Annotated in this window: 44 protein-coding genes and 2 pseudogenes (1 of these 46 running past the window's edge); 13 read left to right on the forward strand and 33 right to left on the reverse strand. The window is 61.7% G+C overall.

Annotation, left to right across the window (positions count from 1 at the left end):
• The 11 genes from HGI46_RS19550 to HGI46_RS19600 form a co-directional block, all read right to left on the reverse strand.
• Positions 1-2,052: TonB-dependent receptor (locus tag HGI46_RS19550; protein ID WP_168905522.1), on the reverse strand; the 2,052-nt coding region annotated here is incomplete at its 3' end.
• Between the two features lie 1,090 nt (positions 2,053-3,142).
• Positions 3,143-3,949 carry a hypothetical protein gene (locus tag HGI46_RS19555; protein ID WP_168905523.1) on the reverse strand — a complete coding sequence of 269 codons (807 nt, stop codon included), beginning with the start codon at positions 3,947-3,949 and terminating at the stop codon, positions 3,143-3,145.
• Between the two features lie 13 nt (positions 3,950-3,962).
• Positions 3,963-6,530, reverse strand: a complete 2,568-nt coding sequence (locus HGI46_RS19560) for a S8 family peptidase (RefSeq protein WP_168905524.1) — start codon at positions 6,528-6,530, stop codon at positions 3,963-3,965.
• 70 nt (positions 6,531-6,600) lie between these two features.
• The gene (locus HGI46_RS19565) at positions 6,601-7,626 is read right to left on the reverse strand and encodes an ATP-binding protein (RefSeq protein WP_240946908.1); all 1,026 of its coding nucleotides are present in this window, start codon (positions 7,624-7,626) and stop codon (positions 6,601-6,603) included.
• Between the two features lie 87 nt (positions 7,627-7,713).
• Complete coding sequence (locus HGI46_RS19570; RefSeq protein WP_206065844.1) at positions 7,714-9,357, reverse strand: hypothetical protein; 1,644 nt, start codon at positions 9,355-9,357, stop codon at positions 7,714-7,716.
• Between the two features lie 42 nt (positions 9,358-9,399).
• On the reverse strand, positions 9,400-11,067 hold the full coding sequence (locus HGI46_RS19575; RefSeq protein ID WP_168905526.1) for a hypothetical protein: 1,668 nt from the start codon (positions 11,065-11,067) through the stop codon (positions 9,400-9,402).
• Between the two features lie 713 nt (positions 11,068-11,780).
• Positions 11,781-12,293, reverse strand: a complete 513-nt coding sequence (locus HGI46_RS19580) for a hypothetical protein (protein WP_168905527.1) — start codon at positions 12,291-12,293, stop codon at positions 11,781-11,783.
• 279 nt (positions 12,294-12,572) lie between these two features.
• Positions 12,573-14,336 carry an ATP-dependent helicase gene (locus HGI46_RS19585; protein WP_168905528.1) on the reverse strand — a complete coding sequence of 588 codons (1,764 nt, stop codon included), beginning with the start codon at positions 14,334-14,336 and terminating at the stop codon, positions 12,573-12,575.
• On the reverse strand, positions 14,333-16,141 hold the full coding sequence (locus tag HGI46_RS19590) for an AAA family ATPase (RefSeq protein WP_346766782.1): 1,809 nt from the start codon (positions 16,139-16,141) through the stop codon (positions 14,333-14,335). The genes HGI46_RS19585 and HGI46_RS19590 overlap by 4 nt, the downstream gene beginning before the upstream one ends.
• A gap of 277 nt (positions 16,142-16,418) precedes the next feature.
• Positions 16,419-17,189: a lytic transglycosylase domain-containing protein gene (locus HGI46_RS19595; protein WP_162896301.1), complete on the reverse strand. Its 771-nt coding sequence runs from the start codon at positions 17,187-17,189 to the stop codon at positions 16,419-16,421.
• Positions 17,190-17,297: 108 nt separating this feature from the next.
• Positions 17,298-18,230 carry a nucleotidyltransferase and HEPN domain-containing protein gene (locus HGI46_RS19600; protein ID WP_118075759.1) on the reverse strand — a complete coding sequence of 311 codons (933 nt, stop codon included), beginning with the start codon at positions 18,228-18,230 and terminating at the stop codon, positions 17,298-17,300.
• A 362-nt stretch (positions 18,231-18,592) separates the two neighbouring features.
• Here HGI46_RS19600 and HGI46_RS19605 point away from each other — a divergent pair, with 362 nt between their 5' ends.
• The 3 genes from HGI46_RS19605 to HGI46_RS19615 all read left to right on the forward strand — a co-directional run bounded on the left by HGI46_RS19605 (position 18,593) and on the right by HGI46_RS19615 (position 21,160).
• On the forward strand, positions 18,593-18,730 hold the full coding sequence (locus HGI46_RS19605) for a benenodin family lasso peptide (protein WP_168905529.1): 138 nt from the start codon (positions 18,593-18,595) through the stop codon (positions 18,728-18,730).
• Positions 18,731-18,785: 55 nt separating this feature from the next.
• Positions 18,786-19,424, forward strand: a complete 639-nt coding sequence (locus tag HGI46_RS19610) for a lasso peptide biosynthesis B2 protein (protein WP_168905530.1) — start codon at positions 18,786-18,788, stop codon at positions 19,422-19,424.
• Positions 19,425-19,585: 161 nt separating this feature from the next.
• Positions 19,586-21,160, forward strand: coding sequence for an asparagine synthase-related protein (locus HGI46_RS19615; protein WP_168905531.1), 1,575 nt, complete (start codon positions 19,586-19,588; stop codon positions 21,158-21,160).
• A 31-nt stretch (positions 21,161-21,191) separates the two neighbouring features.
• Here HGI46_RS19615 and HGI46_RS19620 read toward each other — a convergent pair whose 3' ends face one another.
• From HGI46_RS19620 to HGI46_RS22265, 9 genes and pseudogenes are all read right to left on the reverse strand, one after another.
• Positions 21,192-23,210 (reverse strand): Atxe2 family lasso peptide isopeptidase, encoded by a 2,019-nt coding sequence (locus HGI46_RS19620; RefSeq protein ID WP_168905532.1) that lies wholly within the window; start codon positions 23,208-23,210, stop codon positions 21,192-21,194.
• A gap of 125 nt (positions 23,211-23,335) precedes the next feature.
• A complete protein-coding gene (locus HGI46_RS19625; RefSeq protein ID WP_168905533.1) occupies positions 23,336-25,882 on the reverse strand; it encodes a TonB-dependent receptor in 2,547 nt (848 codons plus the stop codon).
• 107 nt (positions 25,883-25,989) lie between these two features.
• On the reverse strand, positions 25,990-26,991 hold the full coding sequence (locus HGI46_RS19630) for a DUF4880 domain-containing protein (protein WP_168905534.1): 1,002 nt from the start codon (positions 26,989-26,991) through the stop codon (positions 25,990-25,992).
• A 10-nt stretch (positions 26,992-27,001) separates the two neighbouring features.
• The gene (locus tag HGI46_RS19635; protein WP_168905535.1) at positions 27,002-27,532 is read right to left on the reverse strand and encodes a sigma-70 family RNA polymerase sigma factor; all 531 of its coding nucleotides are present in this window, start codon (positions 27,530-27,532) and stop codon (positions 27,002-27,004) included.
• 234 nt (positions 27,533-27,766) lie between these two features.
• Positions 27,767-28,378: a GntR family transcriptional regulator gene (locus HGI46_RS19640; RefSeq protein ID WP_168905536.1), complete on the reverse strand. Its 612-nt coding sequence runs from the start codon at positions 28,376-28,378 to the stop codon at positions 27,767-27,769.
• Positions 28,375-29,241, reverse strand: a complete 867-nt coding sequence (locus HGI46_RS19645) for a phytanoyl-CoA dioxygenase family protein (protein WP_168905537.1) — start codon at positions 29,239-29,241, stop codon at positions 28,375-28,377. The genes HGI46_RS19640 and HGI46_RS19645 overlap by 4 nt, the downstream gene beginning before the upstream one ends.
• A complete protein-coding gene (locus HGI46_RS19650) occupies positions 29,238-29,855 on the reverse strand; it encodes an acyl-homoserine-lactone synthase (RefSeq protein WP_168905538.1) in 618 nt (205 codons plus the stop codon). Before HGI46_RS19650 ends, HGI46_RS19645 begins: the two co-directional genes overlap by 4 nt.
• 109 nt (positions 29,856-29,964) lie before the next feature.
• Entirely contained in the window at positions 29,965-30,723 is a 759-nt protein-coding gene (locus tag HGI46_RS19655; protein ID WP_168905539.1) for a LuxR family transcriptional regulator, read from the reverse strand.
• Positions 30,724-31,040: 317 nt separating this feature from the next.
• Positions 31,041-31,292 (reverse strand): annotated as a pseudogene (locus HGI46_RS22265) (IS110 family transposase); the annotation flags it as partial.
• Between the two features lie 48 nt (positions 31,293-31,340).
• On the opposite strand from HGI46_RS22265, the pseudogene HGI46_RS19660 reads away from it, so the two are divergent.
• A pseudogene (locus HGI46_RS19660) lies at positions 31,341-32,530 on the forward strand (IS3 family transposase).
• 182 nt (positions 32,531-32,712) lie between these two features.
• Here HGI46_RS19660 and HGI46_RS19665 read toward each other — a convergent pair.
• The 3 genes from HGI46_RS19665 to HGI46_RS19675 all read right to left on the reverse strand — a co-directional run bounded on the left by HGI46_RS19665 (position 32,713) and on the right by HGI46_RS19675 (position 38,534).
• On the reverse strand, positions 32,713-33,483 hold the full coding sequence (locus tag HGI46_RS19665) for an SDR family oxidoreductase (RefSeq protein WP_168905540.1): 771 nt from the start codon (positions 33,481-33,483) through the stop codon (positions 32,713-32,715).
• Positions 33,484-33,560: 77 nt separating this feature from the next.
• Entirely contained in the window at positions 33,561-35,921 is a 2,361-nt protein-coding gene (locus tag HGI46_RS19670; RefSeq protein WP_168905541.1) for an arylsulfatase, read from the reverse strand.
• An 87-nt stretch (positions 35,922-36,008) separates the two neighbouring features.
• Entirely contained in the window at positions 36,009-38,534 is a 2,526-nt protein-coding gene (locus HGI46_RS19675; protein ID WP_168905542.1) for a TonB-dependent receptor, read from the reverse strand.
• 234 nt (positions 38,535-38,768) lie between these two features.
• Between HGI46_RS19675 and HGI46_RS19680 the strand changes: the two genes are divergently transcribed.
• Positions 38,769-39,503: a TetR/AcrR family transcriptional regulator gene (locus HGI46_RS19680; protein ID WP_168905543.1), complete on the forward strand. Its 735-nt coding sequence runs from the start codon at positions 38,769-38,771 to the stop codon at positions 39,501-39,503.
• A 297-nt stretch (positions 39,504-39,800) separates the two neighbouring features.
• Here HGI46_RS19680 and HGI46_RS19685 read toward each other — a convergent pair whose 3' ends face one another.
• Positions 39,801-40,901: an integrase gene (locus HGI46_RS19685; protein WP_168905573.1), complete on the reverse strand. Its 1,101-nt coding sequence runs from the start codon at positions 40,899-40,901 to the stop codon at positions 39,801-39,803.
• A 357-nt stretch (positions 40,902-41,258) separates the two neighbouring features.
• Here HGI46_RS19685 and HGI46_RS19690 point away from each other — a divergent pair, with 357 nt between their 5' ends.
• From HGI46_RS19690 to HGI46_RS19705, 4 genes are all read left to right on the forward strand, one after another.
• Positions 41,259-41,582 (forward strand): helix-turn-helix domain-containing protein, encoded by a 324-nt coding sequence (locus HGI46_RS19690; protein ID WP_118076058.1) that lies wholly within the window; start codon positions 41,259-41,261, stop codon positions 41,580-41,582.
• Positions 41,579-42,841: a type II toxin-antitoxin system HipA family toxin gene (locus HGI46_RS19695; RefSeq protein ID WP_168905544.1), complete on the forward strand. Its 1,263-nt coding sequence runs from the start codon at positions 41,579-41,581 to the stop codon at positions 42,839-42,841. Before HGI46_RS19690 ends, HGI46_RS19695 begins: the two co-directional genes overlap by 4 nt.
• A gap of 391 nt (positions 42,842-43,232) precedes the next feature.
• Positions 43,233-43,421 carry a DUF465 domain-containing protein gene (locus HGI46_RS19700; protein WP_168905545.1) on the forward strand — a complete coding sequence of 63 codons (189 nt, stop codon included), beginning with the start codon at positions 43,233-43,235 and terminating at the stop codon, positions 43,419-43,421.
• Positions 43,422-43,497: 76 nt separating this feature from the next.
• The gene (locus tag HGI46_RS19705; protein WP_168905546.1) at positions 43,498-44,511 is read left to right on the forward strand and encodes a TerC family protein; all 1,014 of its coding nucleotides are present in this window, start codon (positions 43,498-43,500) and stop codon (positions 44,509-44,511) included.
• Positions 44,512-44,553: 42 nt separating this feature from the next.
• Here HGI46_RS19705 and recQ read toward each other — a convergent pair whose 3' ends face one another.
• Genes recQ through HGI46_RS19725 form a run of 4 tightly spaced genes read right to left on the reverse strand, consistent with a single transcriptional unit; the run spans position 44,554 to position 48,655 of the window.
• Positions 44,554-46,353: a DNA helicase RecQ gene (gene recQ / locus HGI46_RS19710; RefSeq protein WP_346766780.1), complete on the reverse strand. Its 1,800-nt coding sequence runs from the start codon at positions 46,351-46,353 to the stop codon at positions 44,554-44,556.
• A gap of 53 nt (positions 46,354-46,406) precedes the next feature.
• Entirely contained in the window at positions 46,407-46,862 is a 456-nt protein-coding gene (locus HGI46_RS19715; protein ID WP_168905547.1) for a nuclear transport factor 2 family protein, read from the reverse strand.
• 58 nt (positions 46,863-46,920) lie between these two features.
• Positions 46,921-47,436, reverse strand: a complete 516-nt coding sequence (locus HGI46_RS19720; protein WP_168905548.1) for a hypothetical protein — start codon at positions 47,434-47,436, stop codon at positions 46,921-46,923.
• Positions 47,437-47,461: 25 nt separating this feature from the next.
• Positions 47,462-48,655 carry a cation:proton antiporter gene (locus HGI46_RS19725; RefSeq protein ID WP_168905575.1) on the reverse strand — a complete coding sequence of 398 codons (1,194 nt, stop codon included), beginning with the start codon at positions 48,653-48,655 and terminating at the stop codon, positions 47,462-47,464.
• A 114-nt stretch (positions 48,656-48,769) separates the two neighbouring features.
• Here HGI46_RS19725 and HGI46_RS19730 point away from each other — a divergent pair, with 114 nt between their 5' ends.
• Positions 48,770-49,066, forward strand: coding sequence for a hypothetical protein (locus tag HGI46_RS19730; protein ID WP_118075797.1), 297 nt, complete (start codon positions 48,770-48,772; stop codon positions 49,064-49,066).
• A 128-nt stretch (positions 49,067-49,194) separates the two neighbouring features.
• Positions 49,195-49,467 (forward strand): hypothetical protein, encoded by a 273-nt coding sequence (locus tag HGI46_RS19735; RefSeq protein ID WP_168905549.1) that lies wholly within the window; start codon positions 49,195-49,197, stop codon positions 49,465-49,467.
• 1,156 nt (positions 49,468-50,623) lie between these two features.
• On the opposite strand, the gene holA is transcribed toward HGI46_RS19735, so the two are convergent.
• From holA to HGI46_RS19755, 4 genes are all read right to left on the reverse strand, one after another.
• Positions 50,624-51,646, reverse strand: coding sequence for a DNA polymerase III subunit delta (gene holA, locus HGI46_RS19740; protein WP_205525334.1), 1,023 nt, complete (start codon positions 51,644-51,646; stop codon positions 50,624-50,626).
• A 7-nt stretch (positions 51,647-51,653) separates the two neighbouring features.
• Complete coding sequence (gene lptE / locus HGI46_RS19745; protein ID WP_205525355.1) at positions 51,654-52,085, reverse strand: LPS assembly lipoprotein LptE; 432 nt, start codon at positions 52,083-52,085, stop codon at positions 51,654-51,656.
• Positions 52,086-52,143: 58 nt separating this feature from the next.
• Positions 52,144-54,693, reverse strand: a complete 2,550-nt coding sequence (gene leuS, locus HGI46_RS19750) for a leucine--tRNA ligase (RefSeq protein ID WP_168905551.1) — start codon at positions 54,691-54,693, stop codon at positions 52,144-52,146.
• A 97-nt stretch (positions 54,694-54,790) separates the two neighbouring features.
• Positions 54,791-55,198 carry a DUF3576 domain-containing protein gene (locus HGI46_RS19755; RefSeq protein ID WP_240946913.1) on the reverse strand — a complete coding sequence of 136 codons (408 nt, stop codon included), beginning with the start codon at positions 55,196-55,198 and terminating at the stop codon, positions 54,791-54,793.
• 483 nt (positions 55,199-55,681) lie between these two features.
• Here HGI46_RS19755 and HGI46_RS19760 point away from each other — a divergent pair, with 483 nt between their 5' ends.
• Together HGI46_RS19760 and phbB are read left to right on the forward strand one after the other, a co-directional pair.
• The gene (locus HGI46_RS19760; protein WP_240946909.1) at positions 55,682-56,467 is read left to right on the forward strand and encodes a hypothetical protein; all 786 of its coding nucleotides are present in this window, start codon (positions 55,682-55,684) and stop codon (positions 56,465-56,467) included.
• A 153-nt stretch (positions 56,468-56,620) separates the two neighbouring features.
• The gene (phbB, locus tag HGI46_RS19765) at positions 56,621-57,343 is read left to right on the forward strand and encodes an acetoacetyl-CoA reductase (RefSeq protein ID WP_118075805.1); all 723 of its coding nucleotides are present in this window, start codon (positions 56,621-56,623) and stop codon (positions 57,341-57,343) included.
• 46 nt (positions 57,344-57,389) lie between these two features.
• On the opposite strand, the gene HGI46_RS19770 is transcribed toward phbB, so the two are convergent.
• Positions 57,390-57,671 carry the 3' portion of a DUF4019 domain-containing protein gene (locus HGI46_RS19770; protein ID WP_168905552.1) on the reverse strand. The gene runs 156 nt beyond the window's last position, so the window shows 282 of its 438 coding nt (coding positions 157-438); the start codon falls outside the window, past its right edge; the stop codon is at positions 57,390-57,392.

Here is a 57,671-nt window from a genome sequence, read left to right on the forward strand (position 1 = left end):
GGTGACGGCTGCGCTGACGGAAAAACGACGCGAGGGACGGAGCGTGGCTTCGATTTCCACGCCCTTGGTGCGCGAGCTGCCCGCATTGGTCGGCTGAAAGGCGATCACGCCATTGGCCGGGTCGCCGCGGTTGGCCTGAACCTGCAGGTTGGTATAGTCTGCGAGAAACGCAGCTGCCGCTACGCTCAGCGAGCCGTCCGATGTTGAGCCCTTGAAGCCCACTTCATAGGCGTTCACGCGCTCAGGCTGGATCACCGGGTTGTTACCGAAGTTGGCTGTGGGCTCGGTGTCGATACCTTGCCCCTTGTACCCCCGGGTATAGCTGGCATAAACCTGAGCACGACGGCTGAACTCGTACTGCAAGCCTGCCTTGCCGGTTACCGCATCGTCGCTGGCGCGTTGAGTGCCGCTGGGATTGATGGCGCCAAACAGGGCATCACCGGGAACGACCACGCCCAGTTGGCTGCCGGTCACAGAGATCGACTCGTGCTGCAAGCGGATCCCTGCCAGCACCTTTAGCTTATCAACGATTGCCAGCTGGGCTTGGCCAAACGCTGCGATGTGCTCGTTCTTGAGCTTGGAGGCGGCGGAGAACGAGCCAAACCGTATGTTGGCCGCCGGACAGGGCTGGCCGAACACGCCGGCTACGCAAGTCGCTCTACGACGCTGGAAGGTCCGGTCGAGGTTCAGATTGGAGTAAAAGCCTCCGACCGTGTAAGTAAACGGCCCCGACCCTGCGGAATCCAGGCGTATTTCCTGCGAAAACTGCTTGGTTCCAGTGAACCCTTGGTTGTCGTTGAACAGCGCATTTGCTTGCGGAGTGATGAAGATTGGCACGGTCGAGCCGAAACGATCAACCTCGAAATTGTTGGTAAGCTTGAAATCCTGATAGGCCGTGATCGACGTCAGCTTCGCCCACCCGAGGTCGAGATCGCCTTCGAGCGAATAGGTCTTCTGATCGGAGTTCGCGTAGGTCTGACCGTTGTTCCAAACCTGGGTAGTGTCGGGAGAAATGAGCGCCCCGCCGTTAACCTGCGGACGCAGAGGATTGTTGGCCCGAACTAGGACCTGCTGGCAGCAATTGGCGTCGTTCTTGCGGTATTCCGCAGAGGCTAAGAGCGTCAGCGCATCAGTGACATCCCACTGAAGCTTGCCGCGCACACCCCAGCTTTCGAACCCGCCATCCTTCTTGCCCGTGGCGATGTTGTCCTGGAAGCCGCCCACGCTGTTGTAGTATCCGGTCACGCGGGCCTTCAGCCCTTCGGTGATGGGGCCGGAGATGGTGCCACTGGCGCGATACTCGTTCTGTTCGGCAATCGTGAAGGTGCCGCGTGCCTGCAAGTCGCTCGACGGGCGAGCCGTAACCACGTTGATCACACCCGCAGTTGCGTTCTTGCCGAATAGAGTGCCCTGAGGCCCGCGAAGAACTTCGACGCGCTCAATGTCGGCGAAGTCTGAGAAGTTCTGCGCTTGACGCGCAGCGACCACGCCATCCACCACCACGGAAACGGATGGCTCTACACCCTGGCTGAACAGGGAGGTGCCCACGCCGCGGATACGAAAGCTGGTGTTGGTGGGGTTGTTGCCCTGCTGGAACGTCAGCGATGGCACCGCAGACACAAGGCTGCTGGTGTCATTGATCTGCCGATTTTCCAGCGCCTGGCCAGTCACGGCGGTGACCGCCAGCGGTACATCCTGCAGCCGCTCCTGGCGCTTCTGCGCAGTTACGATGATTTCCCCACTAGAGAGTGGCTCAGCTTCCTTGGCGGGTACAACATCGGCCGGGACTTCTTGCGCGTAGGCAGACTGAGCCACCGCACACAGCGCAGTTGTAAACAGGCAAATCGAGGAAATCTTGGTCATATCAGCTCCTCCCAAGGGATTATCGACCTTTTTGGTATGACCACTCTTACTCCACCGGTAAAAAGTAAGCAAGGATGATCTGCCACTAATTACGACTTTCGCGTGCGCCTCCAGGCCATAAGGCAAGCCTATAGGGGCATAAAAATTATAAATTGCGTGCCGAAATACTTTGGTTTTCTGGTCAGGCATCTTAGGACGTAATCATGCTCTAGGCCAAGGCTCAGAGAGCCGGCGGCTCGTATGCCTTGCATTCTGGTAAGACCAAATCTTATACTATCGTCACATCTTTTTGAGATCGGCGTGAGCAAGTTGCGAGTAATCCCTCGACTCCAAAAATTGATGGCTGAAGGTGACTGCGGCTGGTTAGAAATTTGGGCGCTTGCTAACGAGGCCCTCCAGCGTAGGGTTCAGCACGCTGGCCGCGCTGGACTATGCAAAGTGTATTGGAGAGCTGCAGAGTTTAAGTGCTGTCGTGGCAGAAATGCAGATGTCGGCCGGGTAAGCACGATCTAGTCAGGCACGCAGCCGATCGCCCCTTTGTTCAGCAGCGGCTCCGCGGCAAGGGTCACCTAGAACCCGGACCTTGATAGCTCAATCAAGCGTGATCAAATCCCGCCTTTCGTTCAGCCCGCCTTGGCAATGGCGGAAGGCTTGGTCTGGGACAATCCCGCCTTGATTCCGGACCTTCAGAGGCCCAGGCTGCGGCGTCGGAACCGGCCATACATTCACACTGGCGGCAGCACTGCTGAAAGACGAGGGCTGGGACATAGCCGCCGTAAGCACGCACTATGTCGAACGGCAGCTCCGGTCAGGAGCGACCGTTCAACACACGTCCGCGCACATTACAGACCGACTGGATCTATGCGGATTGCTGAATAGTAGCTTTTAGCCCTTTAGGGCTCAAACAGCTGCCCTTCGTTCACCTTAAGGAGGAACCTAGGAAGGCTGAGCGCGCTACCCTGTCAAACGGCACTAAAACGGGACCCCATATCGGCGTTGAAGAGGGACCCCTTTCCGGGATTTAGCGGAGGGATCTGAGGAGCGCTCTGCGCTAGATGCCGCAGAGCTCGGGCGTAGCCCGGCGGAGGTGCGCACAGCGAAAGTCGGTTTTGAAGATGGGGTGAGAGTAGGGGCTAACTGCGGTTTTTGAAACGCCAGCTGTCATGGCCGGTCTCAACGATGCTCACCTCAGCGGCGAGAGGGGGCATGATTGCCCTACGGAGGAATAGCCGACAGAGCTTGGACAATCCAGCTTGTCGGCTACTGGCAGCATGAGCAGTCAGGCGGTCAGCCGCTGGGTCAGAATCCGCATGAAAGCCCGGGTGTTGTCGTAGATCATCTTCGCCTCTTCAGCGGAAAAACTGCGCTCCGGATGCATCGCCGGGTTCCGAAAGGCGTCCTTGACGAAATTCAGGTAGCTGCCCGTCTCGGAAGCCCAAGCGCGGAGCTGCGGGTCTCCCTTCATGCGGGTCGCATCCTTGAGGGCATCGTTGATATTGGCGATTGTTCCTCCCCAAGTCGTGCCACGTTTGACGGATAGATGATCGGCCAATGCTCCCACTCCGACCTCTGCAACCCGCATCATATGCATGACCGATGCCGTCCAGAGCTCATAGGCCCGACACTGAGCTCCTGCCGAGATGTCCTGCCGCGTATCTGGAAAATGCTGAACGACATCCAGTCCGAACAAAGAGACGCCGCTATCAATCAAATCTCCTTCGGCGGGTGCTACAACATAAGTGTGGTGTCGAGCGAGTTCGTCACCGAGCGCTGTGGCGATCTGATAGCAGTTCGTCGCAAGTTGCTCGCCGCGATCGCGGCTGACGAGGATCCGCTCGCCCTGGCGCCAGTTTTTTATGAGGCCGTGGCAGCGCTCACAGGCGGCGGCTGTCGCCGGCAAACCCAGCCATTGAGCGGTGTCACTCACATAAGCCAGACTTGTCACGAAAGTGGCAACCGAACGGTCGCCAGAGAGTTCGGCCAGGGCGTGCTGGCCAAGCCCGCGCGTCCGAGTGACGAGCTTTTCCGCAAACATGCTAATGTTCGTCGAGGACGCCAGCAGGTTGGCGAGATCGATGCGCTTCACGCCAAATCCCCTATCACACGGGACCACCTGGTCCGGCGGCAACGGCCACCTCCACAGCGATCCGTGCCTCGATCTCCGCTGAAATCTCGGAATACAGATCGACATCCTGATCTGGAGCCGTGATCGAGATGCCGAGCGCGTATCGAGCAACATCGTTCATGCGGCGTTGACCGATATGCGATTTCCACCACCCACCAACGGGGTAAATCGCAATCAGATCATGGCGGGCAAGATCGATGGCGGGACCACGCCAGAGATCGCAATGCAGCGACCCCGCCTGAACCGCCTGAGGCCCGAGCAGCCAATAGTCCGTTTCCTTTCCAGCCTCCTCGCGCTCGCCTTCGAAAGTGCTGAGCCGGCGACGAAACTCATTGGCGGTTTCAGTCCGCTTCTTCATTGCGAAACGCAGGCCAAAGGACCGATAGGTATCAGGCCGTGTGCTGGCACGTCCCGTGAGGTTCGGCTCAATAAAGTAGGACAAGGTGATCCGCATCGTCACCGACGCATTCTCGAGCGCTTCGAGCGCGGCCCGAGGCCATGGCAGCGCATAGAAATGCACTTCATTGAACACGGCCGACCGGCCGTCGGCAGACGCCACATAGGGCTGGATTGCAGACTCGACGAAAAGCGTCACATCATTCTTTGCTGATGCGATCGCTCTGGTGAGGTCAGGTACGCCATAGCCCACATCGCGGAGCAACTGCTGCTTCGCGCCCTTGGTCAGCGTCTTCCAGCTCCGTCCGCGCCCTATAAATTTCGAGCGGATCGGCGCCGGCCATTCCGCGGAATGGACGGTCAGCGCCCGGTAGGTCTCGGGCCAGAGGTCAGGAAGCGCAGCATTTAGTCGGCCGACGAAGTTGCCCGCCATGCCCGTCGCCGCGCTGGTCGCCCAGAATGGCGTGAGCGGCTCATTGGCGACATCCTTGCCCGTTGTCACGAGCGAGACGGCTGCGTGCCAATCGCAATTATCCGCGCTATCGACCATCATGTTTCCGGCTTCGAACAGAACCTCCGGCTTGATGGGGGTCAGATCGGGCGGAAGGAGCTGCGATCCACAGCTGAAGGGACTCTTCTCGTTGGCGCCCGCCAAAGGCACGAGATGCGGCTCCTCGACCGAAAGATCGACCTTGGCGGTGAAACCACCGATCGAGAGCGCATTCCAGCTTTGCGATGGGTCTTCCAGCGAGTGGTGCTGCAAAACTTCGGCCTTGGCCCCACCAATCATATTGCCGGTCGCGACGACGACGAGCCTTTTGGGATGGTCCTTGGCCGACACATTCGCAAGGCGCTCCCCAACCATCGATCCGGCACAGATCTGATCGAGGGCGCCGCTCCAGCTCGACGGCGCTTCCGGACTGAAATGGGCGGACGACGTTGCAATGCAAAAGCTGCGCGCGACGTTTGGCCGCTCGGTCTCGGCGACGGCGATAGCCGACTGGGTGATGATGCCCCACCGCGCTGGCTCGGTCGCCGGAAAACCCTGCGGTGGCAAAAACTTGACGGACTCGGCCGCATGGCTGAGCGCGACCTCACGATTGTCGCTCAAGGGGCCGACGAGATCGCCGTGAAGCACGAGACCGGCCATGCCCGTTCCATGCCCACCAAAGGGGGCGTGATCGTCGACGTTCCAATTCTCGTCCACCGCCCACGCGCCTGCTAGCCCCGGTGCGATCAAAGGATGAGCAGCGGAGACGCCCGTGTCGAGAATGCAGACGACCGGGGCATTGTCCTCGACCGCAGTCACGCGGTCCGCATAATGTTTGACGAGATCGTGCTGACCGAGGCCTCCCTCCTGGTCCAGCAGCAGCTCGATATTGCCGGCGGCCTGGCGAATATCCGTGATCGCGCCGTGGACACGGTTCGCCATGGCGAGAACGGTCGTGGATGTCCCGCGAACAAAGACAATGACGGTGTCTGGGAAGCGCAAGCGGTCGGCGTGGACCGCGAGACCTGCTTGGTTGATGACACCAATAACCGCGTTCGCGATTGCGTCTGGCTGCTGATTGTCTGATCGCCGGAGCCAGAGCTCCCACCATCTCTCCGGATCGTCATCGGATAGCTGCGAGGACAGGAGCGACTGGCTGTCGGCATCCTGAATTGTTTCGATGACCTCGAACTTGTCGACATCCGGACGCGGATGGTTGCCGAGGTTCTCGCTGCCATAGGCAGCTAGGCGGCTATTGAGAAAGCCGCGCGCATCATCGGGGACAAAAAGGATGGCCTTCTCGGTCCGGTCCTCCATGCGCTCAGACTTCAAGACCGCGATCCCCTGACCAGGGAAATCGAGCGCTGGCACCTTCGTCGCTTTGGCCCGTTCGCCAGGCGTCATCGTGTCGAGTTTGACGAGGACTCCACGTTTCAATCCGTTGATTGCCACCCGGTCGTCGGCCCCGGCCGCCGGAACATCTCCTAGAGCAGCGGCGAGCTGATCCAGCAGGCTCTGGGCATGCGCTGGATAGTCGTCGCGCCGCTCACGATGATTGCGACGGGTCTTCGGATAGGTGTATTTCGCGCTTTCGCGCCAACGAGTGATGGAAATATGCGGCAGATCGCGCGCCGCGCCTTCTACATTGCCGGGCATAACCCCCTCACACTTTATCCGCCACTCCCCCGAGCGGCCCTATCGCTTCACCTTATTCCGTGGAGTGCCGCTAGCGATGGAAGCGCTGGCGAAAGGCTTGCCGGTCCTCGAGTGCCTGAACGAGACGATCGGCCGACGCTGACTTCGCACCCTCAAGGATCGCATCCTTCACGACCATGTCGGCGGCGCGAACCAGTTCGCCCTGACTTAGCCCTTCGGCAAGCGGCGCTACATGCGCCCATGCCTTCGCCGTCAGCTTGAATTTCCCCAGACGCCGCGAGAGGAGCGATCGCGCTGCATCCGCATCGGGCGGACCATATTCGATCACCTCATCAAAGCGGCGGGCGAGTGCCTTGTCGAGGATCTCGACATGGTTGGTCGCCGCGATGACGAGGCTGTCAGTCGCGTTAGGCTCCTCCATGAACGCGAGCACGGAGTTGAGCACGCGCCGGATCTCGCCGACATCATGGGGATCGCCGCGCCGTGCGCCGATGGCGTCAAATTCGTCGAGCAGATAGACGCCGCGCGTCTGCGCGATCTGATCGAACAGCAGCCGCAGCTTGCCGGCCGTCTCGCCGAAGAAGCGGCTGAACAAAGAGTCCAGTCGTACCGTGAATAGCGGCATGCGCAGCTCACCGGCAAGCGCAGACGCGGTCATCGTTTTGCCGGTGCCGGGCGGGCCCACCAGAAGGAGGTGGGTGGCCGGTATTTGGCCATGCTCGCGCAGGCGCGCCCGCTCGACCTGCTGCCGCACGACCCGGGACAACCGTTCGCGGACGGGCTCGGCCAGCACCATGCTGTCGAGCTTGGTTTTGGGGTAGCCGCTTTCGACGAGCCCCTGCAGCTCGCTGCGCGGGCGCGCCAGCGGAATGGGGGTCTGGGGTGGCGGTGCACCAGCGGCGCGGTCGCGCGCTTTCTGCACGAGCCGCTTCAGTTTGGCCGCGTCCTCCGCATGCCCCTGGCGGGCCTGCTGCGCAGCATATTGCAGAGCGATCGAGAGGAACTGCTCTTCGTCACCCTCGATATGGGAGTTGAGAAGGGCGAAAATCTGATTCGTGGACATCAGCCCTCCTTTCCAAGCGTGGATCCTGGGCATCGTCCGAATGCGGTTCGAACCTGTTCCCCCTTCGTCCTGCTTACAAGATCACCCACCTGGGCGCTACTTCTGATTGCTGCGAGACTGTCACACCCCCACCCCTCCCTGATCGATGGCGGTGCTGATGTCGCACAGCGTCTTAACGAATGTCGCAATGAGCTGGCGGCCTTGCTCGACCAGCGCCACCTCCCGATCGACGCGCGCCCGCTCGAAGCCGCTTTCTGCCAAGCTCGAACCGAGATGCGAATCGGCGTTGCGTAGGTCGTTTATGCCGAACAGCGGTGCCATCATCGTTTTCGCGTCCGATTGACCAATCGATTGCTCGATAAGGCGCTCTAGCGCCTTGAGCGAGCCGATTTTCTCCTTGGGCGGGATCGACGCCGGGCCGCGAAGGAGGTCTATGTCGACGCGCTCCATCAGCAGCCGGTTCAGCTCCTTGGAGAGCGCCAATAGTCCATCATGCTCGACAGCGCGGAATCGGTGGGTGCGACGAAGAATGCTGTCGACAGCGCCATTCTCGCGAAGCAGCGGCGCGCCGTACCGCGCTTGGAAAGCGGAATCGAGGGTGCCCAATGCAGCAAGTATCTGAGTTTCTGGCGCGACCGTGTCGGCAGGTTTGCAGTTCATCTGCGCGTCGAGCAACTCGCGCGAGGCGCCGCCGTCGAGCGGCGTGCTGTGGGCCGCCCAGGCGCGCTGCTCCCAACCGTCAAGATTCGCGATATCCTTGGCGAAGATCGTGACGAGCCCGAGCGCATTGATACCGAAATGGATACCCGTGTCCGCAGCGGCGATGGCGCCGGTATCGCCGGTGTACCATCCGAGTCTCCCGCTGCGGAAGTGGAGCAAGGCCGGGACCAGGGTGGGCTTGAATGCGAGATAGGTCATTGCGCCGATGCATTGGCCTGCGGTCTTGCGTTCCCCGCTGGGACCGACCGCAAAAGTCACCTCGTCAGGATCGGCATCACCGCGAACCCTGATGCTCCTGTTTCCGGGTTCAAACCATTCCTTGCGCCAGAGCGCGCCGAGTCCCCGAAAGCTAAATTCGGGCTCGGGCGAGAACTCCGCTTCGGTGATGTACGCTTCATGCTGGTCGCGGTCAGAAGACCATTCGCGGTGCTCATCGACCCAGGGATAAGGCGGCTTCTCGGCAAAATAAGCTGCGCGCTCATGATAGCTCGACAGGAACAGCGCCATACCACGCGCCGCAAGATAATCCGAGAGCATCTCCGCCCGCATCTCGAGCAGCACCCGCCGGTCTTCCTCATTGCGTCTAAGCCGGGCGACGTCTGCCCAGCCCTCATCTGGCCGAAACCAGACATCGCCTTCGCGCACCAGTTTGAGCGCGATCACGAGATCCTGGTGAAGATGCCATGTTTCGCTGTCGAAGCCGCCCATCGCCTGGGCAAGGACGAGCCGGACGCCGACGATATTGCGTTCAGGGCTCCAGTCGCAATGCACATCGGCCGGCCTGTACAGGCCGCCATCGAAGCTGCGGTCATGCGTCGATTGATCGACATCGCTCCAGGTAAAGCCGTCAACAACCGCGCGATCGGCCTCCAGCACGGCAAGGCTCGCGACCCCGGAATATTCGCGAATCCCGCCAACACCTTGGAACGGACTTTCTCGTTCAACCTCTTGGTCAAGGCGCAGGGGAATCCAACTCCGGCCTTGGACGACTCGAATGTCGGTAAGCTCAAAGAAGTGCGGGGCGAGTGTCTTGGTGACGGTCATGACGACCATATAGAATATTCGTCACGTCGCGTGGCGACGAAATCAAGAGGATGAACCCGTATATCGGACAAGCGCATTGGATGCTCTGGGAAGCGCAAGCGGCGGCGCCTCGGATGCATCTTCGCCTTCGTCTGAAGCGGTATCACCGCCCAGTCCTAGCGTGAGATCCAAGGCGAGGTCCGCAAGCGCTTTCGCCCCATCATATTTGCGATTGAACCGGGCAATCGGATGGTCGAGATAATGTTCGTCAAACATCTTGGCCATGCCAGGCGACTGAAGGCGACCGATCTCTTGCCGCACCTCTCGGCCCGCTCGCCAACCAATCGAATAGCGTTTGGTATTGATCTTCGCTGTTTCCAAAAGTGCGATCGCCTCCGCGCTGAACCCACCGCTGGTCCAGAATTCGAAGTGAATTTCCGCGTTCTGGAAACGCTGCTCGGCGCGCGTCGCCTTATAGAGACTCGGTACGCGGCTTTTGAGCCAATGCTCGATCTCCTCGGCGCTGATCAGATGATCGGGCTGATAGCCTTTGCACTCGTAGATCCAGACTTCACCTGCGATCACACGCCTGACATCGATCTCGGCCTGAAAGCCATCGAAGTCGACAAGCCGGCCGATGTCGATGGATCCGCCGAACCGCGCCTGGACGACATGGCCCACCACCAACTCGAACAGCGAGCCGCGAAGGTTGCGATCAGCGCCCTCGATGCCGCCGAGTTTGTCGAACAACTCTCCAATGACCTCGGGCCGCGCAACAGCAACCGCGGCCGCTTTCGCCATCGTCTCCAGCAATGTGGCGAGACCGACCGCAATATCGCGACCGAAAAGGTTCTTTGGTGTCGCCAACATCAGCCCGTGGGACCTACCCAGTCGGAACCCTTCCCGAGTGAACCCGTCGGCCATGAGGACGGGCATGAACGGCGGCAGGTTGCGCAAAGCCGCCGAGAGCTTGTATTTCCGGACGAAGGCGGCGACCGCATGTTCGTCCAATGCCGCACCCGCAACAACGTCGGCCACAAGAAAACCGGGCAGCGGTGCCCCTTCCTTTCCGCGGCGAACGATCGGGACGAGATAGGACGGACCGACCATATCCCATTTGAACGTGCCGAATTCCGGAAGCTCTGCCTCGCCGCGGATTGCGATCTTGTCGTGGCTCGCGACGCCAAGCCGACGCGCCCAGTCTCGAAGCGCGAGCAGCAGCATCTTTTCGACTAGCAGCCGGGCCCTCAAACGATCGAAATTCGGCGAACCCAGGTAGCCATCCGCGCGCAATGCGACGACCGAGCCTACACCTTGGAGATTGCCTCGGCGGACGAGATGGACGGCCTCCAGACGTTCAAGGACGGTGTCGCTTGAGACCTGTCCACGCTGCCGAATGGGGGAGCCTGAAATGATCGAGAAGCAGTCGAGCGGGACAACGCCATCGCGCGCCTGCAGGGCTGCCAAGGCAGGACCATAGGCGGGGCTCGCTTGAGTAAGATCTCGTGCGAGAGCGCTCCAATAGGCGTCCGAACCAGCTTGCTTCTCATGATAAAGGAAACGTGCGTTGCGCGGGAAGACGAGCCCCTTGAGCCGGTGGACATTTGGGCCGGCGCGCGAGATACGCTGTCGTGCGACATCTGGGCTCAGGCCGGTTGCTTCCAGCCTGCGGGCAATATCCGACGAGAGGGCCGGACCATGCTCGAGGAGAAGTGATTCGACAACATTCATGAGCGCGATTCCGAGATGTCACACTGCGCTATTTATAATGTTACTACTCGCACACGTCTCGTTTTTTCATCCATGCGCAGATGCGGTTTTTTCAGCTGTTTTTCAGATAGTTATAAATCGGCCTGAGCGTCTGTTCGGCCCGGCCATGTCACGGTCGTCCGTCACACGAGTTCCGCGGGGGGCTTCGAACGGGCCCGCCGTTTGATTTCACGGCTCGTCGCAACGGACGATTTGTCGGCCTTGGCGTCCGCCGCTTCCCGGCCTTCACGCGCGTGCTTAACGAGACAGTTCGTGCGCGGCTCCTGGCCGGGATGAACCTATATCGAGCGATAGAGTTCTGCCAAGTGGAAATGGATGATCTCAAGGCTCAGTACCTCAGCGCCAAGGATATCGCGTCGTTAAAGATATGAGCCGCAGCTAAATCGCCAAACTGAAGCGCGGCATCGGACAGAAATGTCGGCTTCGCCCGAAATCTGCCATTCACCCGTGAACTGGGAACGGTGGAATCTGGTCGCCTGCTGCCAATTCAATCGGCAGCGGAATAGAGGCTGTTGCCGCCTTCTATAGCCGTCACTCAAGCGCCCCAATCCGCACTCTGATAGCAGGCGTGCGTTCATGAGGGGGCCGATCACACGAGGGCCTCAGGGCCAATCTTGCAAGTCGGAGCGAAAGCGAACGGTAAGGTTGAAATCGCAAGTCTACGTTTGGTCGGCTTACGCCCCTAGCAGATACTCGGCGAAGTCCTCGCTGAAATTCCACCGTGGAACCTGATTGCGGCGAGAGTCGTAAATCGCGCCGTAATGCTCACAGATTTGGAGCTTAGCGAGGAGCTCTTCATGGTCCTCGTGGAAATAGGTGAAAAAGGGGATTTCCCCAGGGTTATAGCTCACACGCTTGGAGAGGGCGATGATCTCCCTGGTGAAGGGCTTCGAACGAAGGTCAGTTCTCATCTCTTCAATAAGTTCCGGCATTTTTGTCTCTAGGCCTGCGAAATCCCGGCCTTTGCGAACGACGTAGCCTCGAAGTTCGACCGCTGCTGCAGCCTCGGCAAAGGTCTTCCACTCGATGAGGTCGGCAACGTCGTAGGCAGAGTCATCCGCATCGACCAGACGACTGCACTGCTGGCACAGCCATATGCCATTCTCGGCCGCTCGCCGGCCATCGTTCGTGAGGTGTTCGTTAAAGCGCGGCCCTCCCGGCGAAGCAGCGGTGATGTGTGCGGCCACGCCAAGACTTACCGTCCCTCCGTCCGCCCCAGGACCACTCGTCGGTTTGCGGCATTCCGGGTTTGAGCACCTAAACCCTACCCGCTTAGCCAAGCGCTGGGCTGTTGCCTGCGTGAAATCATCCCTCATAGCGCCTATATAGAGAGCAAGGCACAGTTGCCCAACGGGCTTTCGCGACGAGCCGCAATGGAGTAAGTGCTTGAGGCATGGGCTGTTCTTAATCGCCAACAAGGCGGCCATTCAGTCCATGCCAAACGGATCCTGAAAGCAGCTAGGCGCTCAGCCAAGGCCTGCTTCCGCGATAAATGGGGTTGGCGTGTTCTTCCAGTGAGACTGGTCAGACGCGACGACGAGGACGCGTTTGGCGCGGGTCAGACCGACGTAGAATAGCCGCCGCGCCTCGTCATACGCCTCCTGCGTCGATGTCGAAAAATGCGGGATACTGCCATTGTTCATGCAAATCAGGGCGACGCCATCGAATTCGCGCCCCTTGGCATTGTGCAGCGTAATCAGCTTGAGCGCATGCTCGGGATTGGCGAATAGGCCCATATCGGAGATCAGCAGGTTCGCGAGATCAACCTTGCTGGCCCGCATGTCGGACAGCATTTCCTCGGCGGAATCGATCAGCGGCTGTTTGGCACTGCCGGACAACCATTCTTCGCGTTCGAGATAGTCGCCAGTCTCGCGGGCGATGGCGCGCAACCAAGCCACGCCACCGGGATGCTGGTCTGCTAGTTCGCGTGCGAGATAAATCAGGCCGAGCGCCACTCGACGCCCCTGATAGCTGAACATGTCGTAGCGAGAGTTTCCGGTGAGATCACTGATGAGCCGAAACAATGACCGCTCGACACCCGGGAGGCCGAGGTAATCGCCGGCCTCGGCGCAGGCTCCGAGTTGCTCGGCAAGTCCCGCAAGTAGACGCCGACGCTTATAGGGGCGCGCACCCGGACCGAAGACCGGGACGTCGAACTCGCGGAGGGCGCGAGCGACGGGGATTAGATGCGTCCACCATGGGGCAAGGATCGCGGCTTTGCCGAGCGGGATGCCCGCATCCTGCAGGGCGGGCAAGAAATGATCGGTTATGGCGTCGATTGGCCGGTCAACATGGACGTAGTTCACTTTCGCAGCGAGCCGGGCTGCATCCCCCGCCGACTGCATTCCCGGTACGGTCGGGATGAGTGTTGAAGCAGTGCTGACTATCGCCGGCCCGCATCGAAAGTTGCCAGTTAGGGCCGTGTCGCGGTGCGCGTCGATCTGATCGCCGAACTGCTCGGCAAGTTCGGGGCGAGCGCCGGCGAAGCGCATGATCGACTGGTTCTGGTCACCGACAAGAAAGAAGCTGGTGTGGAGAAAATGCCGGAGGGCTCCGAAGATCGCAATCTGGATGTCTGTGGTATCCTGGAATTCGTCGATCAACTGCCAGGTAAAGCGGCTCGCGATGCCGCGTCCGACGAACGGGTGCTGTTCGAGAATCCTCCACGAATAATAGAGGATCATCGCGAAATCGAGGTATCCGTGAGCGCGGACCCGCTCCCAATATAGCGCGGCGGATTCGTCGGTAACAATGCCGGTCTCGATACCCTGGCCGCAGGGTTCGCCGTTCACGTCGATGCGTAGCGATTCATAGTCCTCGAACACCTGCCCGGCGGGCATGCGACCGAAGTTGTCCTCGACCGCCGTCACGATCTGCTCGAACAGGCTGTTCTCGCGGGACAGCACCTGGAACGACGCCGGCACTTCGGGAATGAGCCAGCTATAGGGACGCAGGATGAATTGCAGGCAGAAAGCGTGGATCGTGGAGATTTCACAGCGGTCGGCGATCGCGTTGTTGCCGTAAGTGCGCAAACGGGCCTCGATCTCGTCGACCGCGGCATTGGTATAGGTGATGCAGCCGATGAACTGCGGCGTCCCCACTACCTGATCGGCCAGCGTCAGCAGCTTGGCGAGAATGACCCGCGTCTTTCCGCTTCCTGGGCAAGCCGTCAGCAGCAGATTGCCGTCATGTTCGACCGCCTCGCGCTGCTCGGGTGTCAGCCGGATCATTCGGTGAGCCACTCGTATGCCTGCTCGATATAGGGAGGCAGATCGGTCGCGAGATTGGCGTAACGCGCTGCGATCTGCGCGAAACGAGCTTTGCCAAACCGCTTTGCGGTAGCGAGGGTGATACCGCCAAGCTCGACGCGCAGCGCCGTCTCTTCGGCGAGGTCCAGTCCCCCGAGCGCGAGCTTCGCGAGCCCATTCTCCATCTGCGCAAGGATCTGCGGCGCGCCCAGAGCACGAACGGTCTCGATCAGCATCGGCAGGCGCCCGACCGATACCAGTTCGCGTTCGAAAGTGGTGGCCCCCGCGAATGTGGACACAAAGTCGCCTTCGAGTGCCACCAGATCCGGCGCGTCAATTTCCGGATCGAAGTCCTCGGCGTCCGACGGCTTCATGTCAGCATCTGCCACAATGGCGCATTTCTTCTCGAGCGAGCCGGCGCGGAACAGCTTGGCATAGACGTCGAAATGGACGCCATGAATCGCGATAACCGAAATGCCGAGCCGTTCGAGCTTCACGCCGTACACCCGCTCTATTAGCGCTGGGATCAGGAACATCTCGGCTGGCCCTTCGACCAGCATGACCTTGCGAGCGTAGAGCAATGCGCTCTTGGTTGCGTCGAGATAGCGTTCGAGATCAGCGATTTCTGGCACGGTCAGCGCCGCATTGAGCGCGAGATTGCCAGCAGCAATCGTCGCATCCTCGCGCTTGGTGAGCGACACTATACTGCTCAACGGGACCTGTGAGGTCACCTGAGTGCTGTGACTGGTAAGGATGGTCTGCACGCCGATCGCGCGTAGCGCCGCGATCAGCGAGAACTGGAGCTGGGGATGGAGGTGCGCTTCGGGTTCCTCGATGAGGATCAACTGGCCAGCCGAGCGGTTGATCGCGATCCGCCGCTGGAGGTATTCCATCAGGATCGCAATGTAGAGAATGTTGTTCATCCCAAGACCGTTGCGGCCGGGTTCGAACGAGGTGAGCGACAGGTCCGACAAAATGATTTTTAGGTTGCGAATGATTGCGCGGAAGGTTGCGGCGGACAGGCCGAGTGTGGCGTCCATCTCAAACGCTGGGCCAGAGACATCCTTGAAGCGCGCGTCGATTGCCCCTGCTATCTCGGCGATAGTTGCCGAGTTCGCGATCGCCTGATTGGCCTCATCGAGGATGGCAATCAGAGCATCCTGCTCGGCCGCATCGATCTCGAACGCTTCAATCAGACGGATGAGCGGTGACTGGCGGGGATTGCGCAGGTCGTTCTCGACATCGCGGAGCGCGGGCAGATGAACGAGAAGGTAGGATTGCAAATCAGCGAAGCGCACGGATTCGCCGATCCCCTCGTCATCCCAGGCAATGTCGATTAGGTCGATTGCAGGATCACCGCCACCGCGGATCTCCCACTGATAGTCCTCAAGGGTCAGCGTCCCGGGAGCGATGTCGCCACTCGCAAGCTGCTCCCGGACAGCCGGGCGCGGTCGAAAGCGGTAGAATATGCGCGCACGATCCGCGGCAGTCTTCCAGGTGCTGACCAGGGCCTCTTCGTTCACTCTGCCCTCGAACCCAGTCAGCTCAATTCCGATTAGAACCTGGCTAGGTTCGGCAATATCGCTCGCGGAGTGGATGTCCTCGCGCAGCAGTGACCGGAAACTCGACGGCAACATATTGTCGAGACAGATCTGGATCGCACGCAGGATAGCGGTCTTACCGGTGTTATTCTCGCCTATGATGCAGCACAGGTCATCAGCAACATTCACGTCAAGTGAAGCGAAAGTGCGAAAGTTCTGAATTACAATCCGTGCTACCCGCATCATCCCCACCCAACTGTTCAGCGGCGGATCCACGCCCTAATGCTATGTGATTGAATTAGGAGCACCGCCAAGGCAAGCACGCTGACCAAGGTTACACCGGACTTTAAGTGTTTCTTGGGATCCTCGGACCATTCGGCTAAAGCGCTTGGAGGTCGCAGATTGAGGCGTTGGCGCTGGCTCTGGCGTAGGCTGGCTGCAACGGCCGCTATCCGCCTTTTGCGCTTTCGAACAAGACGTTCCGGATCGTCCGCAATCATCGCCATACATCGGAGGAACCCCGCTATTTAAATGTTGCCAAGACAGCCGTCCTCCCGGTTGATGGACCGCCCGCCATCCGGGTTTGTCGCTGTAAGATTTCGCCGTGACGAGCGTGCTTGGCGATCCTCTCCCAATTGTTCAGAACGGATCGAATGTATGCCTTCGTTTCGCTGATGTTTGGAATGCGGCCTTCACTGAGCGCCCGACGCTCTGGACCTGCATTGTACGCTGCCAGTGCAAGATCAATTCTGCGGAACCGGGTCAGCTGATCGCGCAGATAACGGGCTCCGCCGCGCAAATTGCTCATCGGATCAAATGGCCTTGCAACCCCCATCGCATCGGCTGTTCCGGGCATGAGTTGGGTCAGCCCTTTGGCGCCTGCCCTGCTGATGGCCAGTGTCCTGTAACCCGACTCCTGGGCGACCACCGCTTCTAACAGACTTGGCGAAATACCGAGTTCGCATGCCGCTCTCACGATATCGGCGTAATGCATCCGCCGTCGTCGTTCGACCTTGGCAGCGAGCCAAGGTGCCGGAACATATGGCGTGGAAGGACAGGACAAATAGGCAAGTTGATACTGCGCTGGTATCGTCCGCGGATCGGCTGTGGTGCGGAGAAAGAAGCGTAGTGCCGCGTCAACAGGACTGCTGGACCCCGAAGCCGACTTTGATTTGCGCAGGTCGTCAACATTAGCAGATGTTGCTGGCGCAAAAACCATCAGCTCGACAGATTGCGCATGCGCTGACGGGGCAAATCCGAGAGTCACCAGACCAAGTGCCAGATACCGAAACATACACGCCTCCATGGGCGTGCCGGCTCGGCAGGAATTGCGCGAGGAACATCTGACGCGATCCAGCCAGCCAAGTCAAACGCTGTCCGGGCTAAGCAACGAAATCACGGCTCAGACCGTCTGCCGCCGGACCTGCGCTTCGAGTTCGGCTATGCGCTCTGAGCAGATTGCGTGGACAACGCGACCGAGTTCCTCGACCTGCATAGCAAGCCAAGCCAGTTCCTCGCCAGAAATACGGTAATGCTTGGAATACCGGGCCTTCACATAGGCTTCCTTGAGTTTCACAAACATTGCGCGCTGCTTGCGGTTGTCCGCCGGCCACACATGGACAAGCCGCCGATCGAGCCGTTCGGCCTGGGTGCGCAAGAAACCGAGATTATGCACGTGCGGCGTGTAGAACGTCACCGTGAGCAAAACACAGTGGTACAGGCCCTCCGTGGTCTGATGCAAATCGAACGCAGCTTGCTTTTCATATCCCTTATCCAGCAGAAATTTCGCGCTTTCGAAACGCCTCAAGGAGTTTGGAAACCACTCCTCGAAATACTCTCGTGCCATCGCCGCAGCTTGCTGAGGCGTCTTGGGCTTAGGCTGATGCAGCTCCTCCTCGTCCGCCTGGTAGAGCGCGATGCCGTCCCTGGCGACGTCGATGAAGAAGTAGCGCCCGTGCGCCAGCCCATCGTTCACCTCGCCCAGCGTGTGGACGATGAAGTTGACGGGCGTCTTGAGCGTGCCGGTCACCCCGTACTCGCGCATCAGGCGCTCATCGAGCCGCGACCAGTACTTTACCCGGTCGGTCAGCCGCGCATCGTTGACGATGATGAGGAGGTCGTAGTCAGACTTGTAGCCCTTGGCGGTGTGCGGCTCGTCTACCCAACCGCCGCGCGCATAGGAGCCGTAAAGTACGACCTTGAGGATCCGGCCCTGTTTCTTCCATTCGCGGCGCGCCAGAGCAAAGCTGTCTTCAAACTCCTCGAAAACAAGCTGGACGACGCGCTCGATCTCACGTTGCTTGTGTGGTGGAAGATGATCGAGAGCGGTACGCATCGTGCCGCAAGCCTAGCAGCAATTGGCCGGCGATGCACCAATATGAATTCTGTTTAACACATTGTATTATGGCAATTTATCAAGAAACGTGTTTCTCTTCCGGGCAGTTGCAGGGCCATGATGCAATTGATTTGCGTTGCGCTGCTGCTCCTGAGTGACCGGGTCGCCGCTGCGCATGTCCAGGCCGAAAAGCTAAAGGCTGCGGTGTGGGTCCCCAACGATCCGTTTCATGTCCCGGTCATTTCATATCCCTGCCCCAAGCTGCTCAAAATAAAGCCATTATAAAATGGCTGGCAATGCCGGTCGGGATCATCCTTGGCCTGCGACAATGGAGTCGCATTTAGCCAAGAAGGATGAAGTTCATGACCGAGAACACTCCCCGCGAGGACACCCTGATCGATCTGGGTGAAGCCTCGACCACCACCAAGGGCCAAGCGATCGTCGAACTCGACGTCAGCGGTGGCAACCTCCGGTTCCTCCCCGGCATCGCTGCCGAGTGACCGGCTCGGGCGCATGTCCCAGTTTCAGGGCATGCGCCCTTCGGCGCAGTTTCCCATGACCACTCCCCTCCCCGCATTGAGCTTCTGCGTCATCGAAGATACGGCGCTGTTCCTCGATCTGGCTCGCGACCACTACTTCCGGTTGCCGGAAACTGCCAATGCCGCTTTTCTCGCCAGTCTGATCAATGGCGTGGCATTTGCCCCCGCGTTGCATTCAGCAGGACTTGACCAGTTCGTTTCACTCGCTCCACTTCGCGCACAAGGGGGTGGAATCCATCCAGTAGAGGCCGCCGATCTGCAGGGATGCGGCTTCTCGCCTTCCCTGATCGCTCGCGCGCTCTGGGACCAGCGTGCTATCGAGCGCAGGCTGGCCAGACGTGGCTTGCACACGGTTCTGTCAGAGTTGCGTTCAGTGCTGTGCTCGCGGCACGCGCGCAGACCTTTCGGTGCGGAACACGCCGCACTGGTGAAGGCCTTCGAGGACGCTGGGCTTGTTCGAAGCGCAGTCGACCGATGCTTGCCCCGCTCGATCGCGCTTGCGCGCTTGATGGCGAAATCGGACTGCGCTTGTCAGGTCATCATTGGCGTCAAGCTCAGGCCCTTTGCCGCCCATTGCTGGGTGCAGGCTGGTCACCTCCTACTTAACGAAAGCGTGGAAGAGGCGGCACGCTACAAACCGATCCTGATCCTGTGAAACCGGTCCGCTTCCTGTTGACCTGGCCGAAAGCGAGTGCGGGCAACATCGAGCGCATCGCGTTGTCGACCGGTCGACCGTGCCGCGTTCCAAGACCCGATGGTCCTCGACTGTGGGCCGAACACGAGGAGCACGTTCTTGACGCTGGCGAACGCGGCATCGTGATCGGCTATCTCTTCGAGAGGACGACAGGCCGCCACGTGACCCGCTTGCCTCGAGATATCCTGCAGCGTCATGACCCATCAAGCTTCGCGCTATGGCTAACGAGCCAATGTTGGGGCGCCTACGTCGCCTTGCTCGTCGAGGGACTGCACTTGCGCGTTTACCCGGACCCTTCCGGACTGCTCCCAGTGTATCGATCGGAGATCGCCGAGGGTCAGGCTTGCACGAGCGATCTGACGCTGCTCAATTCGCATTGCTCCCCGAAACCCCGTGTTTCCTGGCATGACTTGGCTTCACATCTCCAACGGCCAGATTGGCGCGATCAGCGAACCTGCCTTGCCGGCATCGAAGAACTGCCCGCCGGACAAATGACGTCGTGGACCAACGAAGGCGCAACGTCGGTAGCCGTGTGGCATGCTACCCAATTCATGCCGGACAAAGAGACACAAGCCTTTGACGAATTGGCCGTTGAATTGCGCAATACGGCGCAACGCGTCATGCGAGCGTGGGGAAGCGTATCTGGCCGCCTGCTGGTATCGGCTTCGGGCGGAGTCGATTCCTCGCTGATCGCCGCCGCGCTTGCGACCGTCGGTCAGGACTTCGCTTGCCTGACGATTGCAACGGGCGATCCCAGCGGCGACGAGCGCGTGCCTGTGCGGATGCTTGCCAATGCGTTGGGCGTCGAATGCTTCGAGGCTTGCTACACTCCCGAAAGGGTCGATCTGGCCGCTCCGGTTTCGCTGGGCTTGGCGCGCCCCTCTGGCAAGGCGTTCATGCAGGAAGTCCGGCGCCACGCAATCAAAGCCGCTGGCCGGTCTGGGGCCAGCGCGGTCGTCGATGGCAATGGCGGCGACAATCTGTTCTGCTATCTGCATTCTGCGGCGCCGATCCTCGACCGTTGGCGTAGCGAGGGCCTGTCGCACGGCGCGGCGGCAACTTATCTCGACATGTGTCGGATCGCGCAAACGACCGTGCCGGCCATGGCGCGCGCATTGTCCATGCGGGCGCGCCGCGGAAGTCGGCCTGCGGCATGGGCGGCAGATCGGCGATTGCTGGCAAGCGATGTGCCCGATTTTGGCACCCCCGAGGTGATTGCGGACTTGGCGCAGGCGGTTCCACTCACCCACCCCGGCAAGATCGATCACCTGACATTGCTCCTGCGCACGCAGAACTTCATTCATTCCGCCAGCGGTCCTGCAGACCCGCTGCAGTTCTCACCCTTGATGAGCCAACCCCTTCTTGAGCTGTGTCTGTCGATCCCAACGTGGATCTGGTGCCACGGCGGGATCAACCGGGCGCTGGCCCGTGCTGCCTTCGCGCAAGAACTGCCCGCCGCGGTCGTACGCCGCGTGTCCAAGGCCGGCCCCGACAGTGTCATGCGCGTGATCTTCGCGCACAATCGGACGCTGATCAGGGACATGCTTCTCGGTGGCCTGTTGAGGGCCAACGGACTACTCGATGCAGCCGCGATTGAGCAGGCCATAGCCAGCGACCCACATGGAAAAGAGCCCACCATCTACCGCCTGTTGGATCTTGTCGAAGCCGAAGCCTGGGCGCGCTCATGGCAACCTTGATGTGCAGTGTTTTGCCTCAGTCCGCGTCTGGTTATCCGCAACGCAGGGCCTCGGCTGGAGGCGCGCCGGGCATGGCCTTCCAGCGCTCGTACTGATCACCCTTGTCAGGTGTGCAATCCAGCTCGTGCATCAACCAGAAGCGAAACCAGTCGACCGAACGCTCGTAGATCGCAAGCCGGTGCGCAGGTTGCCATTTGAAATGCGGCTCGTTCTCCAGCACGATCATTTCGATGGCCTTGCCCTGCTTGCGCAAGGCAGCAAAGACATCGAGACCCGCCTCGTATTCGCTGTCGCCGGTCTGGACCAAAATCGGTGCCTCAATCCTGTCCGCGTTGAGTACCAATGACATCGGCTTCCAGAAATCCCGGGCGTCACCCTCGAAGAAGCGGTAGCCCATTTCGCGCCCGAACCTCTCGAAATAGGGGCCTGCTGCGAGCGGATAGGAGATCATATCCTCGCAGCACGCACCCAGGCTCGCGACCTTGAACAGCTTCGAATTGATCAGCGCCCATTGGGTGGTGGACGTCCCGTCGCTGAACCCGCTGATCCCCATCCGGTCGGCATCAACAGCGCCTGTGGCGAGGGCCTGTGCAATGGCCATCTCGAGCGAGGACTGCACGCTTCGGCGATCGAGCCAGTCGGTACGATTGCGCGCCCGCAGTTCCTGCTCGTCCTTTGCCTCCATGACCCAGGCCGGAAAGTCTGGACGGGCAAAGCTCAGCACCGCAAATCCCTTCGCGGCGAGCACCTGGACAGGGACCTCATCACCGGTGCCGCCGCGAAGGAATCCGTCGCTGCCGTACTGGACGACAACGAGGGGGTGCTTCTGCCCTCGCCCGTGATCCGGCGGGAGCACGAGGTCGGCAAAACTTTCCACACCAAAGGTATTGCGAAACCGTAACCGCTGGACCGCGCCGAGTGTGAACCTTGACCAGTCGCGGTTCGGATCGTGGATCAGGCGCTCCCGACCCGTCGCAGGATCAATCGCGACGAGGCGGCGGGGTCGCGCGGCACCCTCGCGCGCGCAGACAAGCTCGGGTCCAGACATCGTGCAGCCGATCAAAGCATCTTCGGTCACGAAAACACGTTTTGGGCGAGGCCAGGACACGTTCCAACGCAGCAAGCCTGTCTGGCTCTGCCCCCATCCGGTCTTCTGCAGCACGTAGAGGTCCCCAGTATTGGCTGCCCACCACAGGTGCCGCGCGCCGTCGCAGAGCGCCGTGTCACAAAGCCGGGTTGCACCGCCTGGCAGTCGCAGGACAAGGCGGGTCGGCGCGATCAGTCGACCGGGGGCCTTGCTCTCTATCCAGGCGGCGCCGCCATCCCCTCTCTTTGTAAAACCCCGCGCCCCGACCGGGATTTCGTCGCCCGGAGTGGCGCGCTGGTTCCCGAAGGCACCGATTTCGGCATCAGTGGCAGGGCGCACAAAACCAGCATCGTCTACCGCGGTATACGACATGACCATCGGCCCTGTGGGCAAGGGACGATCCGCAAACTGCGGCGAGAAGCGATCGTCGAACACAAAACCCGTCCGCGCCTCAGCTCCAATCCGCGCGTTCGTTTCACGCAATGATGGCCGCGTTTGCGCAACGAGTGCCTTCCCGTCTGTGCTCCAGCGAAAGTCCTCGACATCGTCGGGCAGAGCCGTTGCTTGCCTCGCCGGAGCGTTGCCGGCTACGTTCACGGTCCAGACCTGGGTCTGGTCCGAGATACGCTTGAGAAAGGCAATACGCTGGCCATCCGGAGACCAGCGCGGGGTGATGACCTGAGCGTACCCCGCGCCGACAACAGGGAAATTGCGCAAGGCAAAGGTTGCCCGGATGAAAGCGCCGCCGCGGTCGACTTCTCGCGGCGGCGCTCCCTCCCTGGCCAGGCTCGCGACTATCAACTTCTGGCAGAAGGCATTGGCTCGCGGATTGGCCCGGCGCACAAGGAAGGCGATCTGCTTCCCGTCGGGCGATACCCCAAATGGGCTGGTGGACTCGTTGGGATCCGAACGCCCGATATCGGCGACAGTCGCCAAATCGCTTGAAGTGAGCTCGGTCCTCATTTCCTCACCGGGCCCCAAGGCCTCTGATTCAAGCGACAGACAAGGATCGACTGCTTCACCCGTTGCAGGGACGGAAGGCCCAGGCACGACAGCCTGAGCCAACATGAGCGCTGCACTGTTCAGCATCACCACCGCCTCGACAAGCCGAGGGCCACAAATCGGCCAATCGGGGAGTAGTTGGTCGAATCATAGGGCGTGTCGGTCGGCCCCGTCGTGCGAATGATCTGCGGCTTCTTGTTGGCGACGTTGTTGACGACAAGCGAGAGGGCCAGACCTGGTTCGCCATCGGCGCCGGCAATTGCGGTATAACGCAGTGCAAGATCGACTGTCGCTTGTGGTGCAATGCGCACAGGCGCCGCGAAGCGGCGGTCGGCAAGTGCACCGGTGTAATTGACATAGGCCGAGGCCAGAACCTCACGCGACTGGTAAGCGACGCTGCCGCGACCGCGGAACTTCGGCGGATTGAACAGGGTCCCCGCAAGATCGGCCTCGGGCAACGCTGCGTTGACCTGTTGGCCGCTGTCGAGCCACGAGCCGGCAAGATTGGCCGTGAGCGAACGATCCGATCCCAGGTCCTTGCGCCAGCTGAAAGACGCATCGACCCCTTTGATGTGCTGGATGGCGACATTGAGATTGCGATTGTCGACCAGCGCGACGACCGCGGCGGGATCATAGGGGCGGCCCGTAAAGTTCTGCAGACCGAGCTGTGTCCCTTCTATGAGCTGGCTCAGTCGACCTGCAGCGGGATCGCGATCGATCAGGGAAGCGTACGCAGGATCGGTAAAGGCAGCTGCGATCGAACCGGCAATGGGCTGGACAACCCTGTCGCGATAACGGATGTCGAAATAGCTCGCTTCGAAGGTCAGGTTGGGCAAAGCAGCGGGGCTGATCACGAACCCGGCCGTCCACGAACGCGCCCGCTCGGGCTTCAGGACAGGATTGCCGCCGCTGGTATAGAGAACCGTCTGAGCGCCTGTGCCGGCGCCGAAGGCTGCGGCAGGCAGGAGGTAGGCCTGGTACCCGACATATTGTTGGTACAGCGTCGGCGCCTTGAACGAACGCGCCCACGAGGCCTTCAAGGTGACGTCGCGCACTGGCGCGTAGATCAGGCCGAGACGCGGCGTCGCAACGTGCGCCATGCCCGGGTAGTCTTCGTAGCGCATGGCGGCTGACAGGCTGAGCCGGTTGATTCCGGCGATGCCATTTTCCGAGGCAACAAAGGGCAGGAACACTTCCCCGAATCCATAGACGCTGTGGCGCGACACATCGAAGGCCTGTGCCAGCGTCCCTCCGACAACCCGCGTGAAGCTCATGCCATTATCGCGATAACCGCCGCCGATGGCGAGGCGAGCGGGACCACCAGCCAGCGCGAAGAGTGGGCCGGTGGCATTGACTTCTGCCGAAGTGGCATCGTTGCAGTAGCAACCCTGGGTTACCGTGGGCGTGCTACCCGAGGGGGTGAAGGTCGTATGGTAGCGAGTGCGGTCGCGCCCGAAGGCTCCCAGGAGCTTGATGTTCCAGTCACCTCCTGCTTCCAATCGCAGCTCTGGAGCGATGGAAAACGTGGTGACCCGCGGCGCGAACAGATAGCGCGAAGATGCGGTACCGCCGATCGTACGCGATGTCCGCCTGGAATAGAGCACATCCATGCTGAAAGTGAGGCGCTCACCCAAATCCTGGTAAAGCGTCATCAGCGCGGCGTGCCGTCTTTGCTCTGGGTACAACGACGCCCGGGTGTCGAGCGAGGATGCGTAATTGCGCTGGTCGGCAGAGATGGCGGAATTGTGCGCATAGTCGTAAGCAAGCATGACGCCGCCGGTGGACCAATGCGTGCCGCCCACGACATCGGCTTGCTGGCGAAAATAGCCGCCATCGGTTGCGGCACCGACCTGCGCTGACGTTGCAAGGCCGCTGTAGTTACGCCGCAGGATCACGTTGACGACACCGGCTACGGCATCCGAACCATAGAGGGCCGAGGCACCATCGGGCACGACTTCGATGCGCTCGAGCGCCGCAACCGGTATGGCGGAGATATCGACGCCACCAAAAGCCGAATCGTAGGGCAGCCTGTGGCCGTTGAGCAGCGTCAGGGTTGCGTCTGGTCCGAGGCCTCGCAGATTCGCGCTCGCTGCCGAGTTGACGTTTGTGTTGATCAGGCCCGCACCTGTTCCGACCCCCGGGTTCTGGCCACCGGCAAAGTTTTGCGGGATCGCACGTAGGGCTTCGCCAGTATCGGTCTGCCCAGCAGCGACGATGGTCTCGCGCGATAACCTGATCACCGGCGCTGCCACTTCGGCACCACGGATCAAGGACCCCGTGACGACAATCGGCGCATCGGCATCAGCGGGGAGTGCGGCCTTGTCGGGCATGGTAATGACGATCGTGCGGTTCGAGAAACTTGCCCGCAGCCCGGTTCCTGACAGAAGCCTGGTTACGGCGTGCTCGACTGTCATGGTGCCGCGCAAGGGCTCGACCCGACGGCTGCTGACGGCCTCGGCCGGAGCATAGACCTGCCACCCTGCCCTGGCAGCTACAGCCATGAGCGCTGCACCGAGATCAGTCTCGGAAATCTCGAAATCATAGCGTGCCTCTTGCGCCGCAGCGGGCATGGCCGTCAGAAGGATGCATGCGCCGCCAAGTAAGCTGGCAAGCCGTCGGGGTGAGCAGGTCATCGATAGTTCCCTCATTCTCGTTGACCCGGTTGCGCGAGAGCAGCCGGGCGATAAGGGCAATGACGTCGGGGTCTGCAGGGACCCTAGTTGCAATTGCAAATATTTCCTCAGGGTCGATCGATATAGAATCCGTCGGGGCGTTCCGTGATCGTCAGGGTGAATACGCGCCCCAGGTTCAGGGCGACCGCGGATGGATCTACGATCCGGAAGCGGCCGGAAATGCGAAGGCTGCCAAGGGCAGGATCCGAAAGAATGATGGGCTTTCCGGCGTAGCGGTTTACGGTATGCACGAGGTCGGACAAAGGGACACTGCGATACTGAACCCACCCTTGCGGCCAGTCTCGCTCATCCGCAGCATAGCGCGGCCGCAGCGGCTCGGCCCTGCCTCGCGCAAGCTGCACTGCCCGGCCGACAGGAAGCGGCTCGCCGCTGACGAAGTAGGCTGCACTTTGCATGACGGGCCGCGTTCTGGCTTCGCCCGCATAGAGCTGCACAGACGGCGCATCTTCACCGCGCAAGCTCACGTCGAAGATGCCGTTTCGCGAGGTCATCTCGCTGTCGCCCACACGCACCAACCATTCAGTGGTGCTGCCGCGAAACCGCAACTGGGCACGTCCCTTGACCACGGTGACGACCGGATCCCCGTCCTGGTTCTCGAGGCGCACTTCAGTCGCAGAATCCAGCGCGAGGCTTGCACCCTGCGCGAGTTGCACCGTGCGCATTGTGCCATGGTCGGTCGCGAACGTGGTGGCACGCCCATCTGACGCCCGCTGCTGTAAATTGAGTAGAGGTCCCCAGGCAGCCCCCGCGACAAGGGTGACAGCGACACTTGCGGCAAGTGCGACCGGGACCCACGAGCGGGCATCCCGACGGACACGCGGCAGCGGACGATGCCGCTGGTCGGCCGACGTCTTGAGAACCTCCGCTCCTTCGAATGTGGCAGCTACCTGCTCAAACGCCGCCCGGTTCAATTCGCTTGCGTCGCGCCATTTCTCGAATTTGGCACGGTGTCGATCTGGATCAGGCCCCCGCAATATGACAAACCAGAGCGCGGCCTCGTCGGTAGCGACCGCGTTGCGTTCGCTGTCGGCTCCCCCCTCACCACTCATCGCTGAAGGCTCACCTGTGCACTGCGAGACGTTTGGCAAGATGTGCAAGCGCCTTTGACATGTGATATTCGACCCCCGCAGGGGTGAGGCCTGTGGCCAGAGCTATCTCCTGATAGGTCAGCTCATCCACCCGATGCATCAGGAATATGTCGCGCGTCCTCGTCGGCAGTGCCACCAGTGCCGTCTCGTAGCGTAACTGCAACTGGGCAGCTTCAAGGAGCGCTGCCTGATCGGCAAGATCGGGCGAATGCTGCGCTTCGTCGAACTGGACTTGCGGCCCTCGCCGCTTTCGGACACGCAACGTGTCAATCAAGAGGTTCTGGGCAATCCGCCAGAGATAGCCTGCGGGGTTCTCCAGGCGCTCACTCTGACTTTTGCCCAAGGCCCTGACAAAGACATCCTGGACCAGGTCTGCGGATGCGTCTGGCCCTGCCTTCCAATCGAAGTAGCGCTTCAACCTGGCCTGCTCTTCGCGGTACGCCTGGTCGAGCGTGCTGTCGCGTGGCGACGTCAGCGCAGGCGAAAATCTGGTAGGAGACACCTTGGCACCGAAGCCGGCATGATCCTGGCAGCCCGGCAAGGTCGTTGCCGACTGCGTTTGGAGTCAGGTCTGTGCCGGCCTCACGTGGCGATGACCGACCACCGGTCCATCAGGACAGGCGTGCTTGATGCCTGGCGGAATTGTAGTCCGGGCAGCTATGCCAGCTGTTCGTGCTGCCTAAACAGAAGATGGCGCGATTGTAGGGACTTGGCAATAGTCGATGACCAATCGGCGTCAGCTTCTGGTCGGATGAGCTTGCTGTAACATTGCAACGAGGCGTGGCGCCGCAGAAATCCGGCGCTGATGATAACGCCGCATCGCAACCGCAGTTTGCCGACTGGGTGAGTTTATCAACATGGCCTCGAGATCTGCGACTTCCTGTTTAGCGTCGCGCAAGACCTCGGCCTCGATCCGCCGGAAAGGATGAAGGCGATCATTGAGCGACTCTATTGCGTCCGTCAGAGCCTCGTTGCGCGCGGCGGCGGCGATGTAGCTGAACACTGCGCGCGAGCGCAGAGCCAGGTCGACGCTGCCGCTTGGGATTTCAGTTTGTTCGGCGTGCCCCATACGCTTCATTGCAAGGCGAACCAACACAAGGTTGAGCTCGAGCAGTTCGCGAAGATCGAAAGTGCAGAGCCGCGGCACATGGAAGCCGAAACCTGGCCGCAGGTCCACTAAGCGCTCGCCAACAAGTCGATTGAGACTGTCGCGAACCGGGGTCATGCTTACGCCTACCAGGTCGGCGATCCGTACGCTCTCAAGGCGAGAGCCTGGTGGCCAGGCTCCATCCAGCAACTTTTGCTTGATGGACGCGTATGTCGGTTCGAGGACATGCGCCGGGCTCATCGCTGTGCCCCCTGCCCCCGCGCGAATTCCGAGAGCATTGTAGCCTGGTCGGGTCGCAATGCATCCACGGCGCCGATCGGGCCCCGCCTGGCGCGACTGAGCAGCACGGAAGGGCATTGCCCTTCGTAATTCCCAAGATTGGGGCGGTGCTGGGCATAGCCGACAAGCGCCGCGAGTTCTGGCGAGAATGTCCTTGCGACCTTTGGCGGATAGGCCAGCCACATGTTTTCGTAAGGCTTGAGCCAACCCAGACTGTACCCGACGACGACGGCGCGCCTGACACCGGCAGATCTGTTCGGGCCGGCGCTATGCAGCGTCGAGCCCAGAAAGCAGATGGCTGAACCGGGTTCGCACTGCGTGATGACGGGCTCTGGAAGCTCTGCGAAACTCCTTGGCGGATTTCGATGCGTACCAGGGTAGATCCGGGTGGCACCGTTTTCAGGCGTGAAGGGATCCAGGGGCCAGATCACGTTCAGGAGATATTCGTGTGCGCCCTTCACGCCGGCCCACATGTCCTGATCGCAGTGAGGGAATTGCTCGAGTTCGCCAGGATGGATTGCGATGGCCTGGGCGACGTTGAGCTGGATTCTGTCACAGGCGGAACCCAGCAGTGCTTGAGCCAGGGCCAGCACCGTTGGCTCCATGACGATTTCCGGAGCGCGGGACGATCGACGCAGCAGGCTGCCGAAGCGCTTGGTCCGATAGCCGTAGAAATGACCCTGGCCGAACGGGGTGGCTCTGAACGCGTCCTCCAGGTCGTGAGCCAGATCGGACAAAGTCTGTGGCGGAAGAAGCTGCGGGATGACGCAGTAGCCTTGCGCCATCAACGCATTGAGCCATGGCTCGATTGTGACGGGCGTCATGCCGCTCCTCCCGTCGCAGCAGGCATTTCGATAGTCGGCTCGGCAAAGCAGCCAGCCTGCTTGACCCCTGCGAGCGTATGCCCGTCGACGCTGATATGCAGCCCGACGAGCTTTTGCCCATCATGGGTTACGGGGTCTCCAAGCGCCCGGCACTGCCACCCGAATCTCCGGATTTGCCGATACCAGGCAAGGCCAGCGACACCTGTATAATCCGTGATGCCGTTCCTCAGCGCATATTGGACCAGGGCGGTGACGAGCTCGTTGCGCGCGACCTTGCGCTCGGCAGCAGTCAGCCGCGGGTCTAGGCAGAAGCGGGTTATTTCCCGTGTCGTGGGACCGCACGGAATTGGGCCAGGGCATAGCACCGGAAACATGTCGCGCAGGATGTGGGGGGCGTCGGTGCGCAGCAGCCTGGTCGAAGCGCGGTGCTCACCGTTCTCATCGAGCAGGATCAGGTAATCGGCATGCTGGTTGTCGAATTGATCAACCTCGTACTTGCCGGCAAGGACTGGCAGGTCCCAGCGCAAGAGGTCAATAAATACCCGCTTACGCGCGGAAAACATGGTGCGAAAGGCGTGGGCTTCATTCGCTGCGGGGTCAGTGAGGTTGGGCATGGTGCGATCTCCAGGTTGGGATGGCGCATCCAAACAGCGAGCGGACCTTCGCGGTATTCCCAGATCTGGGAATGGCGGGAGCCGTAATACGCCCTTCCCGGCGATCCCTTTACTCGAGGAGGTTGTTCCACCAACGCAGGAGGTCCGGAAAGCTGATCAGGCCGTCATAGAGTGCGCAGAGGATGAGCGTCTGGCCACAGTGGACGTTGTAGCGTTCTCGGGCATCCTTGAGGTGCTTGCGGACCGTAAACTCCGTTACGCCCATGATGATCGCGGTCTCTGCAGCTGTCTTTCCTCTGGCCGACCACAACACGCATTCGCGTTGCCTGTCCGACAGGGCTGGCTTGCAGTGGTATTGGCCCAGCCCTGCCAACCCGCGCGCTGCCGCTATCGCGATGGCCCCAAGCAATTCAGCCACTTCCAACCGTTCGCGGGGGAGTTCAGAGCCAGGACCGACCACGAAAGAGCAAGAGCCGGTGCCTTCGCCAGGAATGTGGCGCGGCACGGTGTATCCATCGGCTACCCCGACTTCACGGCCAACAGCCAGCATGCGATGGTCGCCAATTGTCAAGGGGATCAGTTTGGCGAGGTTTCGCCATTCAAAGCCCAACAGCGCTCGATCACAGGCACGGCGTACCGGATCCTGCCCGGCAAGGTCGAACGAGACATACACTTCGGCCCATTCTGCTGGGTAGTTGTGCATGAGGACCGATTTGCGTTCCTCGAATCGAACTCGTGGTTCGTAGGCTAATGCAAAGTGATCGAACCCGAGTTCTCGAGCGACATGTGAGAGGCAGTCCGACAAGAAGATTGGCGTTTTCGCTTCGATCAGGTGGGGTCCAAATTCGCGAACGATCGATAGAGGCATGCCTGACAATCGGCACCCGAGACGTATCCCAACCCGTCAAGGATGAACCGCCCTGAAAAGCCTGGGCGCTGTTTCCATGCCAGCGCTTGCGGCTGTTTCATCAACGCGCTTGGCAAATTAGCGCCGAGCCCGTGTCCATTTTGAGTTATCTACCGGCACTGATCAACGCAAAAAGGCCTGAAGGATCGTCAACACCCGCTTGAATTTGAAATGTCCGCAAGCATCCTCACTTACATAATTTATAGACCCACGTCCGCGGCAGTGACGTCCCGCGCGTCGGCTATGGGCGCGCTGGAATTATTGAGGCGAGGTCGGCGTCACGCGGGAGCGCCGGCCAAGTTGTTGAATGGCTCTCCCGTTTTCAGCATGCTGTGCATGAAGACTGCCAACTTGCGGGCTACCGCAACCGCAGCGCGTTTAATGCCAAGGCGCTCTCGGAGCTTGAGTCCCCAGTCCTTGAGGCGGCTGTCATGCCGAGACGTGGTTCTCGTGAGCATAATCACCGCTATCTCATAAAGAAGGCTGCGCAGGTAAAGGTGGTCTGAAGAATCTGGACATCGGGATAAGTGGATTTTCTGCCTGACGGCGGCCAGAATGGCGGCATGACAGGAGACGAGATGAGCAGACGACCCCGCCGGAACCACAGCCCGGCGTTCAGGCGAAGGTGGCACTGGCCGCCGTGAAGGGAGAGAAGACGCTGGCCGAACTGGCGCAGCAGTTCGACGTGCATCCCAATCAGATCACGACCTGGCGCACGCAGTTGCTTGAAGGTGCAGCAGGCGTATTCGGTTCAGAGAGCGCCTCAGAGAGCGCCTCAGAGTCCGCCGAGCCAGCGGTCGATGTGAAGACGCTGCATGCCAAGATCGGCGAGTTAACGCTGGCGAACGATTTCTTGGCCGGCGCGCTCGGGAGCGCAGGCGACGGATGATCCGGGGGATCATCCCAAAGCCGAGCCGGTCTGTTGCCGAGCGCAAGGCGATGATCGATCGTTCGCATAACCTGCCCGTAGTGCGACAGGCGCGGGAATTGGGAATCAGCCGTGGCAGTGTCTATTACCTGCCCAAGCCGGTTTGCGCGGCCGATCTGGCCATTATGCGGCGCATGGACGAATTGCACCTGGAGTTCTCGTTCGCGGGCAGCCGAATGCTGCGCGATCTGCTCCAGCAGGAAGGCATTGAGATCGGTCGTCAACACGTCGCCCACGCTGATGAAGAAAATGGCGATCGAGGCGATTTACCGCCGTCCAAAGACTTCGAAGCCGGCGCCGGGACACAGGATTTACCTGTATCTGCTGCGCAAACTGCCGATTGTGCGGCCGAACCAAGTCTGGGCAACCGATATCAGTTATGTGCCGATGGCCAAGGGATTCGTCTATCTCGCGGCCATTGTGGATTGGTTCAGCCGCAAGGTCCTGGCCTAGCGGGTGTCGATTACGATGGAGGCCGACTTCTGCGTCGACGCGCTGGAGGAGGCTCTGGCGCGCTATGGCAAACCGGAGATTTTCAACACCGATCAGGGCAGCCAATTCACCAGTCACGCCTTCACCAGCGTGCTGCACCGTGAGGAGATCGCTATCAGTATGGTCGGCCGGGGCGCATGGCGCGACAATGTCGTCGTCGAGCGGCTTTGGCGCTCGGTGAACTACGAGGAGGTTTATCTCCACGCCTACGCCGCAGTCAGCGAGGCCCGGGCCTCGATCGGCCGCTATTTCAACTTTTACAACACCAGGAGGCCGCATTCGAGCCTTGGCACCCAGACTCCGGACCAGGCATATTTTGACAACCTGCCCATGGCGATGGCAGCATGAATTCGGCCGCCGATATTGGGCGTCACTCCGGTCGGGCTACGCCCTCCCTGCATGACACCCAATATCGGCAATCCCAGGAAACAACCGGCAGACGATCCACTTATCGAGCTCCGATCCCTGTTCAGACCAACCCGGCCACTTCTAGCCATGTTCGACGCGCTCCAGATCCGCGCCCGCCCTACTCAGTATTTGTAGGACTGGCCACCGTCGATCGGGATGGTGGCGCCGTTGATGAACGGGGCCTCGCCCGAGAGCAGGAACGCGACGAGTGCGGCGACTTCCTCGGGACGACCGAAGCGCTTCATCGGGTTGACCGAGACGAACTGCCGCCCGGCCTCTTCCCAATTGTCACCGCCGATCTGGCGCAGCGAACCCTCGACCATCGCCGTCATGATCGCACCGGGAGCAATGGCGTTGATCTGCACGCCATACTGGCCGTACTCGACCGCCGAGTTGCGGGTGAGGCCGACGACGCCGTGCTTGGCCGCGGCATAGCCGCTCTGGTTGCCGACGCCGCGGATGCCGCCGACCGATGCCGTGTTGACTATCGCCCCGAAGCCCTGTTCGCGCATGACCTTGAGCACTGCGGCCATGCCGAAGAACACGCCATCGAGGTTGATCGAGATGACGCGATGGAACTCCTCGGCGCCAAAGTTCTCGGTGAGGTTCTGGCGGCCCTCGATCCCGGCATTGTTGAAGAAGCCGTCGATCCGGCCGAATTCAGCCACGGTGTCATCAACATAGGCCTGCACTTGCGCTACGTCGGCAACGTCAGCCTTGATCAGCTTGTTCCGCGTGCCGTCCGGCATGCTCGCCCGTGTGGCCTCGAGCCAGTCCTCGCGCAGGTCGACCAGCGCAAGCGTGGCCCCTTCTTTCGCTAATCGCTGCACCGTCGCCAGCCCGAGCCCGGAGCCGGCGCCCGTCACGATCACGACCTTGTCCTTGAAGCGCATGTCCTCTTCCCTCTTGCGATTTATCGGCCCAGCCTATCGCAGCTTCATGCCTCGGCGAACCGGTACATTGCGCAGGTTCACTTTATCGAAACGCGCACTTCGCTGATCTGACCCGTAAAAGCGCTGTCCTGAACGCTGTAGTCCGGGCTGACCGCGCTGATGCGATCGAGGCCGATGTCGAGGCCTTCGGTGTGAGAGAGCCAGCCTGCCACCGTGCGCCCCAACCTGCCCGAACCAACGGCCTTGCCATCGACGTAGAGCGTCAGCGTGCCCGGCGTGCCCGGTGTTGCCGTGTCGGCGGCGAATTCGGCGGACAGGGTGTGTTGGCCATCCGCAAGCGGACTGTCAGCGGCAACGGTGAAGTTGTCCGCGCCCACCGCGTTGTAGTGGAACACCGGCTTACCGTCCTTCAGATAGAAGGAGTAGCCGCCAAAGCGCCCTCCTTGCGCGATCATCACGCCCTTTGTGCTGCTGCCGGCGGTGACGTCGGCATCGATGCGGAAGCTTTTGCCGATAGTATGCGGCGCTGCATCCTCGGCAATCGTCGCGGCACCGGGGCGATAGGTGAAGCTGGAGCGATAAGCGCCGAGTGAAGGCCGACCCTGCGTTCCTTGGCTGTAGTCATGGATCGGCAGGATGTTGTTCCGGGCCGCTTCTGCCCAGAACAGGTCCTGCATTTCCCTGAGCTTTGCAGGGTCCTTCCTGGCGAGGTCCTTGGCCGTCGTGAAATCGGCGTCCAGATTGAACAGCGACCATTCGCGCTGATCCGGCCCGACCGTCAGCTTGCGATCGCCAGCAGCGCCTGCTTCCCACGCGGCACGCTTCGGCAGCGTACCGGCCATCCAGCCGTCCTTGTAGATGCCGAAGTTCTCCATCATCTCGTAGATCTGCATACGGCGGGCGGACGGCGCGGAGCCCTGCTGGAAGGTATAGGCGAGGCTGATGCCGTCAACCGGCTGCTGTGCGACGCCCTTCACCACTTCCGGCGACTTGATCCCGACCGCATCCAGCACCGTCGGCGCGATATCGCTGACATGGGCATACTGCGAGCGCAGGGCACCCTTCTCGGTTATGCGCTTGGGCCAGGAGACGACCATGCCATTGCGTACGCCGCCAGCCTGCGAGGCGACCTGCTTCCACCACGGGAAGGGCGAATTGGTCGCCCAGGCCCATGCTGCGGGGAAGTGGTTGTAGAGCTTGGGCCCACCGATGTCGTCGATGTGCTCCATCTTCTCGGCCATGGTTTCCTTGCGGCCGGTGATGCTCGACTGCTCATATAGCAGGCCTTCCGGCCCACCCTCGGCGCTGCTGCCGTTGTCGCCCTGAATGTATATGATCAGGGTATTGTCGAGTTCTCCGGTCTCGCGGATCGCGTCGATCAACCGGCCGGTCTGGAAGTCCGAGTAGGATACGCTTGCCGCATAGGCCTCCATCAGCCGTGCGTAGAGCTTCTTCTGGTCGGCGTTCAGCGAACTCCACGCTGGCAGCGAGGCCGGGCGCGGGGACAGCTGCGAGTTTGCCGGGACGATGCCCATGCGCTTCTGGCGGACGAAAGTCTCCTCCCGCACCTTGTCCCAGCCCTGGTCGAACTTGCCCTTGAACTTGTCGAGCCATTCCTTCGGCGCGTGGTGCGGCGTGTGCGCGATGCCAGGCGCATAGTAAATGAAGAAGGGCTTGTCGGGCGCGGCAGCCTGCTGCGTGCGCATCCACTTGATCGCGTGATCCGCCATGTCCTTCTCGAAGAAGTAGTCCGGATCATCGTGCGGCGGCTCAACCGGCAGCGTGTTCTCGATGATGCTCGGCTGCCACTGCGAGGTATCGGCCGAGAGGAAGCCGTAGAAGTATTCGAAGCCGAGCCCGGTCGGCCACTGGTTGAACGGTCCGGCTGCGCTCGTCTGCCACTCTGGGGTGAGGTGGTTCTTGCCGAACATGGCGGTGTTGAAGCCGTTTTCCTTGAGGACTTCGGCGACCGTCGCGGCGGACTCAGGGATCACCGACGTATAGCCGTCATACCCGGTGGGAATGTTGGTGACATTGCCCATGTTGACGTTCTGGGGCAGCCGGCCGGTCAGCAACGATGCGCGCGTTGGCGAGCAAAGAGCGGTCGTGTTGAACCGGTTGTAACGCAGACCGACCTGGGCAAGTGCATCGAAAGTCGCGGTAGGCACCGGGCCGCCAAAGGCGCTGGTCACGCCGAAGCCGACGTCGTCGGTCAGGATGACGAGCACATTGGGCGCCCCCTTCGGCGCCTGCGGCTGCGAGGGCCAGGCCGGTGCATGGGTTTCCTGCACGGTCTTGCCAACCTTCCCGGCCAGCGGGTCGGTGGCTGCATCCTGGGCGAGTGCGAACGATGGGGCGATGAGAGCGGCGAGGGCGGTCGCACCGCAGAGCTGGCGCTTGCAGGCGGACAAACGGAGAGCTGAACGGAGTGCGCGCATCGCGGGAACCTCTTCGCGTGAAATCTGACAAAAAAGCCCCGGTCGCGCCGACTCCATGGAAGGACGCGCGACCGGGCAGGGAGGATCTCAGTACTTGAAGGTGGCCAGGAGCATGACCGTGCGCGGCAACCCGGCATAGCCAACCTGGTCTGCGAGGACTCCGGCCAAGGTTCCGGTCCCGGAACCCGTATTGGGGGCATCGATTCCGCCGACAGCGAAGAACTTGTTGGTCAGGTTCTTCCCGATGAGCGCAACCTGCCAGCGATCGTCCTCGGACGAGAGGCGGATCGTCCCATCGACGGTCAGATAGCTGTTCTGGCGCGAAGCAGGAGTTCCGAAGGCGGAGGCAATGTAGGAGCTCGAATAGCGAGCGTCGGAAGAAAGACCGACTTTCATTCCGCTGCTGATGCCAGCTTCATAATTGAAGCCAAATGTCGCCGTCCACTCGGGTGCATTAGCGGTAGGAAGGCCTTTCAGGTTCTGCCGGTTGGCTATCGTGTCGGTCGCCGAGTTGAACGGCCGGCTTGTCCCGTTTGCCGAGCCGTCGTTCACGTAGACCAGATTGCAACCCGCAGTCCGCGTCTGACCCGCATAGCACGGTGCCAAAGGCGCATCACCGTACCGGGCCTTATTGTAATTCACGATCGCGTGGAGGTTGAGTCCGTCGATCGCACGCGGGGCGAATTCCAACTCCAGCTCAACGCCCTTCGACGTGGCAGAGCCCGCGTTGATGGTCGTGAACGCGAAGATGTCCGACCGCAGGAAGTCCAGCTGCAGGTTGGTGTACTTGAAGTGATAAGCCGAGAGGTTGAGCTTGAGCTGGCGATCAAGCAGCAATGTCTTGATCCCGGCTTCGAAACCCCTCGCCTTCTCGGGCGAGAATTCGAAGTCGGCAAGGCTGGCGTTGGGGCTCAGGATACCCGAGTTGGAGAACCCGCCGGACTTGTAGGCGGTTCGATAGCCGGCATAGATGTTTATGTCCGGTGTCGGCTTGAAGCTGATCGTTGCCTCCGGTGACCAGTCGTCGAAGGTCAAGTCCGAACGGATCGTCACGCCCGGCAAGAAGATGCCTTGAGTTACGCGTATCGGGTGAGAATATGGCTGCAGGAAGTAGCTGTTCTTGGTCTCGTGGGTGTAGCGGACGCCGCCGGTAACCTCGATCTGGTCGGTCGGCTTGATGATCGCCTGTCCAAAGGCAGCGAAGGTTTCACCGTCGGTCTGGCTGTCCTTGCTGTTGGCAAGATAGCGCTGGAAGGGTTGCGGGGCCTGGCTGTTCTCAAGCCCACCAGATGCGGTCCACGCGAGGTAGTTGCGCTTGGTCTTCTGATAGTATGCACCGACCATGCCGTTAAACACGCCGTCGAACGAAGTCGTCGCACGAAGCTCTTCGGAAAACGCATGGAACGTCGACCATTCGGTGGCGTTCACGCCTGCCGGACCTGACCGCGAGACTACGTCACCATCGAGCTGAAACACGTTCCTGTTCCAGTTGTAGTTCGTCACCGAGTTGATCGTCACATTGTCGAGCTGATACTCGAGAGCGGCATTGATCGCCCAGCTCTTGTACTGGTTGCCCAGCGAGCCGTCCCTGTTCGCATAGGGCGTGATTGCGGCAATAGCCGCAGGGAACTTGTTGGCCGAGGATTGGAAAGTCCGCGCGCAAGGAATGGCCGGATTGCCGGCCGACTTGCCGGTCGGGCAATTGTAGAGCACCGCACCTGCACCCGGGTTGTTGTTGCGGTTATCGCCGTAGTTGGCTTTGAGCGTGGCGCTAAAGTCCGAGGTGGGCTGCCATTTAACCGTGCCGCGGACGTAGAATTCCTTGCCGCGGCCATCGCCGGCAGGATCGACCGAGTGGTTCGTCGGCGCAACAACTTGCGAGGTCGATGTGCGATCAGTGGTCGGGTAGATCTGCGTCGTGCCGAGTTGCTTGAAGTAGCCGCGGTCGGACTTCGTGCCGCGGACAGCGATGCGCACGCCGAGCGTTTCACTGAGCGGTGCCGAAACGATGGCTTCGCCGACAATCTGGCGCGCCTTGAATTCATATCCGGCGCGAGCAATCACTTCCAGCCTGTCGCCCGGATCAGCCGTGGTGATTGAGACCACGCCCGCCGTAGCGTTCTTGCCGAAGAACAGCGCCTGCGGACCCTTCAGGATCTCGAGGCGCCCGAGGTCGAAGAAGCCCTCGTTTATGGTGCGTCCCTGGCCGTAATAGGCACCATCGACAATGACGGCCACGGACTGCTCAAGACCGATCGAGGTCGAGTTCGAGCCGATGCCACGCATCACCAGCGTCGCACCCGCACCGCTCGGCGCACGGCCGATCGAGAACGATGGGGTCGCAACGGACACGCGCTCAAGGCTCGTCAGATCGTAGCGATTGAGAGTTTCTGCAGAGATTGCCGTGACGGACACCGGCACCTGCTGGGTGGTTTCGGTGCGCTTGCGGGCCGTGACCACGATGTCCTGGATGCCACCCTGCTCGGCCTCGCCGGCCTGTGCCTGGCCCGTGGACGCTTCCTGCCCGAACGCAGGCATGGCCAGCATGAGAGCGGAGCTGCTCATCAGCATGGCGATACCGCCGCGCGCAAATCCTTGTTTCGTTGCGATCATGTCACTCCCCTCTACCCAAACGAACCGGCGCGACTCGTGATCGCTGCTCTTGTCCTACTATGGCCACACGCGGAAATGTAACGCACCTGACTTTTATGTGAGCAGGAGAAAAGGCATGACCGCGCTTTATGACCGTGGGATTAAGCGAAAGTTAGCCGAAAAGCTAACTCGCATGCGTTAGGGTATCTATCAAACAGCTTGGCAGCCTAACGCGCGTGCGTTATCCATTCTGGAATGGCTGAAGCTGAAATCGTCGAGACAAACGAAACTGCCGACAGCAAGGTGCAGTTGATCCTCGCGGGCGAAAAGCTCTTTGCCGAACGGGGTGTCGAAGGCGCTTCCCTGCGCGAGATTGCCAGTGCGGCCGGACACGGCAACAACAATGCCGTTCGCTATCACTTCGGGTCGAAGCAGGGGCTGATCCAGGCGATCTTTCGCCACCGGGTCATGCAGATGGAGCCCGTGCGCGCAAAGATGCTCGCAGAGCTCGAACAACGCGGCCTGGAGAGCGACGCGCGGGCACTCATGGAAGTTCTTACTCTGCCGTACTTCACGCTCCGCTCGGCCGATGGCACATTCTCCTATCCTGATTTCATGCTCCAATACCTGTTGTATCATCGCCCGCGCGGCGTGCGGCATACCGCAGACGAAGCCGGAGCCCTGTCCCCCGCGCTCAATCGTGCGCAACAGTTGCTCCGTGAAAGAATTCGCTACCTCGATGCCGAAATTGCCGACCGTCGCATTCTTCATGCGATGCTGACCTTCGTCACCGCGGTCATTGGTGCGGAGAATGTTCTTCCACGCTTGGCAGAGGCCAGCTACCGATCCTTGATCGATGACACCCTGAACCAGATCGTGGCCGCACTGGTGCTACAGCTTCAGAATTCTTCAGCCAGCTTTCTCCACAGCGACCGGGTCGAAAGCAAATGGCTCAGCATGTTAGCAGTTTCCGGAAGGTCGACCACATAACCCGCGCGTAGGTTTGGAGCGTGGCAGATAATCGTGACCCGATAGCTATTGAAAGCATGCCGGGATGACTCCTTCGGGGCGGAAGCTACGAGCGTCGATATGGCTGCATAGGGGGCGCATTGCTCAACTTCTGCTTTCCTTCATGATCGGCAGGTTTTGGTTCGATGCGACGCTCAATGCTACTGGCCTGAACGACTGACTCTGGTCGGCAGCCACCGTCGGCGCTTAACGATCCGAAAGGCGCTATCCCGTTCTCGCGGTCCATAAGCTGCCTTTCCGGTCAGTCCGCAGGCTTTATCATTGATCCGAGAAGCGCGTGGCCAAACTCGCACTCGCCCCACTCTTTGCTGCAAGCTTTGCCCCGTAGCGCAAGACAGTACGCGCATCACGCCAACGATAGGCCTGCATAATGGCTGGCAGCCCCTCCCCGGTGGCAAAATTGTCCTGCGCAACACCAACGCGTATCGAGTGCGACGATACGCTTTTGAGCCAGCGCTCGAGCTCAGCTTCGCCCATCTGACCGAGCAGGCCCTTCTCCCAAGCCCCGCGTATCAGCCGCTTATAGATAAGGGTAATACTGTTGGGACGCAGGCGCTCGCCACCAATGCATTTCACCGACCCATCGAAATGCGTCGTCACCCGTCGCAGCAAGGGTCCCTTGTCGATTTCACCGGCCTTACGCCAGCGCGCAATCGCCGCCATGGTCGCCGGTGACAGATAAGCCTCAGCGCCTTCCTGCTTGCGGTCGGTTTTGCTCGAAGGGATGTGCAGCAGCCCTGCCCCCTCCCCGTCCGGTCCTTCAATATGCGCGACATCGATCGCGACCAGCTCGGACCGCCGGGCGGCGATGTCGTAGGCGATGCGCAGCAGCGCGGCATCGCGCAAACCGAGTTCGTCGCGGCGACACGCCTTGAGCAGGTGTGCCAGACAAACGCCCGAGGCAGGGCTGTCGAGATCGGCAATGTCGCCTTTGAAGCGAATGGCGCGAGCCTGTCGCTGGCGAACCCCGAGATGGTTGCGCGCCGCCTGGCGCTCGAATTTGACGAGAGGGTCTGATGTCGGATCGGTAAGCTCCGCCATGCGGTAGGCCCAGCTCACGTGTACGAGGTAACGCTCGATCGTCGCCATGGCGCGTGTCTTGAGGTCCGTCGCTTCGGTTCCGGCCAGCGCACGGATCCAGGCGGCAACGTCAGCAGGACCGGCCCCGGCGGGCTGCACCTGCCGCCCCCTGCACCACTGCCCCCACAGGGTCAGGTCCGAGCGGAAGGCGCGGCGGGTGTTGTCGGACCACCCGCGCATGGCGGCATCGAGCAGCGCCTCGTCAATGCGTACGCCGGCGCCGACCAGCGTGCGCACGTCAGCCACAAGGTCGCTTGGTTCGACGGCACGCTTGATCATCGCACGTCTGGCAAGAGTGGCGGGCGGGCTTTTCCGCATGTCGGCGATGATAGCCGGGCCAATCTCATATGAATAGGGTAGTGATAACGATCCATTATCAATACAAGAGGAATAGCGCCCCCTTAGTTCGTCGCGCAATGTTTCACGTAGGCAGCCAAAGGACTGATTTCACGATTCGCTCGGGGGATTATAAACTCTCCGGAATCCATCCTGCGGCCTATCGGGCAGTCGTCCGGAACGTTACCACGAACTTCACCGTCAAAAGCCAACACCTCTTCGGCGTCTTGCGGAACCTCGCTCATGAGCCAAATATGGCCCCTATTTTGACTTCAGCGCAAATATAGGCCATATATGGCCATGTTTTTCACGCTTCATGATCAACTGACAGGCCTCGGCAAACGGATCAAGGCCCGCCGACTGGCGCTTGACCTCACCCAGCAAGCGGCCGCTGCCAAAGCAGGCGTGGCCCATAGAACATGGCGGCGAATGGAGGCCGAAGGCAGGGCTTCGATCGAGGATATGGTGCGGGCAGCCATCGCACTGCGCTGCGATGAGGGCATTGTCGCGCTGTTTCCGCAAGTGCCGGCAACCAGCATGGATGAACTGCTTGCACAGCAGCGTCAGGCAGCCAAACGGCAGCGCAAGCGTGCCAGCGGGCGCTCGGGCGGAATTGGGTCATGAAACTGGCTCCGGGAACGCCTTTGGCGATTGGACTGCTGACCGACGAGACTGCAGCGCCGCGTTCTGTCGGCAGGCTGACAATGGCGAGCGGATTGGCTCAGCTCGAATGGTCGGGAGAGATCATCGCTGTGCGCCTTCCGATATCTCCGCTGCACTATCCGGCTGAACCGGGCCTGCACCCTGCCCGCAGCCGAATTTTCGAAGGCCTTCACGGTTTCCTTTCAGACTGCCTGCCCGACGCCTGGGGCATGCTGCTGTTGAAGCGGCGCCTCCAAAGGATGGGTCACTGGTTCGAAGACCTTAATGCAGTCGACCGGCTCGCCCTTGTGGGCACGAGGGGTCGGGGAGCCCTCGTCTTCCAGCCTGAATCGCTTGGGTTCGAGGCTTCAGGTACCATTGATCTCGATGCTCTGGCCGATGAATCGCGCCAGGTTCTGCTCGGCGAGGAGACAGAGCTCGAAGCGCTGCTGGCACGCCTGGGCGGCGGCTCTGGCGGAGCGCGGCCGAAAGTTCACGTGGCGATCGACGCGGACGGCAAGCTGTCCGCCGGAGACGAGCTCGCTGCAGCGGGAAACAAGAGCGCGGGTGAGGAATGGATCGTCAAGTTTGCAGCGACCAATGACCCTGCCGATATCGGGCCGTTGGAAGAGGCCTACGCCCGGATGGCCCGCGCCGCAGGCATCGATATGGCGGAGACGCGATTGATCCCGGCGGCGAACGGTCCGGGTCATTTCGCGACAAGGCGCTTCGACCGACCGGCACCGGGCAAGCGGCTGCACATGGTCAGCCTCGGCGGAGTGCTTGAAGCTTCGTCGCATATGCCCAGCGTCGATTATGACGGTTTCCTGAAGGCGACCCTGGCCATCACCCACAGCATGGCAGACGTCGAGCAGGCCTTCCGCCGCATGGTCTTCAACGTGCTTGCGCGAAACCGGGATGATCATGTCCGCCAGCATGCTTACCTCATGAATGATCTGGGAGACTGGCGGCTCGCGCCGGCCTTCGACCTCACGTTCTCAAACGGCCCCGGCGGCGAGCATTACATGGCCGTCTTGGGCGAAGGTCGCACCATCACCCGAGAGCATGTCGAGAAGCTCGCAAAGGTCCATGGGGTTTCGCCGAAGCGTACGGCTTCCATCTTAGACGACGTTCGTGCAGCGCTTTCCGATTGGGCGTTGCATGCGCGTGACGTGGGGGTCGGGATATCTCAGGCCGCTGTGTCAGAAGGCTTGGATCTGGTAGCCCGGGAGTTTGCGTAAGGTTGGCATCGCTCGACCTCGTGTCTCGAGCGATGGTGTAGCCGGGCTCGATCCGCGACCAGAACTGGCTGGCAGAAAATGGGATCATACCCACCGGTCCGAGAGTTTCCAGCAGCGGCTTGACGGTCGACAATCTCAGGGAAGCCTTCCTGAACAGTGCTTTGAACATGTCTCTTGCAATTTAGAGCGAATCACTCCACATTGTTTGGGCGGACCGGGCCCCTCTGGCGCGGCGTTCTGGCCATTGTGGCAGTTCGCTTCGTGATGTCGGACCGCATCGGGTGATGCCGATGCTCTGGGTCCGGGTTCAATCCCCCCTCCTTCCGGACCAGTGGGTCCAGCGCGCGGCATCTCCCGATCGAAACGCAATTGCTTTCGAAGGGTTTTCATGATGTCTGACCGTTACTTCCATCTGCTCGAACACCACCAGAAGCTTGACGATGCGCTGCGCATCGCGCGCGACCCGCTTGATGTGCTGCGACTGCGCAGCCTCAAGAACGCCGTGAAGGCGCGGCTTGCGGCGCTGCTCCTGCGCGGCCCGGAAGCCGCAGGTTTTCCGGCGCCCCTGGCAACAGTCTGACACAGAGGAACGCCCCCGCGCTCCAGGCATTGCCGAGGCAATTGCGGGACGTGCGGGGGCACAAGGAGTCTGACTGATGGAATTCCTTTTTGCAGACTGGCTGGGCACGCCTGCGTGGTTCTGGCTGGCCTTCCTCGGCCTTGTCGTGGCGCTGACCGCGTTTGACCTTGGCGTCCTCCACAAGGAGGACAAGGCCATGGGCATTGGTGAATCGCTGAAGCTGACGGCGTTCTACATCACCATTGCACTGCTGTTCGGCGCGTGGGTCTGGGCCGAGAAGGGCGCGGACCTGGGGATGAAGTATTACACCGGCTTCTTCATCGAGAAGGCGCTGTCGATCGACAATGTCTTCGTGATCAGCCTGATCTTCACGTTCTTCGCCATTCCGCCCAAGTACCAGTACCGTGCCCTGCTGTGGGGCATCGTCGCCGTGATATTCCTGCGCGGCGCGATGATCGCAGGCGGCGCCGCGCTGGTCGAACAGGCCTACTGGGTGCTGTACATCTTTGCCGCGTTCCTGGTGTTCACCGGCATCAAGATGTTTTTCGCCAACGACCATGACCCGGACATCGGCAACAACCCTGCCGTGCGCTGGATCAGCCGCCACATGCGCGTGACCAAGGAGCTGCATGACCAGCACTTCTTCGTGAAGGTGCCGGACGAGAAGACCGGCAAGATGGTCAACGCGGCAACGCCGCTGTTCCTGGCACTGGTGGTCATCAACCTTGCCGACCTTGTGTTCGCGGTGGATTCGGTCCCGGCGATCTTTGCGATCACGACCGATACCTTCATCGTCTATACCTCGAACATCATGGCGATCCTCGGCCTGCGCGCGCTGTATTTTGCACTGGCGGCGATGATCGACCGCTTCGCTTACCTCAAGTATGCGCTGGCCGCCGTGCTGGTGTTCATAGGCTCGAAGATCTTCGTCGCCGACTTCCTGCTGGGCGGCGACAAGTTCCCGCCGGTGCTCAGCCTTGGCGTCACTTTCGCGCTGATTGCGGGCGGCGTCGCCTATTCGCTGTGGAAGACGCGGGGGCAGCCCCTGCACGATCCGGCCGAGCCGATTGCCTCGGGCACGATCAACTGAGCATGCCCCCTCCCCTGACCGGGAGGGGGCTTTGCTTTCAGCTTACCACTGCCGGATCACTTCGAGGAAACGATCGCCATAGGCATCAAGCTTGCGCGAGCCGACACCGCCGATCTGGCCGAGTTCGGTGAGGCTGGCCGGGCGCGTGGCCGCCATTTCGCGCAGGACGGAATCGTGGAAGATCACGTAAGGGGGCACGCCGTTCTCGCGCGCGAGATCGCGGCGGAGATTGCGCAGGGCATCGAACAGGGGATCGCCCACCGGGTTGAGCGCAGCCCCTGTACCGCTGCGGCGGCGACCTGAGCGGCCTTCCTTCTTCGGCACGAGGACGAGGGGCACATCCGCTTCGCCCTTGAGGATGGCGCGGGCATCGCCTCCCAGGGCGAGGCCGCCGTGTTCCGTGGCCACAAGGGCGCCTCTTGCCTGCAGGGCGCGGGCCAGAGGGCGCAGCAGCGGGGCTTCATCGCTGGTAACGATGCCAAACACGGAAAGCTGGTCGTGCCCGCGCTGGGTCACGCGATCGTCGGCAACACCCGTGAGAACTTTCTCGACGTAGCCGAAGCCGAACGACTGTCCGGTGCGGTAGACGGCGGAGAGCAGCTTGCGGGCAACCTCGGTGGCATCGGTGACGCGCGGGGCTTCCAGGCAGTTGTCGCAATTGCCGCACGACGGTGGCGGGTTCTCGCCGAAGTGGCGCAGCAGCAGGGCGCGGCGACAGTGCGGGGTTTCGACCAAGGACGCGAGCGCATCGATGCGGGTGCGTTCGCCGGCGCGGCGGTGCTCTTCGACTTCGGCGAGGCGCTGGCGGGCGCGCATGAAATCTTCCGCGCCCCACAGCATGACTGCCACCGAAGGATCGCCATCGCGCCCGGCACGGCCGGTTTCCTGGTAATAGCTTTCGATCGATTTCGGGCATGCGGCGTGGGCGACGAAGCGCACGTCGGGCTTGTCGATACCCATGCCAAAGGCGACCGTGGCGACCATGACCATGTCTTCGGAGGCGACGAAGCGCGCCTGGTTTTCGGCCCTCACCTGCGGATCGAGCCCGGCGTGATAGGGCAGGACGGGGCGACCGCTGGCCTGCAGCTGCTGGCTGAGCTTTTCCACCTGCGCACGAGTGGGCGCATAGACGATGCCGGGGCCGGGGTTTTCGGCGATGACCGTCATCAGCTGGCGCAAGGGATTGTCGCGCGGAGTGATGGCGTAGCGGATGTTGGGGCGGTCAAAGCCCGCTACGATCAGGCCCTCTTCGGGGATGCCGAGCTGGGCGAGGATATCGGCGCGGGTGTGGCGGTCGGCAGTGGCGGTCAGCGCGAGGCGCGGCACCTCCGGGAAAGCGTCCATCAGCGGACGCAGGAGGCGGTAATCGGGGCGGAAGTCGTGGCCCCACTCGGAGACGCAGTGCGCCTCGTCGATGGCGAACATGGCGACGCGGCCGCGCGTCAGCATCTCGAGGAAGTGCGGCTGGCTGGCGCGTTCGGGGGCGACGTAGAGCAGATCGAGATCGCCCGACAGGAAACGGTCGATGGTCTGGCCGCGGTCCAGGTCGACGCTGGTCAGCGTAGCGGCGCGGATGCCGTTGGCGGTGGCGCTGCGCAGCTGGTCATGCATCAACGCGATCAGAGGGGAGACTACGACGCAGGTGCCGGGCAGCATGACGGCGGGGAGCTGATAGGTCAGCGACTTGCCCGCACCGGTGGGCATGACGGCAAGCGTCGAGCGGCTCTGCAGCACACGCTCGACCACGTCCTGTTGCACGCCGCGAAAGGCGTTGAAGCCGAACACGGCGTGGAGACGGTCGAGGATTTCGGGTTCCGGGAATACGGTGTCGGTAAGGCTCACGGCCCCGCTATGGCAGATCGCGTGCTGTCATTCCACGCCGGATGCGCCCGAAACTATTCGCCGACGATCACGTGCAGGCGGCTGATGCGGCTGGTGACGATCTTCCAGCCGTCTGCCTCCTTGCGGTAGGTTTCGTGGTAGTGGCCCATGCCGTGGAGGAAGGGCTTGCCATCGGCGTCCCAGATCTGGTCTTCCATGGCGATCACGCCGCGCGCCTCTGTTTCCGAAAGCAGTTCGATCTCGTGGCAGTGGCCGTGGTGGACGGTGCGCAAGGCGTCGACGGCGGCTTCGACGAAGGCGGCAATGGCGTCACCGCCCGAGTGCGTCCAGTTCTCCGCGTCCTCGGCGGGTTCGATGGAGAGCGAGCAGGAGGCATCGAACACGGCGTCGTCGGCGAAGACTGCGCGCAGGCCGGCGTAGTCCTTGGTGTCCATGCAGCGGAAATAGCGGGCCTTGAGCTGCTTGATTTCCTCGATGGCGATCAGGCGGGTGACGGGATCGATGGACATGGCGGGCCTCTCCGGTGTTTTGCCGCAGGAGAGGGGAGAATGCGCGGACGCGCCACTCTTACTTGTGCGAGAGTTCCCTCGCCGAAAGATCGGCCAGCCACTGCGGGGGCTGCCCGGTGCGCGCCCAGTCTATGCCCCAGGCGAACGTGGCATAGAGCGCGGCGAGCGTGAGCAGGGCCATGAGGAACCAGTATCCCGGTCCATAGGCGGTAACATGCTGCGGATCATCGCGGCGGTACCAGATGCGGAACACGCTGGAGGGCTTCCGCGACCGCTGCACCTGCCGACCGACCATGGCATGAACGCGGGTGCCGTCGGCCGTTTCGAAGACGACCTCGTCCTCGATCCAGCGCTTGCCCTCGCCATCGCGGATGTCGAAGCCGCGCAGGGTACCGATGAACTGCTGCATGTGGACGAAATCATCCAGCCGCTCGAGGTCGCTGTAGCCGCCGCGCCAGACATGCGCGACCGCGACCTGCCAGCCGGTGAGCAGCGTGACGCCGCGGTACAGGCACCAGCACAGGCCGAGCACGAGTGCGGCAACGCCCGCCATGAGGAGATCGACGGCTTCCATGCCGGCGATGCTTACCGCGACGGCGTTAATGGACCGTTGGCGCAGGCAACGCCTTCAGCCTGGGGGTGACCAGCGGAACGGTCAGCATCGTGCTCATCACAGCCATCAGCAGCAAGGCGGTGAAAGTCTCGTTGGTGACAATGCCTTTGTCGAGCAGGACGTTGACGAAGATGATCATGATCAGCGCCTTGGTCTGCAGCAGCCAGCCGATGATCGAGGCCTCGCCCTTGGCCCAGCCGAGCACGCGGCCGGCAATGCGCACACCGACAAGCTTGCCGGTGACCGAGGCGACGAGGAACAGGAAGGCAGCGCCAAACACGGCAAGGCCGCCGACATCCCACTTGGTGCGCAGGCCGGTCGAAAGGAAGAACACGGGCATTACGGCAAGCAGCAGGAACTGGCGGAAGCTGTCGAGCCGCTCGCGCGTGAACCAGTGCGCATCGAGCACGGCCCCTGCCAGAAACGCGCCGACCATGAAGTGCAGGCCGGACCAGTCCGCGGCGAAGCCGACCATGGCCAGCCAGATCAGCGAGACGTACCAGCGATCGCTCTCAGGCAGGCGGCGGAACAGGGCTCGCACCGCCCAAGAGGCCACCGTGAAGGCGGCGAGGAAGATGCCCTGCCGACCGACCCGCTCCCAATCCACGAGGATCAGCGCGAGCACGCCCCAGATCGCCACGTCATCAAGGCTGGCATAACGCAGGATGCGCTGGCCCAAAGGCTCGCGGAAGATGCCCAGCTTTTCCATCAGGAGCACGAGAATGGGCAGCGCGGTGACGGCGCAGGCCATGCCGATGCCGAGGACGACTTGCGCATAGTTGCCTTTGGGACCGATCCAGCCGGGGGTCTGCAACAGCAGCGCAGCCGCGGCGGCGCCGAACACCAGCGGCGTCAAAAGAGCGCCTGCAGCGGTAATCGCGGTTTCGCGGCGATTGGCCCAGGCATCGGTCAGGTCAAGCTCAAGGCCCGCGGCGAACACGAACATCATCACCGCCCACCACGCGATGCCGTTCAGCGAGCCGATCACCTGTGGATTGAAAACGAAGGCGTAATAGTCAGGAAATGCCGCACCCAGCACGCCGGGACCAAGCAGGATGCCGCCGATGATCTGCACGACGACGAGCGGCGCCCAGTAATCGGTGCGCAGCAGGCGCCAGACCAGAAAGGGAACGGCAAGGATGATCGTGAGCGCGATCAGGAACACTTCCGTCGTGCCCATTGCGGGCGCAGCTGCCGTCACCATCTATCCCCCGTGTTGCCATCGTCTATGCAACGGTGCGACGGCTTGTTCAATTGATCTCAAAGGCCATATCCTGCGTGAAGGAGGCGGCCAATGACCTTTGACCTCGGCAAGGCCCTGTTGCGCAAGGAAGAATACGAATCCGCAAGGCTGACGGAGTTCGAGTTTGCCGAAATGGTGCGGGCGCTGAAGGCGTTGGCAGGGGAACTTGAAGCGCCGGTGGGACCGATGCTGGGGGTGCTGGCCGAACGCGGACTTGGCCAAGCGCTCAGTCACCTAGCACAACTGGCCGGGCGTGACGTGGAAGCGGATTACCTGCGCTGCAGGGCAAGCGCGCGGGCCAGGCTGATCGACGAGCGCGGCGATCCCTCTCCGGTAAGACTCGGTTGACAGGAATCTTACCGCTTAACCATCGCGCGGCTCCGGCAAGGTGCGCTGCCGTCGGTTAAGCGCAGGTTTGCCGAGGCCTGACAGCTTCTCCTCATGGCGGGTTGGTCCGCCGCGAGAGGAGAGTGGCCATGGGCTTCGAGATGCGCGACAGCTTCGTTCGGCGCGAAGAATGCAAGGCGGCGTGGGAAAGCGAAGTGGAGTTCGCCGAGATGGCGCGCGTGCTCAAGGCATTGGCGGCCGAGCTGGGACAGGACACCGATGCCGCGCTGGGAGAGCTCGCTGCACATGGCATTGGCGCCGCCCTGGGTATTCTGGCAGGAGAGGCCGAAGGATCGGACGTGGAGGCCGACTACCTGAGGCGGCGGGCCATGGCGAGGGTGGCGGCAAGCCGCCTGCAGTAAAGAGACGGCACGCCCGCTGTTCTTGCGGCGTCCGCTTGGCCAAAGCGATACCGTTTCGGCGTTTGTCCCGCATGAGCTGTCCGAGGCAGCGCAAGGCGCTTGTTCGAGCAACGCTGCCGGCAGGGCCGCAGGCAGCGGGATTTTGGCCTCGATACTGTTCCCCGGCGAACTGTGTATCTCGCGGGCCGTGAAGAACGCGATTTGCGTTCGCGTAGGTCGGCGGCTGAACTGCCCTCGCCTGTGCGCGCTTTGGAAACCGGGATAGGGCCCATTTCATCGAACCCACAGCGCGTCCTGCCCTTGCTTTTGGCAATGCATTCGAACCCAGCGTATGCAGCGGGCAGAGCTCGCCGGCGCCCTCCCTCTTCCAGATAACCTCATTGGCATCCGCCTGACGCGAAACGCGCGAATGCCGCGTCGCGTTCTTGACGGCCAATTAGCCCTGATTGCCAATGATCTTGCGGCCGATCACCCGGCCGGGCAAGCTCGGCCAGATGCACAAGTTGCGCCCTAGCGCATTGCCTGAGGGTGCCCGCGACCATGGATCACCAGCGAAACATCGCGCCAGGCCTGGTGTCCTGTGTGAAAGAATGACGCAGCTTGAGCCTGTGCGCCCCTGGCAGCTGCAGTTCGCGCTTGTCTGCACCGTTCACCCGCGCTGACACATCAGCGATGACCTGTCGAAATGCCTGAAGAGACTGTGGCGCGTCATCAGGCGCTGCGGCACGATGAGAGTCAGACAACGGACGGGTGCCAGGATCGAGCCTGGCGGACTCCTGCGAGTGAGCCCAGACCGTGCCCACGGGCGCGGCGAAATCGATGAAGTAGCGTTATCTGGCTATGGCAACCAACGCACGTGCAGCGCCTTGGGAAGATCACCTCGGCGCTGCCTGCCTCACCCTTTCGGCGTCCTGAGAGTGACCTCAAACCTGCAAGGAAAGCCGAAACTCAATCAGAGTCAACTTGAACAGCGTGCGCGGTTGCGGCATCTAGCCCCTGCCCGACTTCGGGCAAACCATGGTGCGACCGCACCGAACTTGAACCCTGCCACTCCGCACAGTTGGCGGGGTTTCTTTTTGCCGAGATCTCGGAGGTCGGGGGAGGTAGCCGCTTCACGCCAATAAGGGATTCGGTCAAACGCGTAGCAAGACGCGCTCTATCGTGCTGCAGCACGCGCAATTTCTGCAAGGCCCTGCGCCAGCGCCAGGTCCCCGTTCCGATTGTCGGCGATCAGTGTGCGATGCAATAGAACCAGCCTCTCGCACAGGCGCACAAGCCGCGGGCCACGCCAGCGCTTGAGTTGCTGGGTCAGGTCGGCACGGTCTCGGAAGAACACCCGGCGCGCGTCGCTTTCCTGTTGCATGAATGCATTGACGTCGCCGCGTTCCCCGAGCCGACCAGCGAGCTGGACCAACTGCCCGGCGCGGCGTTCAAGCGCGAGGACCAGTCCCACCGGATTCATGCCCTGTTCGCGCATGCGGGAAAGTTCGGCCGGAATGCGCCGCACCTCGCCGCCAAGGACGGCGTTGACCAGCGGCATCATGCCATCGTCCTCGCTGACCGCGCAGACGTCGTCGAGGTCCGCCGCTGTCGCTGTTCGCGGCGCCTGCGGGCTGGCGTCGAGATAGAGCGCGATCTTCTCCAGCTCGCTTCGGGCCATGCGCGTATCGAGCGCGGTCGCACGGGCGACTCGCTCCGACAGCTCGTCGGTCATGCGCACACCCATCGCATCGGCCGAACTCCGGATCGCACTGGCGACCGATTTGAGGTCTGGCGGATGGAACATGCCGACCAGCGCATCGGCGCGGCTTTCCAGCAATTTGGCAATGCGCGACTTGTCGGTGGCCGAACTGGCGACGATCAGGACCGGCCAGCCGTCGACAGGGCTTTGCAGCAGGGTTTCGACGGCGTCGTGCGCATCGTCGCCGGTCGCCCGGACATGAATGATCCGCCTGTCGCCAAACAACGAGACCGAACGCGCCTCGTCAGCGAGGCGCACCGGGTCGCGCTTGAGTTCGGCTCCGCCCAGATCGACCTTTTCCGCCTCGCCCAACATGCCTGCGATCTTCGCGGCGGCATCACTGGCACCCGATTCATCCGGCCCGCAGAAATAGAAGATGCGGCAGTCCTTTACCGCGCGCGCCGCATTTGCCCAAAAGTTCTTCTGGGTGACCTTCACGCCCGCCTCAGGAGCGCTTGCGCAAGCGGACCGAGACGCGCGTGACGATCTGGTCGGCCACTTCCTGCGACAGGTTTTCAAGCGCTGTCTGTTCGGCCGCGATCACCGCGTATTCGCTGTTGACCACATCGAACCCGGCGTCCGATCCCGCGGTCGCATCAAGGACCACTTCACCGTTCTGCATGTCAACCAGCTGGTAGCGCGCGCGCAGGGTGCGGCGTTCGCGCGTGATCGCATCGTTGGAAAGCTGGCCCAACCCCTCCACGCGATCGTCCAGCCGGACATCGAGCCGATAGCGAGCGCCAGTCCCTGCCGCGCCTGCACCCAGACGATCGACCAGCGCGTTGCGTACGTGCCAGCCAGACTGCCCCTCGATCGGCGAGATAGTGACGTCGGCAAGCGCGCGCGCGACTTCGCCCTTGCCGCCGCCTGCGTACATTGGCTGCAGACCGCAACCGGAAAGCAGCGCAAGCGGCGCGAGGATCAGGACGAGGCGCTCAGGCGACAAGGTTCACCAGACGGTCAGGCACGACGATCACCTTCTTCACTTCCGCCCCTTCAAGTGCACGCTGCACTTTCTCGGAAGCAAGGGCAAGGCGTTCGAGCTCTTCCTTCGGCGTCCCCTTGGCCACAGTCAGGGTATCACGCAGCTTGCCCTTGACCTGGATGGCAACGGTGACTTCATCATCGACCAGCAGTGCGGGATCGACTTCGGGCCAGGCCTCGTCGGCAATCAGGCCGGTACGGAAACGCGCATGCGCTTCTTCGGCAAGATGCGGCATCATCGGCGCGACGAGCAGCAGGACCTTCCTGATCGCGGCGGAGCGGCTGGCGGAAGGCGCAGCCTTCTCGATTGCGCCGGTCAGTTCGTAGATCCGCGCCACGGCCTTGTTGAAGCCCAGTGCCTCGATGTCGGAGGCAACAGCGTGGACGGTCTGGTGCGCCTTGCGATCCAGCGCCTTGTCCTCGCCGCTCGCCGCAGCGTCGTACTGGCCGAACAGGCGCCACAAGCGCTGAACAAAGCGTGCGCAGCCTTCGATCCCGGCTTCCGACCACGGCAAGTCGCGCTCGGGCGGGGAATCCGACAGCATGAACCAGCGGATCGCGTCGGCACCGTACTTTGCGACGATCTCGTCCGGGTCCACGACGTTCTTCTTGGACTTGGACATCTTGATCACGCGGCCGATCTCGACCGGCGCGCCGTCTGCCTTCAGCGTTGCGCCATCACCACTGCGCTCAACCTCGGTGGGCGAGAAGAACACTGGCTGGCCATTCTCGGGATTCCTGCGCTCGTAGGTCTCGTGCGTGACCATGCCTTGCGTGAACAGGCTGCCGAACGGCTCGGTCACCTCGATCTTGCCGATACGGGCAAGCGCGCGGGTCCAGAAACGGGCGTAGAGCAGGTGCAGGATCGCATGTTCGATCCCGCCGATATACTGCTCCACCGGCAGCCACCGCTTGATCTCTTCCGGGTCGAACGGGCGGTCTTCCGGCTGGCTGGCAAAGCGCAGGAAGTACCACGACGAATCGACGAAAGTGTCGAGCGTATCGGTCTCGCGCCGGGCGGGATGGCCGCATTGCGGGCAATCGACATGCTTCCACGTCGGATGCCGGTCAAGCGGGTTGCCGGGCACGTCGAAGCTGACGTCGTCGGGCAAGGTCACTGGCAGCTGTTTCTTGGGCACCGGCACCACGCCGCAGACCTCGCAGTGCACGAACGGGATTGGCGTGCCCCAATAGCGCTGGCGCGAAACGCCCCAATCGCGCAGGCGCCATACCGTCTTGCCTTCGCCCCAGCCCTCGCTCTGTGCGCGGCCGATGACGGCAGCCTTGGCATCGGCGACGTTTATGCCGTTGAGGAAGTCGGAGTTGACCAGAACGCCGTCGCCGGCCTCGGCCTCACCGGCGAAGGGCTTGTTTGCATCCGCCGGATCGGCGGCCACAACGCGCAGTATCGGCAATTCGTACTTGGTGGCAAAATCGAAGTCGCGCTGGTCGTGCCCGGGCACGGCCATGATCGCACCTGTGCCGTATTCCATCAGCACGAAGTTGGCGATGTAGACTGGCAGGTACTTGCCCGTGAGCGGATGCTTGGCGCCGATCCCGGTGTCGAAGCCCAGCTTCTCGGCCGTTTCCAGTTCAGCGGCAGTGGTGCCGCCCTTCTTGCACAGCGCGATGAAGTTGGCCGCTTCGCAGTTCACCGCCGCGACGCCCTGCGCGATCGGATGGTCCGCGGCGACAGCGACGAAGCTTGCGCCGAAGATCGTGTCGGGGCGGGTGGTGTAGACCTCCACGCTCTCCCCATTGGAAAGGTCGAAGCGGAACTGCAGGCCCTGGCTCTTGCCGATCCAGTTCTCCTGCATGGTGCGGACCTTCTCGGGCCACTTGTCGAGCGTCGACAGGCCCTCGAGCAGTTCGTCGGCAAAGTCGGTGATCTTGAGGAACCACTGGTTCAGCTTGCGCTTCTCGACCAGCGCGCCCGAGCGCCAGCCGCGTCCGTCGATGACCTGCTCGTTGGCGAGCACGGTCATGTCGACCGGGTCCCAGTTGACCGTCGATTCCTTGCGGTAGACCAGGCCTGCCGCATAGAGATCAAGGAACAGCGACTGTTCATGGCCGTAATATTCCGGCTCGCAGGTTGCGATCTCGCGGCTCCAGTCGAGCGCGAAGCCAAGGCGCTTGAGCTGCGCCTTCATGTTGGCGATGTTGTCGCGGGTCCAGCCGCCGGGGTGGACGCCCTTTTCCATCGCTGCGTTTTCCGCCGGCATGCCGAAGGCGTCCCAGCCCATCGGATGCAGCACCTCGAATCCGCGCATCCGCTTGTAGCGCGCCAGCACGTCGCCCATCGTGTAATTGCGGACGTGGCCGATATGGATGCGGCCCGAGGGATAGGGAAACATCTCCAGCACGTAGCTGCGAGGCTTGGCGCTTGAGTCGTCGGCGCGGAACGACTGGCGGCTCTCCCACACCTGCTGCCAGCGGGTGTCGGCGATTGCGGGATCGAAGCGCTCAGGAGCAGGGTTGGCGGGAGCAGTGTTCTCGGTCATGGCCGCTCCTCTAGGGAGCGCTGGCGCGACACGCAAGATTCGCCTCTCGGCAAATCAGGCCCGCCCCTTGCCCTGGACCGGCGCTTTACCCGGCGCCTTATCCGGCAATCGCGGCGCGGCGCAGATCGCGCGCCTTGCTCAGGATGATGTCTTCAAGCTTCTGGACGGTGGCGGCCTGGACAGGGGCATCAATCCACTGGCCGTTCTGCGAGACCTGACGGCTGGCGGCAACGCGCAGCGCATCGGCGCGCAAGTCCTGGTCGACGATCGAGACAGTGACCTTGACACGTTCGCCCGGGTTCTTGGGGTTGGCATACCAGTCGGTCACGATGACGCCGCCGTTGCTGTCAGTCTGCAGCAGAGGCATGAACGAAAGCGCGTCGAGCGTTGCGCGCCACAGGTAGGCGTTGACGCCGATCGTGGTGACCTGGCTGGCGGCGAGATCGGCCCGCGGGCGTTCCTTCTTGCTGCAGGCGGTGACAGCCAGGGCCATGGTCCCGATCATCAGCCCACGAAGGATCAGCTGGCGGGTGCTCTGCGCGGTCTTGGCGGTCATGGTCACTACGAGACAGTCCTTGGCTTGCGGGCGTGCCGTTTCCGGGCATTGCCGCAGGTTTGCGCGCATGTGAACGCGCGTGATCGAAAGAGCCTCTATCACTGGCGCGCGCCATGCGGCAAGCGCGATGAACAAGGCAGGCATTTACGGGTTAAAATGGTCCGGGCTTGCGTGAACCGTGACTGAACATCACCATGCCTCTCCCGCGCCAAAGCGCAGTCGCTTGCCCGGCACCTGTGGATATTGCGCCACACCTTGCAAGGAAGAGTCTCTCGCCGCCACTTCTATCTGGCGTGGCACTGGAAACCTTCAGGCATTAGAGGTATTGGACAGAACAGTCCGAGTGGTGTGCAGAGTCGTTATAGCGGCAAGCCGCTCTCGGTAGCTTTATGGGGCGAATTACAGCCCGGGTTGGGGTAGAACGGACGTATCATGGTCGGCAACGGCAACAAGGCTGCAGGTAAGGGTGCGATGCGCCGCCGCCTGCGCGCGCCGTTGACAATCGGATTGGCGGCGGCGGTAGGCCTTGCCCTATCGCCGACGGTCACCTCGGCCTTCTCCAGCGGTTTCGACATGGCGCCCGTCAGCCTTGCAGCGCGCGGCGGCATCGGTTCGTTCACGCCGGCTTCGGTAGACGAACGTCTTGCTTCGCAGATCACCGTGCGTGCGCTCAAGAACGGCAAGCTGTTCCGCTTCACGCCCACCGGCACCGATACCCGGCCGACTCGCTCGGTTACCGTTGCGGTCCGTGTCGATGCGCTCAATTCGTCGAACTTCGCGGTCCGCACCGCGATGGCCGATACGGCACAGCCCGGGACTTCGCCGGTGCGCATCGCGCCGATGGCGTTCAACCTCGGCATGGCCCGTGGCTACGCCAGCTTCGCATCGCCAGCCGCCGCACCTTCGCCGCTGCATGATCTGCAGCGGATCGAGATGCCCGATCTGGCCAAGTTCAAGGCTTCTGCCCCGGCATCGACGCCGAGCCGGTTTGCGCCCCGGATCGAAGCCGAAGGCCGCGATCAGGCTGGCCGCGCACCGCGTACGCTCGAAGGCCAGGGCGATTACCAGCTGGACCTTGGCGGCAGCTATCGCCTGACCAAGAACCTCAACGTCACCGCGGGCGTGCGCTACTCGCCCGAGCGTGATCGCCTGCGCCCACTGACCGATGGCAAGCAGGACAATCAGGCCGTCTACGTCGGAACCCAGTTCCGCTTCTGATCCCGGTCGGCATCTGGCAATATTAGTTTCATTGCTGCAGCAATTCTGCAGTGCGTTTCCTCGTTCTTTTGCAGCATTTACGTATTCGGCAACTTGTCGCATCTCCGTCATGAACCTACCCTACCTGCGAGAGGGAACAAAGGAGGGTAAAGCATGTCGCGAGTTGCAGTGGTTACCGGCGGTACGCGCGGAATCGGTCAGGCGATCTGTCTGGCGCTAAAGGCGCAAGGGCGCACGGTTGTCGCCAACTATGCAGGAAACGAGGAAAAGGCCCGCGCCTTCACCGCGGAAACCGGCATTCCCGCCTACCGCTTTGACGTCGGTGATCATGAAGCCACGATCAAGGGCTGCGCACAGATCGCCGCCGAAGTCGGTGAGATCGACATCGTCGTCAACAATGCCGGCATCACCCGCGATGGCGTGCTCCACAAGATGAGCTTCGATGACTGGAACGAGGTGATGCGCATCAACCTCGGCGGATGCTTCAACATGGCCAAGGCCACGTTCCCCGGCATGCGCGAGCGCGGCTGGGGCCGCATCGTCAACATCGGTTCGATCAACGGCCAGGCCGGGCAGTACGGCCAGGTCAACTATGCCGCGGCGAAGTCCGGCATCCACGGTTTCACCAAGGCTCTGGCGCAGGAAGGCGCCAAGTACGGCGTGACCGTCAACGCAATCGCGCCGGGCTATATCGACACCGACATGGTTGCCGCCGTGCCGGCGCCAGTGCTGGAAAAGATCGTTGCCAAGATCCCGGTCGGCCGTCTCGGCCACGCCGAGGAAATCGCTCGTGGCGTCGCCTTCCTCACGGCGGACGAGGGTGGTTTCGTGACCGGCTCGACCATGTCGCTGAACGGCGGCCAGCACATGTACTGATGCGCCAAGGCCCCGCCTCACGCGGAGAGCGGGGCCTTTGCTTGGCTTACACGGCGGTTATGCCGGTCACCTTCCAGCCGCCGTCTTCCGACGCCATTTGCAGCGTTTCGGTCACTTCACCCGCTTCTGCGTAGCGCGCCTTGAAGGTAACGGTCCAATAGCCGTTGGGCGGTGCAGGCGTGAAATCGACCCGCTCGAGCCTGCGCGTGATCGGCTTGCCGACGCGGCCCCGCACGCCGTCGGAGGCCTTCGCCCACCAGTCCACAGTGTTGAGCAACTGGAACGATTTGTGCGTTGCCTGCCAGCTTGCGGCCCAGTCATCGCGATC

Origin of the sequence: Novosphingobium sp. ERW19, assembly GCF_012641315.1 — a bacterium.
GTDB lineage: Bacteria > Pseudomonadota > Alphaproteobacteria > Sphingomonadales > Sphingomonadaceae > Novosphingobium.

What these genes read in the sequence shown, in the direction of transcription:
- HGI46_RS19560 (WP_168905524.1), bottom strand. Translation starts at nt 6,530, where the DNA reads ATGCCCGGCAATGTAGAAGGCGCGGCGCGCGATCTGCCGCATATTTCC.
- HGI46_RS19565 (WP_240946908.1), bottom strand. Translation starts at nt 7,626, where the DNA reads ATGCCCAGGATCCACGCTTGGAAAGGAGGGCTGATGTCCACGAATCAG.
- HGI46_RS19570 (WP_206065844.1), bottom strand. Translation starts at nt 9,357, where the DNA reads ATGACCGTCACCAAGACACTCGCCCCGCACTTCTTTGAGCTTACCGAC.
- HGI46_RS19575 (WP_168905526.1), bottom strand. Translation starts at nt 11,067, where the DNA reads ATGAATGTTGTCGAATCACTTCTCCTCGAGCATGGTCCGGCCCTCTCG.
- HGI46_RS19585 (WP_168905528.1), bottom strand. Translation starts at nt 14,336, where the DNA reads ATGATCCGGCTGACACCCGAGCAGCGCGAGGCGGTCGAACATGACGGC.
- HGI46_RS19590 (WP_346766782.1), bottom strand. Translation starts at nt 16,141, where the DNA reads ATGATGCGGGTAGCACGGATTGTAATTCAGAACTTTCGCACTTTCGCT.
- HGI46_RS19595 (WP_162896301.1), bottom strand. Translation starts at nt 17,189, where the DNA reads ATGTTTCGGTATCTGGCACTTGGTCTGGTGACTCTCGGATTTGCCCCG.
- HGI46_RS19600 (WP_118075759.1), bottom strand. Translation starts at nt 18,230, where the DNA reads ATGCGTACCGCTCTCGATCATCTTCCACCACACAAGCAACGTGAGATC.
- HGI46_RS19605 (WP_168905529.1), top strand. Translation starts at nt 18,593, where the DNA reads ATGACCGAGAACACTCCCCGCGAGGACACCCTGATCGATCTGGGTGAA.
- HGI46_RS19610 (WP_168905530.1), top strand. Translation starts at nt 18,786, where the DNA reads ATGACCACTCCCCTCCCCGCATTGAGCTTCTGCGTCATCGAAGATACG.
- HGI46_RS19620 (WP_168905532.1), bottom strand. Translation starts at nt 23,210, where the DNA reads ATGAGGACCGAGCTCACTTCAAGCGATTTGGCGACTGTCGCCGATATC.
- HGI46_RS19625 (WP_168905533.1), bottom strand. Translation starts at nt 25,882, where the DNA reads ATGACCTGCTCACCCCGACGGCTTGCCAGCTTACTTGGCGGCGCATGC.
- HGI46_RS19630 (WP_168905534.1), bottom strand. Translation starts at nt 26,991, where the DNA reads ATGAGTGGTGAGGGGGGAGCCGACAGCGAACGCAACGCGGTCGCTACC.
- HGI46_RS19640 (WP_168905536.1), bottom strand. Translation starts at nt 28,378, where the DNA reads ATGAGCCCGGCGCATGTCCTCGAACCGACATACGCGTCCATCAAGCAA.
- HGI46_RS19645 (WP_168905537.1), bottom strand. Translation starts at nt 29,241, where the DNA reads ATGACGCCCGTCACAATCGAGCCATGGCTCAATGCGTTGATGGCGCAA.
- HGI46_RS19650 (WP_168905538.1), bottom strand. Translation starts at nt 29,855, where the DNA reads ATGCCCAACCTCACTGACCCCGCAGCGAATGAAGCCCACGCCTTTCGC.
- HGI46_RS19655 (WP_168905539.1), bottom strand. Translation starts at nt 30,723, where the DNA reads ATGCCTCTATCGATCGTTCGCGAATTTGGACCCCACCTGATCGAAGCG.
- HGI46_RS19665 (WP_168905540.1), bottom strand. Translation starts at nt 33,483, where the DNA reads ATGCGCTTCAAGGACAAGGTCGTGATCGTGACGGGCGCCGGCTCCGGG.
- HGI46_RS19670 (WP_168905541.1), bottom strand. Translation starts at nt 35,921, where the DNA reads ATGCGCGCACTCCGTTCAGCTCTCCGTTTGTCCGCCTGCAAGCGCCAG.
- HGI46_RS19675 (WP_168905542.1), bottom strand. Translation starts at nt 38,534, where the DNA reads ATGATCGCAACGAAACAAGGATTTGCGCGCGGCGGTATCGCCATGCTG.
- HGI46_RS19680 (WP_168905543.1), top strand. Translation starts at nt 38,769, where the DNA reads ATGGCTGAAGCTGAAATCGTCGAGACAAACGAAACTGCCGACAGCAAG.
- HGI46_RS19685 (WP_168905573.1), bottom strand. Translation starts at nt 40,901, where the DNA reads ATGATCAAGCGTGCCGTCGAACCAAGCGACCTTGTGGCTGACGTGCGC.
- HGI46_RS19690 (WP_118076058.1), top strand. Translation starts at nt 41,259, where the DNA reads ATGTTTTTCACGCTTCATGATCAACTGACAGGCCTCGGCAAACGGATC.
- HGI46_RS19695 (WP_168905544.1), top strand. Translation starts at nt 41,579, where the DNA reads ATGAAACTGGCTCCGGGAACGCCTTTGGCGATTGGACTGCTGACCGAC.
- HGI46_RS19700 (WP_168905545.1), top strand. Translation starts at nt 43,233, where the DNA reads ATGTCTGACCGTTACTTCCATCTGCTCGAACACCACCAGAAGCTTGAC.
- HGI46_RS19705 (WP_168905546.1), top strand. Translation starts at nt 43,498, where the DNA reads ATGGAATTCCTTTTTGCAGACTGGCTGGGCACGCCTGCGTGGTTCTGG.
- HGI46_RS19715 (WP_168905547.1), bottom strand. Translation starts at nt 46,862, where the DNA reads ATGTCCATCGATCCCGTCACCCGCCTGATCGCCATCGAGGAAATCAAG.
- HGI46_RS19720 (WP_168905548.1), bottom strand. Translation starts at nt 47,436, where the DNA reads ATGGAAGCCGTCGATCTCCTCATGGCGGGCGTTGCCGCACTCGTGCTC.
- HGI46_RS19725 (WP_168905575.1), bottom strand. Translation starts at nt 48,655, where the DNA reads ATGGGCACGACGGAAGTGTTCCTGATCGCGCTCACGATCATCCTTGCC.
- HGI46_RS19730 (WP_118075797.1), top strand. Translation starts at nt 48,770, where the DNA reads ATGACCTTTGACCTCGGCAAGGCCCTGTTGCGCAAGGAAGAATACGAA.
- HGI46_RS19735 (WP_168905549.1), top strand. Translation starts at nt 49,195, where the DNA reads ATGGGCTTCGAGATGCGCGACAGCTTCGTTCGGCGCGAAGAATGCAAG.
- lptE (WP_205525355.1), bottom strand. Translation starts at nt 52,085, where the DNA reads ATGTACGCAGGCGGCGGCAAGGGCGAAGTCGCGCGCGCGCTTGCCGAC.
- leuS (WP_168905551.1), bottom strand. Translation starts at nt 54,693, where the DNA reads ATGACCGAGAACACTGCTCCCGCCAACCCTGCTCCTGAGCGCTTCGAT.
- HGI46_RS19755 (WP_240946913.1), bottom strand. Translation starts at nt 55,198, where the DNA reads ATGATCGGGACCATGGCCCTGGCTGTCACCGCCTGCAGCAAGAAGGAA.
- HGI46_RS19760 (WP_240946909.1), top strand. Translation starts at nt 55,682, where the DNA reads ATGGTCGGCAACGGCAACAAGGCTGCAGGTAAGGGTGCGATGCGCCGC.
- phbB (WP_118075805.1), top strand. Translation starts at nt 56,621, where the DNA reads ATGTCGCGAGTTGCAGTGGTTACCGGCGGTACGCGCGGAATCGGTCAG.